Here is a 57671-nt window from a genome sequence, read left to right as displayed (position 1 = left end):
GATTATCCCCAAACGCACGATCTTATACATGATCCTTGTTACTTTGTATACTGGATGTCTTTTCTGTTAATAGGATATTTTTGTATGGCTAATCCTTTGTTGCTGGGCTCATTGGAGCATAATCGCAGGATTTCGCTTACGCTGGCATTTGTGATTATCGTCGCTATTAATTACCTGCGCTGGAATAACGTGGAGCCTTTTGACACCTTATCTAACTGGCGGGCAGATATACGAACCTATCTGTATCTGGCACTTTATCCCTTTACTGCCTGGGCGTGGGTATTTGCTATTATTGGCTATGGCAAACGATATTTGAACAAACCGAACACTAGCTTAAACTATCTGAATGAAGCCGCCTATCCGTTTTATATTCTACATCAGACGGTTATTATTGTCATTGTGTATTATGTAGTACAGACTACTGATACTATTGGGCCAAAGTTTCTATTTACTTCCTTTGTTTCTTTGCTGATTTGTATGCTGATTTACCATACGCTGATCCGACCATTTGGATGGATGCGATTTCTGTTTGGAATGAAACCTCAGAAATTATCTACTAAGGAGCCTGTACAGACAAAACAATTGGCAGAAGCAGGTTAGCAGATGTTGTATTATTAAAAATACCCAATGAAGTTTTTTCGGACATATCTTTTTCCTGCACTCTTTGGATTGCTGATTTATATCTGCATTCGGCTGGTGAACGATGTGATTTCAGATACGAAGTTCTGGAAGAGAGACTGGGAAATTAATGCTATTGAGATCTTTTTCAGTGTTGTGGTAGGGTATATATATGATTTAATTGTGCGGCACTTTGTACAGAAGTTCAGCAGACAACAGTATGCTGCTTTTACTGCTGGTATTCTTCTTAAGGAATTTGTGGTCGTATACTTGTTTTGTTTTCTGGTTCTGTCTGTGACTATGATACCTATGGCTGCATTTACAGACGATGGGCTGCAGTTATATGATGTCATTAATATCAATCTCATTCCTGGCTTATTCGTTTTATTGTACTATGCTATCGCAAGAGGGATGGCATTATTACAGTATACCTATGAGCAAAAAGTGCAGATTGAAAAGATGCAGAATGATCAGTTACAAACAGAGTTGAAGTTCCTGAAAGCCCAATACCATCCACATTTTCTGTTTAATGCACTAAATACAGTGTATTTTCAAATGGATGAAGATGTGGCAGGAGCTAAAAAGACACTGGAGAAGTTTTCACAGTTGCTTCGCTATCAGTTATATGATCAGCAGGTAACTGTGTCTGTAGAACGGGAAATTGCCTATCTGCATAATTTTATAGAGTTGCAACGTATCCGCAGTAGTAGTCGTTTGCAGCTTCAGGTAGAGATTGACGAAAGTTTGAAAAAACAACAGATCTACCCATTGCTCTTTTTACCTTTGATAGAGAATGCATTCAAGTATGTAGGAGGGGACTATCACTTAACCATTTGTTTGCGACAACAGTCCAATGGAATTAGTCTTGATGTTTATAATTCACTACCATTGCTGGACTATACTGTGGAAGGAGTAAAACAACGTTCGGGTGGAATAGGGTTAGACAATCTGCGCCGCCGCCTGGAATTATTGTATCCCAATGCACATACATTGGAATTATCCCGGACGGATATGTTATTTAAAGCCCGGTTATTCATTCAAACGCACTAAATAAATTGCCATCATGCGATGCATTATCACTGACGATGAACCTTTTGCCCTTAAAGGAATAAAAGGCTATGTAGAGAAGATAGACTTTCTGCAACTGGTAGGAACCTGTGAAGATGCACTTCAGTTAAACTCGTTACTTAAACAGCAATCGGCAGATCTGTTGTTTCTGGATATTGAAATGCCATTGTTGTCAGGCATTGACTTTCTAAAACAACTGACTGCGCCACCAATGGTTGTTGTTACAACTGCCTATGAGCATTATGCATTGAAAGGATATGAATTGAATGTGGTTGACTATCTGGTAAAGCCTATTCCTTTTGAACGATTTCTGAAGGCTGCCAATAAAGCATATGATCTTTTTCGTTCACAAAGTCAGTCAACGCCAGAACCTGATTTTCTATTTGTAAAAGTAGATGATAAACTCATTCGGGTAGAACATGATACTATTTTGTACTTGGAAGCCCGTGAAAACTACGTGATGATTTATACTACTACACAGAAGCTGCTGGTACACATTACATTAAAATCCATAGCAGAACAACTCCCTGCCAGTCAGTTTGTACAATGTCATAAGTCGTATGTAGTCAATACCCGAGCCGTAGTACAGGTAGAAGGAAATGTTTTATTTCTAGGCAATGCACAGATTCCTATGTCCAAGACACTTCGTGATGAGGTAATTAATCGGATTGTAAATAATAGGTTGGTGAAGAAGTGATTTTTTGTGTAATAATGCTTGCTGATAGATGAAGCAGATCGGAGAGATGGATATACAATAAGGATAACAGCTATTTCTGGCGGCTTTCTTATTGGTGATTAGTATTATTTTTTTTAACTTCTGGAGCTTCTGAATATTCTTCTTGAATTGCTCTGTCTTTTCAGGAAATGGGTCAAATTTTCCTGATACTATATCATGTAGTATTTCTGCAACATCAGAAGAGGTAGTTTTCTTTGTATTTTTTTCTAATTTTATCATAACTTATCACGGTAAGCAAAACAACCTTGCAATATCTATACGCACACTGGCAATACCACCTTTTCTTTTACGCTATGTATCGAGGTTGGCAGAAGTGAATCTTGGAAGTGATAATTACTTTGTGGACGAGTTGTATATGCAAACAATATAAAACGTGGTGATTTTTCATTTACTCCTAATGAGTAATAAGACACGGTAAGAGCTTTCTCCGGAATCTGATCTGGTTGAGTACTGGTTATTGTTTGTACAGATGCTTTCTCTATCTGTTTCACAAAGTGTAAGGCTTTGAATAGTTCAAAGTCCATAAATTCGTATTGCTCAGCCTGTTCAAGCTTCTTCCAGATATCGTAGGCTGTTTTAATGCGAATGCGTACCTGATCGCGCTTCAGTTCTTTGAGAACATATTTAGCTGCATTGTCTTTATCCTTTTTCTTTTCTAGTACAGCCAGGTGGTACTCATTGCGTTTGTATTGGGCATTGATCTCTTTATACTCTTTTTCCACTTTTTTGAGTTGTTTGTCTCGTTCCTTAGAGGCTGGTTGGGCTTCTAATTCCGTTTTTTGTTGAGTGGTATGAGTCAATAGGGTAGTGAAAAGAGTCTGGTTGGCAATAGATTGTTTCTCATCTTTCTGAATGGCTAAGATGCGTTGCTCCATCCGGAATAGTTCATGGTTAAGGCGGGCTTCATAGACCATTAGTCGGTAATAGTCAGATTTGTATTTGCGGATAGCGGTTGTATTGGTATGATAATGAGGCATATCTTTATATTAGAGTACTAATGTTTTTTACGTGATTTATTTATCCTAAAGATACAAAAAATAACAGCGCTGTTGAAGGCGTTTTAGCCATTGTTTGATATTTTTTTTGTTATTGATTATCAGTTTATTGTGCCTTTATTTTTTTCTTTTTACTATGAGGTGTTTGTATAGATATATTACTATCTTTGGAAAAGCTGTAAGACCCTGCATGACAAGAGGATAGCCAACCTATGGCTATTTGTTTCGTATAAGCCTCAAAATCAGACTTTTATTAATGTATCACCAAACCTGTAATTTTTTACAGGGTAAAATTCTTTTTACTACTATGGAGATGAACAGAACATTTCGGTTTGTACTTGCCCTTCTGATAGGAGGTGTAGTACTTTATTTGGCTTATCATTTTGGACTTATCGTAAATCCGTCTCCCAGGTAGTTCTTCTTTTGCTTGCTACAATTGCAAGTAGCATACAGTACCCTCTCAATGCTGGATTCCTGTATGCTGGCAAGTAGTTGACTGTGTCTTAAGGCATGTGATAGTTTGTAAGGATTGTCTTTAGTGTTCTGCCTTCTTCTTTTCGGATAGTGTCAGTAAATGCATTGGGGGGTGTCTGCTTCAAAATTTGGCTGCAATAGCCTGTGACAAGCTGGGTGATTATTTTGTAACTCTTTTCTGCTGGGCAGCCTCCTGATTGCTTTACTATGGTAGGATATACTGAGAAATCACCATGGGAGGTATTCAGGATTTTATAGATCTGTTTAGGACCCTGTAGCACTGTATTAAAGTTATATACAGAATCGATAGTTGCCTGGTCTTCGGTTGAACTACTTTCCAGACGCAGATAAGGCGTTTTGTTTGATACAAAATCATGGCTTATCTGATTAAAAAGGCTGTCTTCTTTGGCATCTAAGCCATAGTGGTGAAATTCTGACCCATCCAGAGATATGACTGCATCGATGTCGGTATGTGTCATCCCTAGCACTACACCCGCCAGGCCTCCCCAGCTATAACCAACTACAGCTATTCGTGAAGAGTCAACCTCTGGCAGTTTTTTTAAATATTTTAGTCCGAAAGCTGCATCCGAAACCTGTTCCATCAGATCGGCTTGTTGCATGGTCATATCGCCTGGGTAGCGACCAATAGAATTAAATGAGGCAACGATATAGCCATTCTTTGCCAGATTTTCCAGTAGTTGGATATTTTCATATCCCATCCCATTGTAGCTAGCCATATATAACACTAGTGGAAACTTACCTGCGGCAGCCTTAGTGTCTTTTCTGGATTGAGTGGGTGAAGCCAGGATCTTTTCGACAGAAGAACAATGGAAAAAATCGGTGAAACTTTTGGCAAGCTGTGTTGAAAATCCATCACCTGCATGTGAATCTGTGTAAAAATTAGCCCGTTGTTCAAACAGGGAAAGCATATTGCCAAATACCAGAACAGAATCTGTTGGTGAACTATCTGCTGGATACCACATATCGATATCTATAGGGCGATAATGCAGATAGTACGTTTGAGGGCTATCTGACTTATACAAACGTGAACTATCAGTGATTTGTATTGTTTTAAAGCCTGAGAAATAAGATACACGTTGCTGAGAAGATTGGCAAGATAGCAATAGTATAAGTAGGCATATAACTAAACTGGAGGAAAATACCTTCATAGAAAAACAGGTTTATAGAATGTGTAAAAAATGATAGTTGAAATTGCAAAATTGGTTGAAAGGCTACTTGTTTTTAACTTTCTTTAACCTATACAATGAGTGTAGCTAGATTTCTGATAAAATACTGTTAAAAAAATTAACTTTTTGGTGTAGTTTTTGCTAAATGAAAAGGTTTTAAAAAGTGAGTCAGATACCTATTAGAGAGGATAAAAAGAAATAGTATCTTTACTTATTATAGGTACTATTTTACAGGAGATTTGGGCTAACTATCTAAGTTAACTATATTTGGGTATCAGTTTGGTCTGATTGAAGATGTCTATTGAAAATACTAATGTTTTGGGGCGCTGAGCTACTATGAATAATAAAGAATCTTTATTGGTCTATTTGGCTGATGATGACGAGGATGACCGGATGTTTTTTACGGATGCTGTAAAGCAAAACTCCCGGTCAATCCATGTAGATAGTAGTACCAATGGTGAGCAATTACTGCAAAAAGTGTTTAATCAGGATTTATTGCCCGACGTTGTATTTTTAGATTTAAATATGCCTAGAAAGAATGGTTTGGAGTGTCTGCAAGCCATTCGTGCCAATAGTACAACACAACATATCCCAATTATTATCATTTCAACTTCTTCGGCTATCGAAAATATACGAAAGGCAAACTCTTATGGAGCTAATTTCTATATACAAAAGCCAGATGATTTCTTTGAGCTGAAAAGATTAATAGAGATAGGAATTCAATTCTCACTGGCAGAAAGAAAAGAAGAAGATGTCTTTTTACTCAACGAAGTACTTTCTGCTTAAATAGTAGGGCAAATCAAACAATAGAATACACCACTGCGCAACTGTAAAAGTGGCATGGTTTTTTAAATACAGGGTGTATGAGTTGGATTTTATTTATTGTTGTCCTAATCATAAAAGTGCTACAGCATAACTCGGATAAAACTTATATAGAATTGATTTCCTGACATTGTAATTAGAGAAGTCTATCATTTTTAGTCTAAGTGTATTGTTGTAAAGATAAACTACTTATCCTGCCTTTTTCTGATTGCTTGGGAAGATGCATATCCTAAGCCTGACAAAAATATCTGCTCTGAAATGAAAAAAGTATACAGAAGTTATACCAGAAAATCTGGTGGCCTCTGCTTCAAAAAAGAGGCGTAGATGTATAGACAATAATTCAATCAGGAATGAATAAAAAAATAATTGTAGATATTCAGAATAAGACTTCTGTCTCTATCGACTCTTGTGAAAAAGAACCTATCCATATTCCGGGAAGTATACAGCCTCATGGGTATTTACTGGCAGTTACAACCGATACACATATAATTACTCATTGTAGTGCCAATGTCGAAAAATTCCTCCACCAGCCACTAGAGCAGGTGCTGGGATCTTCGCTAGAGACACTGTTTTCAAGTCAGTATCATTCTATCACTGCGTTCCTTGAAAATGAACAGGCAAGGACCAATGGTACCTTGTTGGTAGAACACCACAATGGTTTTGGCTATTGCCATTTATCTGTTGTTAAAAGTAACAATTTGTATATACTGGAGTTTGATCAGTGTGCTGATCTGGCAGAAGATTTATCAGCCGCCAGAGCCGGTATTAATGAACTCCTTATGCTGGTGCAGAAGCCACAAAGTATACAGGCATTGTGCCAGGCTATGGCCGTTTATGTACAGAACAAACTGGAGTTTGATCGGGTAATGATTTATCGATTCCATCCTGACTATAGTGGAGAAGTGATTGGCGAAGCAGTTAAGGAAGGTATGGAACCTTATCTGGGATTACGTTATCCTGCGGGTGATATACCACCTCAGGCCAGAGAATTGTATTTGCGCAATAAAATACGTATTATTTCTAATGTTAATTATCAGCCTGTTCCGCTTTTTACCTATGTAGACGGGGATAAGTCGCCTGAGCAACTGGACCTTTCCGACTCCTTTCTGCGCAGTGTTTCTCCTATACATATACAGTATCTGAAAAATATGGGGGTAACGGCCTCTTTTTCACTCTCCATTATAAAAGATAACAAGTTATGGGGACTCATTGCCTGTCATCATAATACACCTAAACATCTGAGCCCTAGCCAGCGTCAGGCAGCCTTACTGTATGGACTAGTATTGAGTTCACAGTTAGACGTATATGAGCGGGCTGAATCCCTGCAACTGGTAGCTAAGGTAGATGAAGCACTGGATGTGTTGTTGAAGAAGCTACAGCGGGAAGGTCTGGATGTGAATAGAATCATAATAGACCCTTCATTAGAACATATATCAGGTGCTACAGGAGTCATTGCCCTGATCAAAGGCCGGATTTATCGTAGCGGGGATACTCCTTCTGAAGAAGATACCTTAGATCTGCTCAATTTTTTGCATGACCATGCTTCCAGTGGAACGGTAGTTACACAAAAACTCATTGACATTTATCCGGAAGCAGAAGCCTATGCAGATGTTGCCTCTGGTGTTATTTACCATCGGTTAACTAATTCAACAGATGATGCCATTGCCTGGATTAAACCTGGATTGGATCATGTAATTACCTGGGCTGGGAATCCTGAGAAACCTATGGAGAGAGATAGTGAAACACACCAACTCCAACCACGCACCTCATTTGCGGCATGGAAGCAGACAGTGAAAAGCGAAAGCACTGCATGGCATAATCATCAGATTAATGCAACCTATTTGTTTGCCTCTGCTCTACAAAAATACCTGCATCTGGCCTATCTGAAAAAGGAAGAGGAAAAACAAAGATTACTTGCGAATGAGTTGAAGAAGTCCAACGAGGAGCTGGATAATATTAACTGGATTAATGCACATGATCTCAAAGAACCTCTTCGTAAGATTCGGGTGTTTATTTCACGAATGCTTCAGTCAGAAGAACTACCAGAAAAAATTGAAGGAGATCTGCAAAAAGTAAATAAGTCTGCCATGCGGATGCAGGTGCTGCTTGAAGATATTATGAATTATGCACGGGTAGCAGCACGAGAACAACTGCATAGCCAGGAAGCAGATCTAAATGTGGTATTACTTGATGCATTGGATAATTTTTCAGATGAAATACAGTCCAGAAATGCCATAGTATTTGTACATCCTATGCCTGTGATCTATGGTAATGCCTTTCAGTTGAGACAACTGTTTACCAACCTGCTTGGTAATGCCCTGAAATTCACTCCTTCAGATAAAACACCTGAGATTACGGTATCACATGCGCAAAGTCCGACAGATGAAGTAACAGAAGCGGATCTGACTCAATATTTTGTCGTCAATGTCACAGATAATGGGGTAGGGTTTGAAGATCAGTATAAGGAACGTATCTTCCGGTTATTTCAGCGATTGGACAACAATGTACATGGTACTGGTATAGGCTTGGCGATTTGTCGCAAAATTATGGAAAACCATCAGGGTAAAATTGATGTAAGTAGCCAGCCTGGTGTAGGAACTACCTTCCGATTGTATTTTCCTATTGAGTTTATTAAGCCTGCTACGCTTACCAATTAACTTCTTGAATAAGAATAATAAAAGAGAAACATTGTTATACTAACAGTAGCAATGAAGGATGCTATTAGTATAACAATGTTTCTTTTCTGTGCTCTTATTCTTTCTTATCCCTCTTAAATGTCACCTTCACTGTTCTCCTGAAAAAGCCCTCACCTCCTGTCCTTCTGAAAAAAACTTGTAACAAATAGAGCTATCTCTGGTTTGTGAGAAAAAATATACTCCAAATCCTGAGGTCGTTGGTCTTGTAATGAGATCCCAACGGCAAGATAGAAGGGAGATTGGTAATGAAATTTCTCAAGACGCTTGCATTAAGTCAAAGACAAGTAATGAATAAACATCCAAGTCTCCGCTAGGTTACACAGGATACACATGGTTACACCTTATGTTACACTTTAAGTTATTGACAATGAGGTAGGTAACACTGGTTACGCATTTTTGCCTTTTTTCGCAAAAGTTCCTAGGAACAATAGAGCAAGTATATACTCCCTTTATATATACTATATATAATATATAAATACACGCGTATAGAGAATAAGTGTAACCAGTGTAACTAGCTTCATTTACAGTGTTTTAGAAGTGTAACATAAGGTGTAACCATGTGTATCCTGTGTAACTTACCTTATTGTCAACCATTTACCACAAATTGAGGCTTGCTTATAAGACTCTCGTATCTAATAACTTTGAAAGAAGTAGTCTGAATCGTAGGCAATAGGGAGAAAAGAGCCTTTCAGTCCGTAATTCGGACTATATACAAGTACTTATAAACGCTTATTCCGATCTCAGTGATTTCACAGGATTCATTAGGGCCGCTTTGATAGACTGAAAGCTGACCGTTATCAGTGCAATAAGAATCGCCAGGAGACTAGCTGCTGCAAATACCCACCACGAAAGAGAAATCTTATAGGCAAAGTTTTCGAGCCAGTTGCTACAAACATACCATGCAATAGGAATGGCAATGATAATAGCCACTATAACCAGTTTCAGGAAGTCAGAAGATAAAAGTGTTACAATATTACTGATAGAAGCTCCCAATACTTTCCGGATACCAATCTCCTTTGTACGTTGTTCCGCAGTAAAGGCAGCCAATCCAAACAATCCTAAGCAAGCTATAAAGATGGCAAGGCCTGCAAAGAAAACCGCCAGTGTTCGTACAATTGTTTCACTTTGATACAGTCGGTTATATTCTGCATCCACAAAAGAATATGTAAAGGGGTATTTTGGGTTCATTTTAGCACAGATAGCCTGCAAGCTGGCTAATGCCTGTTGGGTTTGTCCCGGTTGAGTACGGATCAGAATATTGTCATAGTTCCAGGTCTCTGCCAGTCGGATAATCAGTGGCCGGATAGGCACATGCAACGAATTAAAATGGAAATCTTCGATAAGACCCACAATCTTGCCAGGTTGCTTACCAAATGTTAGTGGTTGTCCAACAGGGTCTTTATATCCAATGCGTTTGGCTGCTGCTTCATTGATCAGGTAATTGGTCGTATCTGTGCCATAACTGGGTGAGAAATCCCTGCCCTGTAGTACTTTGATTTTCATGGTTTTGGTAAAATCATAGCCTATCCAGGTATTATTAAACTGAATGGCTGAGGTAGGGTCTTTTCCAATCCAATGTACACCATCTGTAGTATTTCCATTATACAAAGGATCCGTTTGCATATGGGTAACCGATTGGATACCCGGCATCGAAAGGAGCTCCTGTTTAAAGGCTGTATAGTTGCGGGCAATCTCTCCTTCGCCCTGTATCCTGATCAGATTTTCGCGGTCATATCCCAGATGTTTGGTTTGGATATAGTCCAGTTGTCGATAAATGACCAGAGTACCAACAATAAGCAACATCGAAAGTACAAACTGAAATACTACCAAACCCCGACGAAACAACAACGCACCGGAACCAAACCGTAGTTTGCCTTTTAATACATTGATAGGATTAAGAGAAGAAAGGAAGAGTGCCGGATAACTACCCGCTAATAAGCCCATGATTACAAGGATGCCTGCTAACACCAGACCAAAGGCCGGATCGTGAAATGGCAATAGTAATTCCTTGCCTGTTAACTGATTGAAAGCTGGAAGGATAATAGATACCAATACTAATGCAACACCCAAGGCTAAAAAAGTAAGGAACATAGCTTCTCCTAAAAATTGTGCAATCAAGGCAGCACGGGGAGCACCTACTACTTTTCGTACGCCTACTTCACGGCCCCGGTTTACAGAACGGGCTGTTGCCAGGTTCATAAAATTGATGGAGGCAATTAGTAACAGAAACACTGCCACTATAGAAAACAATTGTACATATTCAATCCGACCACCGGCCCGATGCCCATCTTTAAAGTCAGAATACAGGTAGGCTTCTGTTTCAGGTTGCAGAAACAGCTCAATGTTAAACGTTGGCCCTATATCTGTATTCCGCCCTTTGAGAAATGTTTTGAGCTTGGCATTTAGCAAGGCAGGATTAGCATCCGGACGAAGCTGGATTCGAGTGCCTGGACCCGCATTACTCCAGTCCATGAGCCAGGTTTCGCGTTGCAAATACTGTTTCCAATTGCGTAAGAAGTCATAAGGCTCAGGTGAGTTAGCAGGGAGGTTCTCAAATACAGCGGTGATCTGATGATCAGCATAGTTATCAAACCGGATTATTTTTCCTATTGCCTTTTGTGGCGTACCAAAATAAATCTCAGCGAGTTTACGGGAAATGGCTACGCTATTAGGGGTAGTTAGTGCAGTTGTTGCATTTCCGGCAAGAACTGGTATACTATACATAGTGAGCCAGTCTGCACCTACAAAATGCCCTCTTTGTTTGGTGCTTTTATTACCAACACTAAGCAGATGCAATTCTGAACCAGAAAATCCGGACGTATACTTTATTTCCGGAAACTGTTTTTTGAGCTCATCCGCTAGTAAGCCGGGTGTATCTTCGTCTGTTACAATCCGCCCATCTGCAATCTCATGTTCCATAATCCGATACAGGCTGGCACTATTGGGATACTGTTTACCTATACTGACTTCATCCTGTATCCATAGAAAAATAAGCAGGCTGGATGCAATGCCCAATGCCAGTCCCAGAATGTTAATTACTGAGAATGCTTTGTTCCGCAACAGATTGCGAAAAGCAACTTTAATGTAGTTAAAGAACATAGTAACAGCTTTATGGAAAAACAAGTGAGAAATCATCTTTACGATGATATTGACTGCGCAAACATTTTGCCAGAGCTTTTCTATGCAATTTTAGGCTCTAAATTGGTTGTAGAAGGAAATTTGATTGTTCATTTCCGGACAATGAATGTTCACTAATGAACTGGTAAAAATGATGATGATCTATTGTATTTCTTGATAATATATTCTTCTGTTACTTTTACAATTAGCTTTATAATCTATCTATTAACTGATTTTATCTATGAGAAAGACTCTTACTATTTGTGTATTATTTCTTTGTTGCTTATCTGGTTTTGCACAGTCCAAACCGTTAGATCAAATGACGATTGGCCAGATTGACTCAGTTCAAAAGAGCATCGAGAGGAAATATGCAGAACTTGATTCCATACGAAATGCATATAAGCTGGATTCCTTGTCGTATGAATTACATAAATTAGAACTGGAAGTCTCAGGGAAAGAAAAAAATTATACGGCATTTATGGTGTTTACCCAAACATCATTTAACAAGGTATCTTCTTTTAATCAGGAATTGCAGGGATTAGGTTTTCCAACATTGACGAGTCATTCAACAGGTATAGGATTTGGAATGGCTATTAAAAGAAAACGTCTCCTGCATGAAGGTTTTTTAGTGGTAAATTTTAATAATAAAGTAAGTAAAGGAGATGACAAAGTCTGGATGAGTGGAGAAAATATCTTTAATTATCAGCTAGGATTCGCTGTATTGAATAGGAAACGCTTTCAACTGTATCCTTTTGCCGGCATTAGTTATGGCCTTGTTTCCATCGAATTGAGAAAAAAAAGAAATATGACCGATCCAAATTCATTAGAAGGAATTGCACAGGCAATAAATGAGGCTCGTATTTCGAAAAATGAAATACAGATAAATACAGGTCTGCAATTAGATTACCATTACAGTTTTAATAATGGCTTATCTGGTTTGATCATTGGATTAAAATACGGACTTTCCCGAGATGTCTTATCGGATAATTATGCAGCCAATGGTACAAAAGTGAACTATAATCCTGATATAATTTATAGAAATACTTTTTTGGCGCTATCTCTTAAGATATATTGAAAATAAAAGACTGCCATTCAGTGATTGTAATTATATATCGCTGAATGGCAGACAAATCAATATAATGGCATAATACCTTTCAGATTCAGAGTGTATCTACTTTGGTTTTCAGCCATAAATCTAACTACAGATTTATGGAGTTACACTAAGAGCTATTTACTATACTGTACCTCTGTCAATGTTTCTGAAAAAGTTATTCACCTGTATTAAAGTCCTTAAATCCTCTTGGTACGTAACGGATGTCAAGGAAATCTACTACACACTTAGGGCCTTTGGGAGATTGAGCATAGAAGCCAATCTGCATGGGAGCTGTTGTTGCATAAGCAAACGTGCGCAAGATGTTCCAGGTTTTGCCGTCTGTGGAATAATAAAAGCAGAATACTTTTCCTGCTTTGGCTACTTTCAGGTATATTTCCTTGGCAGCTACCTGTATATGGTAATTATCGTCAGTCTTTTTGTCTTTGATTACAGAAGAACCTACTCCGATGTGTTTCTCATCCAGTTTTTCGAACAAAAGTTTTGCCCAGTTTTCGCCATCACTGTACAGGAGAATAGCTCCTCCATCATACATCGAATTGAATGGAGTTTTAACTTTTGCTGAAAAAATAAAGTTAGAGTCAGGTTTAAATAATAGCTTCGGTGCATTGTTGGTATAGTAGGAGCCATCTACAAACGTATAAAGGTCTGTACCTTTGGCCGCAGTAATTTGTAGCGAGTTAGGTGAGGTAACCTTGTACAGCTCTGGTTTATCAACCCACGTCCAGCTATAAGGTACACTTTTGATTTTTACACTATCCCCAGGTGAGGATATAGACAATGCATAAGATACCTGGCAACACAACAGCAACAATGTGCTGCAGATGCATACTAATTTGTTCATAAAAAAGATGTGTTGTAAGTGAGTGTGATCTATCTCTTATACCCTAATTGAGAGGGTACAAAACCCTTCGATCAGAAGGTTGACAAACATAGGTAAAGTTTTTGACAATGGATTATAGATTTTTGAGTGAATACCCGCTTTTTTATAGAAAATAGGGAAAACAGGTCGGTTTATTGTGGGTTTGACAATTAATAAGTGTACTTTTTGTGAAAAAATATTCGTTTTCCGACTTTCTCTATGAAAAATGAGTGGTTGAGAAATATGGTTTTAACTCATACTTTATACTCTATACTATGCCCCTTCTGAGAACTACTTTTCTTCTACTTTTTTTGCTGGTTACTGGCTCTTTTGCCCAGAAAGAAACCGGCTGGACTACATTAGATAAAGGTTTGGACTATGCTGAACTGGCTGCTCCTGTCAAATCCATTTATGGGGATTCAAAGATTACGGTACTCAGAATTGATCCTAAGAGCTATGAGTTTTTTCTGGAGTGTGCTACCCATCCTAAAAATAACTATAATTCTCGTCCATTGGATGAATGGTGTAAGCAGAAAAAGTTTGTTGCAGCTATTAATGCCGGGATGTTTGACGGCGATGACCCTACGCAACCGGGCCATGCCTTTATGTGTAATAGAGGGTATATGAAAAGCTTTGACCATGTGAATAGCAGTAAAGTTACAGGAGAGAAAACCGTAATTTGTTTTAGCCCAAAAGACAAATCCATGCCCTCTTTTCAGATTGCAGATATTCAGAATTGCGAAACCTTTGCCAATCTGAAATCCAAATACAATTGCCTGATTCAGGGTATTCGTATGATAGACTGTAAACAGCAAATACGCTGGCAAAAGGATAAAAAGAAATGGAGTGTTTGTGTGATGGGAATGGACAAAGCAGGAAATGCATTGTTTATTCACTCCCGATCCCCTTATACTATGTATGAGTTTATTAGTATGTTACAGCAACTACCTTTAAACTTAAAAACACTGATTTATCTGGAAGGAGGCCCGGAAGCATCCCTGTATGTATCTTCAGGGAGCAAAACCGTACAGCGATTTGGTAGCTATGAAACGGGCTTTAACGAAAATGATGGGAACGATCATTTCTGGAAGCTGCCTAACATTGTGGGAATACGAAAGAAACCCTGAGATTTTGCCCACTAAACTGTACAGAAAATCCTGGTGGTACAATTGTAGACTTAGCACTTCTTATCAAATGGTAGTACTTTATACATGAAACGATCTTTTCACTTTCTTACTCGCAAGCTACATCGGTATCTGGGTCTTGTATTAGGCATTCAATTCTTGTTCTGGACCATTGGCGGACTTTACTTCAGTTGGTCCGATATGGATGAGGTACATGGGGATCATCAACGGAAAGCCGCTTCTCTGATACCTGTTAATGGGGCAATCGTTTCTCCGGTACTGGCCTTGCAAAATCTTCGCGACGTTCGTCCCATAGATTCCGTTGCTGCACTTTCTCTTATTCAGATACTAGGCAAACCTGTTTATCAGATCAAATGCCAGGCACATGGCACACATCAAGCAAAGACCTATCTGGCAGATGCATTAACAGGGAAGTTACGAAGCTCTCTTTCAAAAGAAGAAGCGATACAGGTCGCTCAACGGCAATTTACTATGCCTGCATCTGTGGTTGCAGTTGAATACCTGACTACAACAAACGGCCATCACGAATACAGGGAGCAACCTTTACCAGCTTATGCCGTTACCTTTGATCATCCTTCACAAACTACAGTATATGTTGCCGCCGAATTAGGCACCGTGCAAAAGTTCCGCAATAACAAGTGGCGTGTTTTTGATTTTCTCTGGATGTTACATACAATGGATTACCAGAGCAGAGACAATATAGGCAACTGGGCTTTACGGTTATTTTCGATCCTGGGTTTGCTTACTATTATTTCAGGCTTTGTTTTGTATTGGATAAGCTCCAAACAAATTCGAAAGCTAAAAATGGCTTGATTATGAAAGTGTATCTTATCTGCCGGCTCATGAATAACATAAGCCATCCCGAATTTTAGGAAAAGAACTTGACTGAAAATACCTTGGGAACAAACTAAAGGCACTACAAAGAGAGTAAAGTTGCCTTTAATCGCGAAAGGCAGTGTAGGTGTGTAGGGTTTCCTTTTCCCGCGAGGTTGGCCTTTGGCCTTGCGGGTGGAAGGATCGGGAAAAGGTGCCCTTTTTGGGCTAGCACACAGCCTGGCTCACCAAACTCTCGTTTGGTGCCCCTCTTTTGGGCAAGCAAAAAAGTGACATGGTAGGCAGAGTGATGAAAGAGACATTAAACTAATGTAGAAAAACACAAGCAAAAAATGAAGGGGCTTAGTGGAAGGACAATGTAAGGGACAATAGGCAAATAACAAGAGATTAATTCTCAAGAATAAACCCAAGCCCACACTTTCAAAAGCATAGGCCTGGGTTTTACTCATATCCAAAATTAGGGATCACTCATGTTAGTGTGTCGACAATTTTTTTATCATTTCATCTGAGACAGGATCTGAATAGACTCCAAATGCATTAATAAGAGTACCTTTTATAGTATCTTCTTTCGCTGATATGGCGTAAATAATATTCTCATCGCCAGGATCTGTCTGTCCTTCAAAACGAAATACCTTATCAATCTGAAAGTCGGCAGGCATAAGTTTCTGATGGTTTTCACCAAATCGTATACAATCAGTATCCAGATTGAAATCATGTTCATAACCTGCCTGTTTAAGCCAGGTCAATGCTTCTGTCATGGTATCAAAAGCAGGGGAAGTATTTTGTTGATCCATCATCGTAAATAGGTTGAAACTATGTATATGAATAAGTCAAATTTTATGCCTATACGTGTAATATATTGATAGTCATTGTTTTTTTGTGATAAGGGTTACTTAGGAGCTACGATATATCGTAGTTTTATGTTCCTATCTCATTCTTGTAGTGAGATTGTATGTCTATATTACGTCACATTGACATTTATTTGTATATTACAAGTTAGACATAAATGCATAGAGCCAGAAATGAATGAAGTATGAATAAAAAAAGAAGAAGATTGTATATAGTAAGAATCTGTTTTCCTATGCATCTATTCAATACCTGTTCTCGTAAAGTACAGCTACATTGCAGGTAGGGACACCATTTATTTTTTTATCTTCTATAGACCACACAAAAACATGAAAGAAAAAGCTATCAGCCTTACTGATGGTTCAGAGCTATCTATTGCTTCTGAATCTCATATCCGAAAAAGAGAGGTATTGAAGATACAACTACCAAAGGAAGTTTCTGCTTCTTTTCTACTTAGATTTTCTCAGGATATGGCTGCTGTGCAGAGTAAAAGAGAATTTGTGGCAACCATGCACTCTTATCTAAAGCAGTTGTTGTCTTATGAAGATTTCCTGGTCTGTACTCTGATTGATGGGAATACACGCCATCGTACCTTTTTTTATTCTGTGTCAGCTGAATCCAATGAAGGATACCCTGTAGAGGATGGTTTCTTTCCTATTGTACTTCGTGCCCAACAAATACTACAGTTTGATCTGGAAGAAATACATCAAACCGGGCAGGTTGTGCCTTCTTATATAAAGAATAAATATCAAAAAGGGATCAACCTGATTGTCACAGTACCTCTTCGTGCACGAAAAGAGGAAGTGGGAGTTTTATTTCTGCTTTGTAAAGACAAGAATAAACTTGATCCCAATGTACTTAATCTGTTGCAGGCAATGTCTTATTCCATTGCTTTTACAGTTGCTGGTATTTTAGCCAGTGAGGAAATTGAACGAAGAGAGAAGGAAAAGAGACTTTTGTTATCCTTTAGTCAGGCAATTGCGGCGATCCGTTCCAAAAAAGATTTGCTGGAAGTGGCGACTCAGCAACTTAGAGAGATATTTCTCTGTAAGGATGTGACTATGTATAGGATTCCAGAAACCTTCAGTCAAAATCTTGCACACGTCTCCTCAATTGATTCTGAACGTATAGTGGCTAGAATACTGGAATCAGAAAAGCCTCTTATTTTTTCTGCACATGAACTCAATGCCGAAGATAACCTTTCAGAGTATGGTCAATCATTAGTTAAGGAAGGAGTAGAAGGATATATGGCAATGAGGCTTATCTATGGAAATCGTACGATTGGAGTAATTACATTACTAGCAGAAAAGAAAAATATATTTCAGGAAAAGCAATATAGCCTGATGATGGGTGTTGCAGCTCAGCTATCTATCGCACTTTCTAATGCAGCAGCAAACGAGCAAATTGAGAATCAATTGGTAGAGATACGTCGCTATAAAGAACAATTAGAAAAAGAGAATATTTATTTTCATGAGGAGGCCGTTACTACTTGTAATTTCTCTGGGATAATAGGAAACAGTGTGAAAATGCAGCAAGTTTATACACTAGTTTCTCAAGTTGCGGATTCTACGGCAACCGTTTTGCTGCTGGGTGAATCTGGAACAGGTAAAGAGATGATAGCCCAGGCTATTCATACTACTTCTTCCCGAAAAGAGAAGCAAATGATTAAAGTGAATTGTGCTGCACTACCCCTATCATTAATAGAGAGTGAGTTGTTTGGTCATGAGAAGGGAAGCTTTACAGGGGCGATAAGTCGCCGGATGGGCAAGTTTGAGCAAGCTGACCAGAGTACTATCTTTCTCGATGAAATAGGGGAGTTGCCACCAGAGGTGCAGGTTAAGCTGCTTCGCGTATTACAGGAAAAGGAGATTGAACGGATTGGCGGACATTCACGTACAAAGGTAGATATACGAATTATCGCGGCGACGAATCGTAATTTGGAAAAAGAAGTATCAGAGGGCCGTTTTCGGTTGGATTTGTATTATCGGTTGAATGTATTTCCGATTACCCTTCCACCTTTGCGTGAACGAAAAGAAGATATTCCACTTCTTGCAGAGTATTTTATGGCGCGTTATGCGAAAAAGGCAGGAAAACGTGTTGCAGGTATTGCAAAGAACGTAATAGACTCTATGGTGCTCTATCCATGGCCTGGGAATGTAAGGGAACTGGAGCATATGATGGAAAGAACTGTCCTGCTTACAAATGACCTTGTTATAAAACAAATAGACCTTCCTATGATTATGCCAGAGAATACAGGTATAAATACAGATTTTACCCAGATAAAACCCTTACAGGAAATAGAGCGTGAATATATACTCCATGTTGTAAAAGTGTGCAATGGCCGTATATCGGGCCCACATGGAGCTGCCATCAGACTAGGACTTCCTTCTACAACCTTGCTATCAAAAATGCAAAAGCTTGGAATCAGGAAAGAACATGTTGTGGAAGATCAACGATAAACATGTGCCATCCTAAATTTTGAATGGCTTGTTTGTTCTTTTTCTAGCTCTCTTTCTGTTTCTTATGTCTCATGTTTTTCTGGAAAAAGGTCTATAAATAAAAAACACCCTAGCAAACCTCTCACTGAAAGAAACGCACCTCCTCGCTGTCCTCCTGAAAGGATCTCTTGACAAATAGAGTTGCGTTTGGATTATGAGTGAAAAAATACTTTCCAATCGGAATGGCCGCCGGCCTTGCCACGAGGTACTTTCAGGAGGACAAAAGGGGGTGAGAAATGAAAAGCTAAGGACTTGAAAATTAAAAGGATATGGATGAGAGAAGAGACTGGCCTCGCAGCAGGAGGGGACTAATGCACTTACACCACCTGCCACGATTAAATCTCTCTTTTTGTCGCTTTTATTTATTGCTTCTTTGAAACTTGAGTTTACTTTATTTATATCCCTGTTTTATTCCTAACTTTTTCATTTTGGAATATAATGTTGCTGGCGGAAGATTTAATATTTCTGCAGCTCCTCCCGGTCCAAATACCTTTCCTCCGCAGATTTTTAGTGCATTCAGAATATGGTCCCGTTCCATCTCCTCCATAGTCTTTATGTGAGTAGGCTGTTCCTGTGATGGGAGAAAAGAGACTGATGGTAAAGGGATTTCTTCGATCCGTGATCCAGTGGCAAGTAATACACTACGTTCCATCAGGTGTTCCAATTCACGAATATTGCCAGGCCATGAATAACTTTTTAGCTGATTCATTGCTTGTGGGGAAATTGTATCAACTCTTTTCCCGGTTTTTGCACTGAATTTTTCGAGAAAATAAATAGCTAGTGCTTCAATGTCTTCTTTTCTTTCTCGCAGCGGCGGAAGAGTAATCGGAAATACATTCAACCGATAATATAAATCCAACCGAAAACGGCCCTCTGCTACTTCCTTCTCTAAATTACGATTCGTTGCCGCTATAATCCGTACATCTACCTTGATCGTAGCATCTCCTCCAATACGCTCTATTTCCTTCTCCTGTAAGACACGCAGTAACTTAACCTGGCATTCCGGTTGTAGTTCTCCTATTTCATCGAGAAATAATGTACTTTGATGCGCTAATTCAAACTTACCGATCCTGCGATTTACAGCTCCTGTAAAGCTTCCCTTCTCATGACCGAATAACTCGCTCTCTATTAATGATATGGGTAATGCTCCGCAATTGATGGTAATCATGGGTTTCAAACTGCGAGACGATCTCTGATGTATTGCCTGTGCAATACGTTCCTTACCTGTTCCGGATTCGCCCAGAATGAGTACAGATGTATCTGTAGGAGCAACTATTCTAACTTTTTCAAGGGTATTCGTAAAGGATGGACTAGTCCCTACAATGCCTTCAATAGCTAAATTTTCAGAGAGAGAAGAGGCTGTCTGTTCTGTTTCTATAATGTATCGATAGCGTGCTATCTCCAGCATCACCAGCAGGTCCCGTTCCCGAAAAGGTTTTACCAGAAAGCCATATGGTTCCGTTTCTTTTGCTTTTTCCAGTATAGATTGGTTGGTATTGGCAGATATATAGAGAAAAGGAATATTTTTTTGTTTCAGGTCTCTGGCAAGGTCAATGCCTGTCAGTTGACCTTTCAATATAATATCCAATAATACCCAATCCGGTTTTTTCTGGTCAATCAGTTTATGTGCCTGTTCAACAGATGAGGCAATTCCACTGGTTTCATATCCTGCTTTCTGGAGAATCAGACGCAGATCATTAGCAACAATAAACTCATCCTCTACAATTAATATCTTTTCTTTCTTCTTCATTTTACTGATTAAATAGGCTGCTCCCCTCCATATCCCAGTTCCCGATTGATTTCAAAAGTGATTTGTAAGGCTACCCCGTTTTGGGAATTTACCTGAAATGTTCCTCCCAGCTGTTGAGTTAGTCCACGCATAAGGCTCATGCCCAGAGATTCTGTGTTTTCTATATCGAGGCCGGCTGGAAGTCCAATGCCATTGTCTTTAATGGTAAGCTGACAAAGGGACAGGTTAGTTGTTTTAAGCGAAATTCGAACCTCTCCACGCTTCTGATCTGGAAATGCATACTTAATAGTATTAGTTACAGCTTCATTTACGATTAGCCCTAATGGCACAGCTTGTACTACATCTATCTGAATGGGGTCAGTGTCCAGTATAAAATGAATCCTGCTATGGATACTGAAACATTCCTGCATGTATAACACTAATTCCTGTATATACCAGTGCATATCTATAGAAGCCATATTTTCGGACTGATATAGCTTCTGATGAATAAGAGACATGGCATACATACGGTGCTGACTATTGCGAATAGCTTGAAGGGCATCTTCATTATTGAGATAGGCCGATTGCGTATTTAGCAGGCTAATTACAATCTGGAGATTATTTTTAACCCGGTGATGGATTTCTTTGAGCAACCATTCTTTTTCTGATAGTAGTTTTTTCAAAAGCTCATTCTGTTCATTAATCTCTGCCTGTTTGATTTGTAGTTGAAGATTGCTGTGTTGTTTGAGCCGATAACGGTTGTAACTCAATCCCAGCAGCAGCAAAAGCATGACAGAACCTCCAATAACGATGTTTTTGGTTACCTTCTCCTTTTGTAGGGTAGCATTCTGAATAATTCCTTCTTTTCTGAGTAATTGTATGTCTTTTTCTTTATTGTCCAGGTCGTATTGTAGTTGTAATGCGGCCAATTGTTTTTCTTTCTCCTCGCTATGGATAGAATCGGTAAGTGTTTTGTATAATTGAAAATGTCTGAGTGCAGATAGGTATTTTCCTGTTGATGAATCAGTTTTTGCCCAATATAACTCTTTATCTGCCATCAGTTCCTTATTACTTTCTCTTGCTTCCAGGAAGGCATGATAGGCATTGAGATATTCATAGGTCTTTTCGTATTGAGCTGCTTCAAAATAAAATCGGATGGTTGCTTTATAGATGAACGGACCCGCAGTTCCCAGATCAGGCATCATCTTTCTGTAAGCAAGTAATTGATTTATGTATTTTTCCGCTTCTGCTGGCTTTTGCTCATCCAGATAGAGTTGAGCAAATGTATAATATGCTGCTATTTTTACGGAGGATTCTTTAGGGGGATAATCTGTTACTAGTTTATGCAGTATGGTTAGTGACTCTTTAGTCTTCTTGATTCTTCGTAAAAAGGTGATTTCATTAATTTTAATTTGTGTAATTGCAGCTGTATCCTTATATCTGGTAGCAACATCTACTGCTTTCTCAAAGAAAGTGTATGCAGATTCATTGTTATGTAGTATATAATATGACAGTGCAATACGATGATAAATAGTGAAAAGTTGGGGACTGGTATCATGATTATTTTCAGCTGCTTTTAAGGCCATCAATCCATATTTTAATGAAAGTACATGATTGCCCTTGTGACCATATACATAACCCAGTAAGCTATATAATCCCTGAATCTTCTTGTGTTCGATTGCTTTAAAAGTAGCAAGGGCTTTATGTAGATAAAACAATGAAGAGTCAAAATCTTCCTTCACATTGTAGAGGTCCCCAAGATATTCCAGTGCTTTTGCAGTCTTTAATCTTAGTTGAGTTGATTCCAATAGTAAGATACTGCTACGATAATAGTTGATTTTTTTCAGAAGGTCTTCTCCTTCAATAGTGTAAAAAGAAGCTAAGGACATATAAGAGTCTGCTTCCTGCTCCTTTAGGTGATTTTTTTGCGAATATAGTAGTGCCTCCTGGGCTTTCTTTCTTGCCTTATCCAGTTGTTTTTGTTCATGAAAGATTTCTCCTTGTAGCCATAGGACAGTACCTTTACCCTGTATATAGTTGAGTTTATTACTTACTATACTAGCTTGTTTCAGTAAGAGTTGAGCACTATCAATATCTATTGGTAGCTCTCCTGGCCTATGGAGGTAGTGCAAACTCAGTGCAAGCAGCAAATCAGCTTGTTCTGTACTGGTACTACTTTGGGCTAACTTTGCTTGTATGTCTGTACTATTTTCAGGTATCTGAGTGTAGGCCGTAAATTTACATGTCACTAACAGGATGACTATCAGCAAAACTATTCTATAATATGGAAATGAGCCTGGATATGTCATCCTGTTATATACATGTATTGCTACAAAGTACTACGAGTTTTGGATTATTAGCAATAGTATCTAAAATAGCGACAGAGATAATGGTATCAAAATACCCTGTCACGGGCTAGCAACAGGGTACGTAAACCTATAGTATAGATTCTGAGATTACTCAAGATGAGCTCTGAGCATCCAGGCCATCTTCTCATGGGTTTCCAATAGACCTGTAATGTAATCACTGCTACCTACATCACGCAGTGTGTTGGCATAACTATTAATATTACCTCTCAGATGCATGAGGATACTTTCATGATCTGCCAGAAGTTCGCGGATATACCCAAGACTATCATTTTTCTCACGAGACTGTTCTGTTAAATGAGTAAGCTGAAGAAATTCTTTTAACGTGGCAGGTGGAAAGTGACCCAGTGTCCGAATACGTTCTGCTACCTGGTCAATAATCTCGTCCAGCTGTGTGTATTGAGTCTCAAAGAACAGGTGTTTGCTGTGAAAGTCAGGACCTGTAACACACCAATGGGCTTTACGTGTTTTGGTATACAATACATATTCATCTGCCAGGATCTTAGCCAGTGAATGAGCTACTTCTGCCTGATAGTCGGCTTTAATTCCAATTGTTGCTTCCATGTGAGTATGAAAAGAGGTTTGGGTTAAATCTGTCTATCCTTTTCTCAATTTGAATGCCATTGGTTTAGTGAGTTGTTAATCAGCTGTTTACTGTTGGAAGGTTAATTCTATAATGACGATATTTCGTAAATTTATGATGGAGATATGAAATCCTTACCTTCCAACAGGTATTCGGCATGATGGCTTGTGATGGCAATAGCTGGTACTAGTAGGAATGCATTATCCGATTACAAGATCTGACTTTTTGATTTAGTATATGATAGAAAATAGTGTTGACTGCTGATGGCAGTCACAGCATTTTTAGCAGAGAGGGGAGGGGAAATTAGTAAAAAGTAATCGTAGATTAGATAGATGAAGTAGACTATCTGATAAGGGGAGAAATGCTATTACTGTAGCACACAAAAAAGCCACGTGGCTTATGCGTGGCTTTTTTGTGTATAAAATTTGCTTTTCAAAGCTTTCTTAGTGGCATCCAGAATCAGCTTAAAATCGATAGCCTTGTATGTGATGGCGTCAATAGCTACTACAGATACCAGCAAGAATAATACGGTTAAAACAGCTTCCATAATTGTAATAAAGTTATTGTGATAAATGAATTAATATTTCTAATTGTTTAACTAGTGCTTAATTGAAAAAGTTCAATTTTTATTTTCTTGTTTTGATAATGCAAAATTATAATGTGTTTGGCTGATTTCAAAATAGATGTAAGATTATTTTAAGTTGTAAAGCCTTTGTTTATTGTATTATTCTAATGTAGTGTAGATATTATATGCTTTATTTTGCTCTTTTTAAACGTTTTTTGATTTGTTAGATTGTATGGGAATGCCTGATTTTTTACAATGGTTTTGTTGGGAGAATACAAGTTGGCCGGCATTTATTGTATTAATCTAATTTGGTGATGGTATTAAAATTAGTTTTTGTCAGGCTTGCTTTATTTGTATAGTTATATTTATGAGTCCAAAAAGTGCAGGATAATTTAATGACTCAAGAGATAAGTTTTTTTTGAAAAAAAATGTAGAAAATAAAAAAAGTGGAAAGATGGAAACTAAAAAAGGTGATAATCGCTACGATTCTCACCTTTTTTCTATTGAATAAGACTAGTATGTCGGTTCTTAGCTTTTCTGAAGAATAGATTTGAGAGGAATTGCAAATCCAAATAATATCGATTTCTCGAGAAAGAAGAAGTGATGACCTGCTTTATCCACTCTGTGATTGGCTGTAGTGATCACATTAGGCATACTAATCAATCCTCCTTTAAGCTGTGGCATTATAAAGACTCCATGAAAGTTGAAGCTCAGTCCCAGATTAGTAGATACTCCGAATCCCGAAACGTGCCACTGGTCATTACGATCATAATTGAACAATTTTACATTCGTTTTAGGAATCATCATTCCAACTCCTAAGCCATTTACCAGATCAATAGATACTTTACCATTTTTAGATGCACTCAACCTGCGATAGTGGCTGAGTTCTGCATTAATGTAGTTCAGTCCGTCTGTGTGTTCAAATGTCAGAAAGTCGTCGGTCAACTTAATCGGTTGATCCGTATAGGTTCCATTAAATTTAGGGTCCTGACCTGCAATAGATCCTGTAATATTTACGATCTGGTCCTGATCCATAACGTATTTCATATGATCAAAACCTACAGATATACTCCACTGATTGGATATGAAATAACCAATGCGGTAATCATATTGAGGAACTGTAAATGAGGCTGGGTCAAAGTACTCTTTCAGATCAAAAGGTGTAGGGCGGTCATGAGCTACCACCTTATCTAGTGTGAAGTTATAGCCAGAACCACTAAAGTGGATATTGCTTTTTGTATAAGCAGCCCAGTTCCAGCCCCAGTAGCCAAAGATTCTTCCTTTTCGGGAAACTGCATCTTTAAAGATAGATTTTGTTTGCGCGTTGGTGTAAAGAGTGAGGAAACAAAGGAAAATGGTTAGAAATAAACTTTTTTTCATGATTTTGTATGGACGATGGTTACTATAATTATACTGCAGATACAGAGGCTAAGACGGAAATGGATTTGTAAAGATTGTTCTTGTGATGTACTTGCAGTAAATCAGACAGGGAGTACTGTTTGATTTGTTAAAAGTGCTCTGGAGCTAAGTAAGTGGATGGATAGTACTTATTGGGCTGCAAAGAAAAAATTTTTTTTTATTGAAGTCAAAAGTGAAATTGCCTATCAAATTTTATTTCGTTGATAAGTATTTGTATTTGAGAGAGATAAGTGTCTAAAAAAAGTAATAAAAAAACAGAAGTTTATGTATATATCAAATACATAAACTTCTGTTATCCCTTGTGGATGATTTTTAAATGGCTTTGCTGAAGGTACGTTGAGTAGATTGGCTTTGCCAGTAATGTTCATCCAGTTGCATGGCAATATTTCGTATAAATAGCTTACCTGTTTGAGTAACCTGTATGTGATGTGAATCTAGCTCTACCAGTCCATCGTCTTCAAGTACTTTGAGACGTATAAGCGCATCTTTCAGGTAATGAGGTGCTTCACCTGTCCAGGAGGTAGTATGCTTGCACATCAAATTCAGAATCTGTTTTCGAACTGCCAGATCTTCCTCAGTAAGAATATGGCCTTTGGATATAGGTAATTGACCTTGCTCTACTTCATGCATATACGCTTCCACCTCTTTGTTATTTTGTGCAAAAGCATTCCATGTATCAGAAATACTTGAGGCTCCTAAACCTATGAGCAATTCCGTTGACTGAGTTGTATAACCCATAAAGTTGCGATGCAAAGTTCCTTGTTGGTGTGCTTTGTACAATTCATCAGCAGGAAGAGCAAAATGGTCCATGCCGATTTCGTGATAACCAGCTTGTAGTAACAATTCTCTGCCTAATTCATACAAAGCACGTTTCTGATCAGCTTGAGGCAGATCTGCTTCTGTATAACGACGTTGTGCCGGACTTTTCCAGGGAACATGTGCATAACTATAAAAGGCAATACGTTCCGGACGCAACTCCTGTACCCGATCAATGGTCATACGGATACTGTCTATAGTTTGAAGAGGCAGTCCATAAATAATATCCGCATTGATTGCTGTATATCCTATTTGTCTGGCATCTTCAAATACACGTTTGGTTTGCTCAAACGTCTGAGGACGATTGATGATATACTGTACTTTTTCATCAAAATCCTGAATTCCTACGCTCAATCTACGAAAGCCTAAGTGATAAAGAGTTTGTAGTTGTTCTTTCTTTGTATAATTGGGGTGGACTTCCAGACTGAATTCCGGATGAGAAGAGATATAGGAAGTACTTAGTATATTTTCGATCAGGTATTGCAGATGAGAGGCAGAGAAAAACGTTGGTGTGCCTCCGCCGAGATGTATTTCACTTACTATAGGCTGTCTGCCAAATAATGTATGGTATAGTTGCCATTCTTTTAGTAATGTATCGATATATGGTTTTTCGACCGCATGATTGGCTGTGATACGTTTATTGCATCCACAATACGTACATAGCTTTTCACAATAGGGGAGATGCATATAAAGACTGATACCTTTGGAATAGCTACGATCAAATGCCTGTCGTACTGACTCTTCCCAATCCGTACCGGAAGGTGTATCTTTCCAGTGAGGTACAGTGGGATAGCTGGTATATCGGGGACAAGGAATGTCGTATTTTTGAATGAGAGAACCTATGTCAGAGCCAATCATAGTACTATAGATTAAAGATAATCAAAGGTACAAGTGAGGCATCTGACAAAGGATGAGAGAAGTCATTATTTCCTATGATAAATAGCTTATAGGATTATGTTCACAGCAAAGAGTTTGATAGTTGAGGGATAGGGGAGATAGAAATACAAAACCCTGCTGCAAGCAGGGTTTTGTATTCAGGGTATAGTTTGATTTATTATTTATTAACGCCTGTAACGCGAATCTCTGTACGACGGTTTTGCTGATGTTCTTCTTCTGTTTCTGCTTCTTTGATTAGCAATGCTGTTTCTCCATATCCTTTAGCTGCAATCCGATTAACAGCAATTCCTTTGGAGATCAGATATTGTACAGCTGAGTTTGCACGACGTTGTGAGAGTGCCAGGTTATAATCATCTGATGCACGGGCATCGGTGTGTGAACCTAGTTCTACAGAGATGCGAGGGTTGTCATTGAGAAACTGCACGACTTTGTCCAATTCAATTGCTGCATCTGGGCGAATTGCATCTTTATCCAGATCGTAATAGATATTCAATACCAGTGTAACTCCTTTTTCTTCACGGTTAAGAGGCACTTTTACATAGAAAGTAGTATCTGTAACAGGTTTTATCAGCATCTCCTGAGGAATGGTACGACCTGACATAGAGAATGGCTCACGATTGGTTAGATAATCTGGCTTAGCAGCTATTATCATATAATTTTTGCCTTCCTGTACCGGAAACTTAAATGTTCCATCGTCTTTTGTGGTCATTTCACCAATCTGCTTATCTCCTTCCATGAACTGAATTTTGGTGTTTCCCAACACAACATCACCCGTTGGTCCTTTAGTGATTGTCGTGCCAGCCAGGAAGTAATTAACAATTTTGTAACCAGGATTTTTGTCTTCAAAGTAATAGATGTCATCATCGCCTTTACCACCTTCACGGTCAGATGAAAAGTATCCGGTAGTTGGAGTTTTAAAGATGATACCAAAATCATCGCCGGTAGAGTTCATGGGTACACCCATATTGGAAAGGGTAATCTCTCCAGCTTTACGAATGGCTACAAACATATCCAGTCGACCCAGACCAGGATGTCCGTCTGAAGAGAAATATAACTTGCCATCATCTGATACATAAGGAAACATATCGTTGCCTGGCGTATTAATCTTGGTTCCCATATTGGTTGGTTTGCCGAAGCGCCCACTAGCATCAGCTGTTGCCCGCCACAAATCAACACCACCTAAACCTCCACTACGATTAGAGGCAAAGTATAATGTTTTGCCATCAGTAGACAAGGTTGGTTGTGCATCCCATGCATCCGGATGACTAATTGGCATAAGTTCAGGGTCAGTCCATTTATTATCACGAAAGTAGGATATATATAAGTCCATATCCTTCCGTCCACGGGTCCTGCCACCCAGATTGCCTCTGGCGAAGATCATCATTTTGCCATCTTTGGAGAAGGTTGGTGTACCTTCGTTTACATTGGCATCATAGATTTTATCGCTAAATAGTTCAGGTTTTTGTAATGAAGTAGAATCTGCTAACTTGGATTTATACAGGCCAACCATACCCAGACCATTGGCTTCATAGGCCTTTTCCTTACGGGATGCTGTGAAAATGATATTTTCTCCTTGTAATACAGGTGAGAATTCTGAGGCAGTGGTATTTAGCGCCTGTACATTCTGAATTTCATAGAATGTTTTTTGGGAAGCAGTTTTTTCTATCTCCGGAAGGTTTTCAATTTCTTTTTTCGCTAAGGCACGAAGTCTCAAACTTTTAGCTGTTTTCATATAATCTTCGAAGGCAGCCTGAGCTTCTTTGTATTTTCCATTTGCCTTTAATGCATAGGCATAATAATACTTAACAGTATCATCCTTGTTGCCAGCGGCGATAGCATCTTTGTAAAAAGGTTCAGCTTCTTTGATTCTATTGGAGTACCAATAAGCGGACGCAATGGAAGTATTTATTTCCAGTGGTTTGAATGAAGCATTTTTCGCTTTGGCTTTTGTGAAGTTGTCAATGGCAGGTTGATATTTGCCGGCTCTCATCTGTTGTACTCCTTTTTTGTAAAGTCGGGACGCCGAATTACAACTGGCCAGTAACAGTATTCCAAAGACAAAAAATATAGGTATAGATTTGCGTAGCATAGCGCACTAGTAATTTTTTTCCGAAAAATAGGGTTTATACCTGAAAAACGACGAATTAGATTGTAAATTATATGAAGCTGATTTTTAAATTATTGCTTCGCCATTCTTCTCTTAGACAATATAAGATTTCTGGAAGTCCTTACAAACAGGATTTCCAGAAGCCTATTTATGCTGATACCGTTTTCGGCTTAAAATAACGGGAAAGCCAGGTATTGCCCGCTGGTTTTAACCATTCTGTTTGTAGTTGATCAATGGTATTTACCAGATTGTTGAATGCTGGTGTATCAGACGTAATTTGTTCAGATTCTACAGCTTGTTTTATGTCCTTTAGTGCAATCAACTGCACTGTGTCATTTATTAAAAATGCCTGTTGTGTACGATCAAAGAAGGAGATATGATATTGTTGTTCCATCTCCTGCATGAACCGAACAGATTTATCAATAGAACATCCACTGGCTGCATTGTATTCTTCATCAACAGCCAGAATCAGAAACTGATGGTGAGCAATCTGACAAGATGCTTTTAATGTCTGGTTGTGTACAGTCCAGGATACCAGAAAGTTTTGTGTATCAGCCACTATATTTCTCTCTTCGTCACTTGTAAACGGACGACCTGCTTGATATACCCATACACGGGAAGTGTCAGGCATCTGATTGAATTCTATAAACATAAGACTTTTACTTTTTTGCTAATATATTGATTTTTCTATAGAATGAGAAAAATCCGGAAAGTGTTCCCATTGCATTCAGAATGATCAGCAAATGAGTGATTCATTGAGTTCACCTGAAAAAAACTTCATTACTAAACAGACATCCATTGTCTGATACTCTACTATCTGTATCACCGATTAGCCACAGGCATAATTAAAGATCGCAAGAAATGGGTTTTTATCTAAGGAAAGATGTCTGAGTTTTGGCTCGTTCATTTTTCAAGTCAACCCTATGCATCAGATCAGTAATCCCTCTATTTTGTATTTTGGTACACCTGTAGTACTTATCAGTACGTTGAATGAAAACAATTCCTATAATCTGGCACCTATATCTTCAGCTTTTGGTTAGGCTGGCGCTGTATGATTGGCATATCTGCTTTATCCAAAACCACTGAAAATCTTCTACGTACTGGAGAATGTGTTTTGAACCTACCTTCTGTGAATGAAGTTGCGGCTGTAAACCGTCTGGCTTTGACTACCGGGTCAAAGCCTGTTCCCGAAGGCAAACTAGCAAAAGGGTATCGGTTTGAACCTGATAAATTTGACATTGCAGGACTTTCAGCTGTTGATTCTGAGATTGTAGTCGCTCCAAGAGTATTGGAGTGTCCGGTACAAATGGAAGCGCAATTAGTAGCTACTCATCCCATTGCCGAAGAAAGCTCTACACAACGTGGAAAGATTGTAAGCATAGAGCTGAAAGTAGTTCGAGTATATCTGGAGGAGTCGATTCAGATGAAAGACAATCCTGATCGTGTTGACCCAGATAAATGGCGACCATTGATTATGAATTTTCAGCAATTTTATGGATTAGGAGAACAGGTACATCCATCAATATTGGCTCAAGTTCCTGAACAACTTTATCAGAGTTCTGACTGGAAGGCAGCCCGAGAACTAAGTGTAGAATAAGAATTTACTTCCATATTCTTAAAAGTACCATGGTATAAATTCCTAACATTCCTGCAATAAATAAGAACAGTTCAAACTCTGTTTCTGGAAATCGGGCAGATTGTGCCAAGAAAGCTGCTGCCAACAGTAGTAGAATAATACCACTGCTAAAGGTCAAAATAATTTTCTGGGCATAATTGAGCCTTGTTGGTAAGGCTATGAAGGTAGGCTCTTTTGCTGGATTATGTGAAGATTCCTGAGAGGACCCTTCTTCTGCTTGAGCAAAATCCCATATAAAGTTTAATTGTTCAGAAAGAACTTTTACTGTATAGGCTCTGGGGAGTACATCCGCACTTTCGATTCGCTGAATAGACCGCAGACTGATACCTGTAAGGTTGGAAAGTTCTTGTTGGGTATAGCCTTTTGCCTGACGTCCGTCTCTTACCTTTTGGGCGATTGTTTCCTTGGCTGTAGTATCCATAGTTTAGGTAGTAAAGATGATGACAATATACGTCTTTTGTACGCCATTTGTCAATGGCGTTTTATTTGGAGGGTAGTAAGGATAGATTTGTTTCGCTGGGGCAGCTGTTACCCGGATTTATTAATTTGACAACTCATTAAATTACTATGACAAATTCATCTTTACTGCAACGCTGGACGATATTTAATAAGCCGGCTCCTCTGATGGCCTTTTTCAAGGTTTTTCTGTATTGGATAGTAGTTGAACTTATTTTATTAGGTAGTGGATTCCTTGCTTCTTTGTTTCCTCTACCTATAAGTCGTTATGGATTTGGTTTATTTGGATGTCTGGGAAGTACACTGATTACGCTATGGTTTATAAGAAAAGATAATCAGTCATTTCAAAGTATGGGATTTCAGTATCAATCAGGTACTATTCCCCGATTTCTACTAGGTTTCTTTTTGGGGTTGTTGGTGATGCCTGTGGTAATAGCGATTTTTTTGCTAACAGAACCTGTACAATTGATATCTGTAGATACAGCCAATATGGAATTGTTTATTGTGTCAGCAATAAGCCTTATACCTATGGTGTTTGCTGAAGAAGTTGTCTTTAGGTTGTATTCCCTAAAAACACTACAACCTTACTTTGGAATATGGACTACTCAATTGATCATCGCATTTGTTTTTGGTCTCTATCATTTGTTGTATGGATGGAGTATTGTGGATGCAATGGTGGGTACCTCACTTTGGTCATTGGTATTTGGTCTTTCAGCTGTACTGTCCCGGGGGATTGCTGTATCAACTGGGATTCATTTTGCAGTAAATATAGGGCAGATTTTAGTAGGGAAAAAGCAAAGTTTATGGACTTTGAAACCGATTCACTCTGCTACAACGGACTGGGAGAAACATATGCATAGTACAGCTTCACTGATTGGTTATGGCATTGTAGTATTGTGGATCATAGTTTTGGTTGTATTGATTCTTAAAAAGAAGAGATTAAAAGAAATAGCTTAGAGGAATAGAATAGGTACTTTTGTTAAATACTTCTTGCGCTGTTTATCCTTACAAAAATAAACCCTGAGAAGAGAGTTAAACTCTACTTCCCAGGGGGTTTTTAGTTGTTGGTTGATATTAAATTGTTGGCTTTATAATGACCTATCAATTAGTTCTGCCAGATCATATACTTTAACTTCAGTTTCCTTCTCTTTGTTTTTAATTCCATCTGCCAGCATCGTCATACAAAATGGGCAGGCAACAGCTACAACATTCGGATTGGTGTTGAGAGCTTCTTCAATCCGTTCAATATTAACCTCCTTATTGCCAGGTTCTGCTTCTTTAAACATCTGTCCACCACCTGCACCACAACACAGTCCATGTCGACGACTGCGTTTCATCTCAATGAGTTCTGCATCAAGAGCCTGCAATACTTCTCGTGGAGCTTCATATACATCGTTGGCACGTCCCAGATAGCAGGAATCGTGGTAGGTAATACGTTTGCCTTTGAATTCCCCACCTCCCTGTAATTTTATTTTACCTTCATTGATTAATTGTTGTAAAAATTGGGAATGATGAAGTACTTCATAATTTCCCCCTAAAGCAGGGTAATCATTTTTCAACGTATTGAAACAGTGGGGACATGCTGTTACGATTTTCTTAATATTATAACCATTCAAGACTTCTATATTTTGTATGGCCAGCATCTGGAAGAGGAATTCATTCCCTGCCCGACGTGCAGGATCTCCTGTACAACTTTCTTCTGTACCAAGTACCGCAAAACGGATACCTAGTTTATTTAAGATTTTGGTAAAGGCAATCGTTACTTTTTTGTACCGATCATCAAAAGAACCGGCACAACCTACCCAGAAAAGAACTTCGGGTTCTTCTCCGCGGGCCATCAACTCAGCCATGGTAGGAACTTGAAAATTTATGGTTTCACTCATATCTATAGTAGAATGTTTTGTTCACAATATATGTAAGCAATCATACACACTGAATTGTTATTTTATTGACCTGATTTGAGTTGGTCTGCCCAATTAAATCTATCTGATGGAGAGAATTTCCAGGGAGCCATATTATTCTCTTCATTTGAAAACATAGCATTCCATGAACCTGGAGCGGAAGACTCTTCCATAATCATATAGCGACGTAACTCAAGGATGATATCTAGTGGACTAATACTTACTGGACATACTTCCACACAGGCATTACAGGTGGTACAGGCCAAAAGTTCTTCACGTGTTATGTAGTTATCCAGCAAAGATTTTCCATCTGTAAAAGCCTCTTTACCCGATTCTATTTGTTGTCCAACCTCTTCCATACGATCCCGGGTATCCATCATGATTTTACGTGGGGACAAAAGCTTACCCGTAATATTAGCTGGACATTCGGAAGTACAACGGCCACATTCTGTGCAACTATATGCATCCATCAGATTTTTCCATGAAAGATCATTGATGTCTTTGGCTCCAAAGCGACCAGGAGTTGCATCAGCAGATTCTGTACTTACCGAGGTGTCAGTGCTACCATTGGTTGTTTCTGGTAAGCCCAGCATCAGACGAACTTCTTTGGTTACAACAGGCATGTTGCGCATTTCTCCTTTGGGAAGGAGGCGGGCAAAATAGGTGTTGGGAAATGCCATTGCAATATGTAGATGCTTGGAATAGGTAACATAAATACCAAAACCCAGAATACCCAGAATATGGAACCACCAGGCAAATCGTTCATACACGACTAACGATGTTGTATCCCAACCTTCAAAAAGGCTGGATAGAATGCCACTAAACCAGAAAGAACCTATCCCTGCAATATTGTAATGTTCTACTCCTCTTTCACGTAATACAGTATCTGATGCATTCCAGGTAAGAAATGCCAACATAAGCAGAATTTCAAATGTCAGAATCAGATTGGCATCTGTAAGAGGCCATTTGGTCAGTTCCCGTGCATGAAGACGTTTGACACGTAGTATATTCCGTCTTATCAGAAAAATAGCACAGACTACAATTACTCCCACCGCTAAGAACTCAAAGAAGTTAATTAGAAATGTATAAAATCCTCCCAGGATAGGTGCGAAAAGCCTGTGTGTACCTGCAATACCATCTATGATTATTTCCAGTACTTCAATATTAATGATTAGAAATCCTACATAAATCACAAAGTGCATTAATCCTACTAGTGGGCGGTCAAACATTTTCTTTTGACCAAAGGCAATAAGAAGTGTATTTTGCCAGCGTTGAGATGGATTGTCTTTGATGACTTCATCTTTACCCAATCGAATGTTCTGGATAATCCTTCTGATGCGTTTGTAGGCAATGTATCCTACAGCTGCCAAGCATATGATGAAAATAATCTGTTCGATCATAAAAATTATAAATAAATAAGTTGTTGATAGTCAGATTTTTGTACTTTTTCCTGAAAAAAAATATAAAATTTATTTACAAAAGTTTTGCATCTGAAAAAATATCCTCTACTTTTGCATCCTCATTCGGCGGTGATGTAGCTCAGTTGGTAGAGCAAAGGACTGAAAATCCTTGTGTCGGCGGTTCGATTCCGTCCATCACCACTCCAACCCTCTAACTTTAAAAGTTTAGAGGGTTTTTTATTTTTATCGGCTAAGTTAATTAATTCCATATCCGTGTAGTGTCTTACTAGTATATGTATTCTATCATTATTCCAGACAAAAGTAGTACTTTTTTTAAATAATTGGTATGCTTGCATACTTTTTTTGTGTGAAAGATTCTATCTTATTGACAGATAGAAGAATTGCCTATAGTCAAATAAAAAAGGATTTTCAAAAAATCTATTCCTATTAAGAACATTATAGTATTAGTTGACAAATGAGATACTTTCGACTATTTCATAATGTGTCACAACCAATAGGATTAGTTTTGGAACGTGAATCTTGCATTAAGACAAAATCCAATCAATTTGATATAAAGGTAAGATACATATTCTGCTTTCCGTTTATAGAAAGTTTCTTTGAGCATGAGAGTTTTTTGATTTTTTTAGACTAGGAAAATAATTTTATCAGGAATTAGTTAGTAGTTTTAAAAGGTAGTTCCTAATATGTCATTTATCTGAAGGGTAGTAAAGCAATAAACAAGTGTAAAAAGAATTGACAAAGACTACCTGTTATCAGTGAATTCTAAAATTTTGAGCCATTGGATCGTTTTCAGATTACAACTTCCGCATCTCCCTGGTTTATTATAGTATGTCTGGCTGTAGGTGCTATTTATGCATTTATTCTATATCAGAAAAAGCCTATCTGGGGAGCACAACTAAACTGGGCATTGGCTGTTTGTCGCTTTGTTGTAGTAAGTGTCTTATGTTTTTTATTAATGGGTCCTTTGGTTCGGCAGTTCATGCGTATATATGAAAAGCCATCTATTGTAATAGCCATTGACAATTCAGAGTCTATTAAGCTTACAGGAGATAGTACTGCTTTAAATCAACAGTTACAACAAATCAAAGACTTGGCGGGAAGGCTTCAAAAGAGTAATGTAGATGTTGAAGTTCAGATGCTGGATAAAAATACAGAAGCTACTTCTTTGAATAGTGGCCAGTTTACACAAGCAGCAACTAATCTGAGTCAGTTGCTCAATACCGTTCAGAGTAATTATGAAAACCGTAATTTAGCCGGAGTTGTCCTGTTCTCAGATGGTATTTATAATCAGGGTATTTCACCTGAGTATCAACCTTATAATTTTCCTATTTATCCCATTGCAGTTGGAGATACAGTGCCTCGCAGAGATGTAAACCTCAAGGTATTATACTTTAATAAAATCACCTATCTGGGAAACAAATTTCCTATTGTGGCAGAGATTCACAGTAACGGATATGCTGGCAAGGTAGTAAATGTTAATCTGAAACAGAACAACAAAACCCTGGCTACGAAAACGGTTTCTTTTACAAAAGAGAGAGAGATTCAGGAAATTACTTTCTACACTGAAGCAAACGTAAAGGGTATTCAACACTTTGTAGTAGAGATATCTCCTTTACAGGGAGAATTTACTTTGCAGAACAATGTCAGAGATGCTTACATAGAAGTAATCGATGGAAAAGAGAAAATCTTACTTGTTGCGGCAACTCCGCATCCGGATATCAAAGCTATTAAATCTGCTCTTGAGAAGAATGACAATTATGATCTGGATATTGTTATTGCTGGGCAAGGCTCTCCAAAAGAACCCCGTTATGACGTTGTGATTTTGCATCAGATACCAGATAATCTGGGTGCTGGAATAAACATTGTGAAAAAATTTCTGGATCAGAAAGTCCCTGTGTGGTATATTCTAGGTAGCCAAATCAATATACAGCAGTTTAATAATATCAATAATGCGGTCAAGGTAGTTGCCAGAAATTTTCAGACCGACCAGGTATTCCCTTCATTTAATACTAACTTCTCTATTTTCAAATTTGAAGAAAGTAATGCGGCTGTATTACAAAAGATGCCACCTATCACAGTTCCCTTTGGTGATTTCCATCTTATGCCCAATTCAGATGTAATTCTCTATCAACGAGTGGGAAGTGTAGTGACTAATAAGCCTTTGTGGATAGTTAATACTAACTCAACTCAAAAAACAGCTGTTATGTTGGGAGAGGGATTATGGGAATGGCGCATGGAAGAATATAATCTTACAGAAAATCAGGTTTCTGTTGATGAACTGATTAGTAAGACCGTACAATACCTTTCTTCAAAAGACGATAAACGTAAATTACGTGTATATCCGGTTACAGATGAATTTCTGGATACCGATCCTGTTGTTTTTGAAGCAGAAGTTTACAATGATATTTATGAGAAAATCTATGGACAGAAAATAGATCTTCAACTTACAAACGCTGAAGACAAAGTATCATCCTATTCGTTTACTACTGCAGAAGGAAATTCCCGGTTTGAGTTAAGTAGTTTGCCCAAAGGCGTGTACCAATACAAAGCTTCCACTACTCTGAAAGGTAAGAACGAGCAGGTGAGTGGCGAATTTGTAGTAAAGGATCAACAACTTGAAGCATTGAACACCACTGCTGATCATGGTTTATTACGTAAGCTGGCATCACAAACCAAAGGACAATTTTATCAGGCTAACCAGATTAACCAACTGGTGCAGCAATTGACTACTGCTCCTCCTCCAGAACGTGTTCAAAGCAGAGAAGAAACATTGGAAATGATTAATCTGAAGTGGTTATTTTTTGTATTAGTGTTACTCGCTACTATTGAATGGGGAACGCGTAAATACATGGGTGCCTACTAAACAATATATCTGTAATTACAGCATTATAAAGATAGTTTGATTACAGATATATTCTCTTATTATATTCTTTTTATTTCCTGATGAGCACCATATACCAGAGACTATTTTTTATAGCAAATAGTCTCTGGTGAGTTACTTTATTGCTTTTGTGCTTCTCCTCTTATTTAGTTATATAATATCTCAACAGTCCTATAGCTCAAATAGGCGTGTCTGCAAATACTTTTTATATTTTCAGGCCTTCTATAACTCTCCTTCATCTGGAAGGAACTCCTCAAAGTGGACTAACTCATTTCCCCATTATAGGTCATCAAAAGTAAAGTTGCTGTTTATCAGCATTGGTACTCACTTGAGGTGATGAGCCAAATTCCAAATAAGTATCTTTTATTTAGAATAATTAAAAATAACTTGCGCATGTGCGAGTGCCTCTCTAAGTTTGTGATGTTTGGAATTAGTCTAAATAAGCTTATGAAACGCCCACGACTCTGTTTACTGTTCTTTGGAAGTTTATTATCCGTTTATACTTCTTGGGCTCAGTCACAAAAAGCAACTGAAGGAAAGAAAGTAAGTAAGATGGATAGTATACAGCAGCTTCAGGAAGTTGTGGTAACGGCTACACGAAGTGAACGTCAACTGGGTGCACTTCCTATGCCAGTGATAGTAGTATCTGGTAAGCAGATTCAGAAAATGGGATCTTTGAGATTGAATGATGTATTACAGGAGCAAACAGGTCTTATGCCTGTTACAAATCATGGCAATGGAATTCAGATTCAAGGTTTTGATCCTGACTATACATTGATATTAGTCGATGGGGAACCATTAATAGGACGTACTTCCGGTACATTAGAATTGTCCAGAGTAACAGTTGGTAATATCAAACAAATTGAAATTGTAAAAGGTCCTGCTTCCAGTTTGTATGGTAGTGAAGCATTGGCTGGGGTTATCAATATAATTACAGAGAAACCTGAAGGGCTAAAAGGTTCGTTAAAAGGTCGGTATGGAACCAACGAAACAATTGATATTACAGGTGATTTCTCCTATAAGTATAGAAAACTGGGTGTATATGCTTTTGTTAATCGGTATCATACAGGTGGATATGACTTCACACCTGCTGAGTATGGCAATACTGTAGATCCTTTTACTAACTATACCTATAACACCAAGCTGACTTATGATTTTTCTAGTAGAGTAAAACTTTCACTTTCTGGCCGATATTTTACAGAGTCTCAAACATCTGCTTCTGTTGTTTCTTTAGAGGGAGCCTCAGATACAATTAGCGGTACAGGCAAAGTGACAGATTGGAATATTAATCCTACACTGATAGTAAAGTTTGCACCTCAGTTTAAGACAAACTTCCGTTTGTATGCTTCCCGCTACCACACATCTTCGCTACTCAGCTATGAAAAAGATAATTCTGTATATGACGAAACTTTCTTTACACAAACATTCTTACGACCAGAAGTAATCGCTGAGTTTTCTCCTGTAAAGAAACATACAATTACTTTTGGTGGTGGTGGTACCAGTGAATCTGTTTATGCTACCCGTTATACAAGCAAAAAGCATTTTTCAACTGTATATGGGTTATTTCAGTATGAATGGCTAGCTAATAAAGATCTGACTTTAATTGCAGGTGGACGTTTTGATCATCATAGCTTATATGGTGGACAGATAAGTCCAAAATTATCTGGTCAATATGAAATACTTCCCTGGTTAGCCTTCCGTGCCTCATTGGGTACAGGTTTTAAGGCTCCTGATTTCAGACAGGTATATCTCAACTTTACTAATTCAACAGTCGGGTATTCCGTATTCGGGATTGAAGAGCAGAAAGCGGGTATTGATACCTATGAGGCACTGGGGCAAATCGCACGCTACCTGGTAGATTCAACATTGCTAAACCAGACAGGCCGACTCAAGGCTGAACGATCTGTGGCGTATAATGCCGGATTTAAAATTACTCCAATCCCACGTGTAATGGGGAACATAAACTTTTTCCGGAATAACATCCAGAATCTGATAAATACCCGTCCTCTTGCTGAAAAAACAAATGGACAATACATCTATGGCTATCAGAATATATCCCGTGCTGTCATGCAAGGCATTGAAACGGATTGGACGTACCAGTTGAATAAACATCTTTCTGTATCGGCAGGCTATCAGCTTTTGTATGCCTATGACCAAGACGTACTGGATCAGATTGCTGAAGGCAAAATATATATCCGTGATCCTAAAACACTGAAAACTTCCCGAATGAAGAGAAATCAGTATGGTGGGCTTCTAAATCGATCAAGACACTCTGGCAATATTAAGTTCTTCTATGAAGATTCTAAAACTGGTATTTCTGGTAGTCTGCGGGGGATTTATCGTGGTAAATATGGCTTAACTGATACAGATGGCAATGGAGCCTTGAATGAGGGTGATGAGTATGTAAAAGGATACATGCTCTGGAATATTGCTATGGCTAAAACATTCCGAAAGATGATGACTGTACAGGCAGGTATTGATAACCTGTTCAATTTTCAGAATACAGCACAAATTACAACGATTCCTGGAAGGATTGTGTACGCAAGTTTGCAATTCGTACTAGCGAAGAACCAATAAACTATTTAATCAACAAACGAAACCAGCGAATACAGATGGTTTTAATTACAAAAGATGACCAGACTGCCATTACTCAAATTGAATTTGGCAAAAATATAACAGTGCTGGATACAGAAGGGTATCTGTCTGTATCACAGATGCTAATTGACAAGAGACAGCCTTTTGGATTATTGTTTCATTATACTGAACAGTATCTGAAACACGATAGACTGGCCCTACAAATCCAAGATGGATGGTTCAAAACACATGCATTACCTGCACATGTTAACTGCTTTGGACTAGCTGTAGTCGCAGAGACAACAGAAAATCTTGGGTATGCAAAACATTTTCAGCAAAAGCTGATAAAGAAATTTTCGGGTTGCCAGACTACTTTTTTCAAGACAGTGACTGAGGCTGAAAACTGGCTGATGCTTCAAAAACAGACACTATCTGCATAACTCTAAAGCACTGAAGTAATTTATAATTTATCATACAAACCTCGTTTACTTTATGAAAAATCCAATTGTTGCATCATCTCTTCTTTTACTGGTAAGCTTTTCTCTTATTTTCTCTTCCTGTAACAATGACGATGATGATCCAACACCCGCAGCACCTCTGGAAGCAACCACTTTCAAAGATCTGAATGCAACATCTGCAAAACTTTATACTTTCTTCAGTTTTTCAAAAGGAGATACTATTTCTCGGGCAGACTCGGCTACTAATAAATGGGATATTGCTTTCATGTCAACTAAAGTCATTTTTAATTCCGGAATAAGTGGGCCGGGAAATGCAGCTCTTAGTTTGCAAAATGGTGTCTTTGATGAAATTACTGTTGTGTCTGATACAATGACTTTTAAACAGGATAGTCAATCCGGGTTAGCACTTACAAAATTGTCTGATAAAGGTTGGTATAACTATAATGGAGAAACTCATATTATAACACCATTACCAGGAAAAGTACTTGTCATTAGAACTGCTGACGGTAAATATGCTAAGGTAGAGATTCTAAGTTTTTATAAAGGAGCACCTGCATCTCCTGATGCTACTAAAACAGAGGAAACAGGATTCTATACATTCCGCTATATATATCAGCCTGATGGTACTAAGACACTCGAATAAGCTACTGATAACTACTTTCCTGATATAGCATTTCTCAGGAGAGTAGTCTAAAAATATAACATTGTTTGGTTAATAGATATAGGTTTTCTTCATATCAAAAGCTAGTAAACAAGTTAAACTCAATGAGATTATACCTGTTTTTCTTTTATACATCCGAATTGGTTTATAAAAGATCTGGCACTGATAATAGGTCTTAAAGCCTGAAAGAATCAACATTTCCCATTTACACTATATGAAAAAAATAGTTCAATGTTTGCTGGTAGTTGCAACCCTGTTTATGGGCTCTGCAACATGGGCACAACAGAAAATAGTATCCTTGAATGGTGCTGTGACAGAGATTTTATGTGAACTGGGACTGCAAAATCAGATTGTAGGAACAGACATCACCAGTAACTATCCTGCGGAAATGCAGAAAAAGCCAAAAGTTGGTCATAACCGTACTATTGGAGCTGAAGCTGTACTGGCTTTGCAACCTACATTAATCGTTGGGATCAAAGATAAGGATGGAAAACCGATTGATATTAAGCCCGAACTGGTTGGACAGTTTCAGTCTGCAGGAATAAAAACGATTCTATTTGAATATGACTACTCAATTGATGGAGCCAAAAAACTGATTCAGGGAGTAGCTGAATATTTCAATCAGAAACAGAAAGCTGCTGCCTTGATTAAAAAGATTGACGAACCATTGGCAAAGGTAAGGAAACCTGCCAAAGCCCCTAAAGTTCTCTTTATCTATGCACGTGGTACAGGTACTATGCTGGTAGCTGGTTTACATACAGCACCTAAAACGATGATTGAACTGGCTGGTGGACAAAATGCGACCAATGATTTTGAAAACTTCAAACCACTGACAGCAGAAGCGCTGGTAGCTGCTAATCCGGATGCTATTTTATTATTTGATAGTGGCCTGGAAAGTTTAGGAGGTATAGATGGACTGCTGAAAGTACCAGGAATCGCTCAAACCAACGCAGGTAAACACAAACGCATCTGGCAGATGGATGGACAGCTCTTAACGGGATTTAGCCCAAGAGCAGGACAGGCAGTTTTAGAGCTGAATACTAAAATGACACAAATTACGCCATGAGCATTACTGCCGAAAAACCTGCCACAAAGCTTATACAAATAGGAAAGCCTTTTCAACAATCAGTAATTCTCACATTACTGGTTGTTGGATTGGTTGTTTCTGCCTGTATATCTGCTTGTGTAGGTGCGGTAAAGATTTCTTTATCTGAGTTGTACTACATACTTCTGAATCAGTTGGGTATAGCTAATCAGCATTTTGAGGAGCAACAACAACTGATTCTAACTGTCATTCGATTACCAAGAGTATTACTGGGTGTAATGATTGGTGCAGTATTGGGGATTACTGGTGCCGCTATGCAGGGGTTATTCAGAAATCCATTAGCAGACCCTGGCCTTATCGGAATTTCTTCAGGTGCTTCCTTGTTTGCGGTGTCTGCAATTGTTTTAGAACTAAAGATTCTTAGTGATTTGTCCGGCTGGGTAGGATTATATGCCCTATCTGCATTTGCCTTTGTGGGTGCTTGTCTGGCAACCATTCTTGTGTATCAGATCTCCAGATCCGGAGGCAAAATCCATATCTCCACTATGCTTCTGGCTGGTATTGCTGTCAATGCGCTGACAGGAGCACTAACAGGTCTGTTAATTTATCTGGCCAATGATGCACAGCTACGAACCATTACCTTCTGGAGCTTGGGTAGCCTGGGAGGGGCAAACTGGCCTGTAGTATGGGTGTTATTGCCTTTTGTTTGTATAACCTTATTTGGTCTGCCCAGATTGGGTAAGGCCTTAAATGCCTTTTCACTAGGTGAAAGTCAGGCCGAACATCTGGGAATTAATGCTGCCAGTTTGAAACGTCAGGTAATTCTCTTTTGTACACTTGGAGTAGGAGTCTCTGTTGCTATGGCTGGCCTTATTGGTTTTGTAGGATTGGTTGTGCCACATATGATCCGATTACTAATTGGTGCCAATCATAGGCTGGTATTACCAGGCTCTGCTTTGTTGGGAGCTATTGTATTGACGCTGGCTGATTTAACTGCCCGTACCATTGTAGCGCCAGCCGAGTTATCCATTGGTATTCTGACAGCTTTGCTGGGAGCCCCCGTGTTTTTGTATATCCTTTTAAAGGAACATAAGAGATAATATTTAAGCTAATTACCTGTTTCAATAAACTATTTTAAATGCACTTTACACATGATTAATGTAGAAAAAGTCGGATACCATATTGCTGGAAGACCTTTATTACAGAATGTGTCCTTTGTGGCAGAGACAGGACAATTACTGGCTATTGTCGGAGCAAATGGCGCAGGAAAATCAACCTTGCTGAAAATTCTGAGTAAAGAATTAGCACCAGATTCTGGTAAAGTAGAGATGAGAGGTGAGAATCTGAAATCAATTCGTAACAATCAGTTAGCTCGTTTTCGGGCAGTATTGGCACAGAATAATGCATTGGCTTTTAACTTTAATGTATCTGAACTGGTCATGATGGGGCGCTATCCTCATTTTGATGGCAGCCCTTCCAAACAAGATCATGAGATTGTAGAGTATGCTTTACAACAGACAGATATTACACATTTAAGAGACAGGATATTTCTTACACTTTCTGGTGGAGAGCAACAGCGGGTATTGCTGGCTAAAGTTCTGGCTCAGCTTACAGATATAGAAGATATATATGGTCTTCCTCACCCTGTACCTCAGCCTAAATACTTGCTTTTGGATGAGCCAATTACAGGGTTGGATTTGTATCATCAGCATAATCTGTTGGAGATTATCCGAACACTTACTCTCCGTAACTTTTGTGTGATTGCTATTCTGCATGATCTGAATTTGACTATGAAATACGCAGATAAAGTTTTGATTCTTAACAGTGGGAAGACAATAGCCTTTGGAAAACCAGTTCAGGTAATGACACCTGCCAATATTTTTTCTGCCTTCCATATTCCGGTAGATATCATTCATCCTCCTGAATATACTCATCCTTTTATTGTCCATAGTCGGTCTTTTTCTGAACAACCAATGCTGGAAGAAAAATGGGGAAGATCCAATGGACAATCCCTGGGATTTACCTATAAACTGAATCAATAATATGATCAGAGGATAACTATCACCTGAAATTTATTTATACATCTTAATCTTTGTATATCAATGCTGACAACTGAATTATCTCTGAGAGATCGATATGAAAGTTTTAAAAACGAAAATCCTAAAGTACGGATTCGTGATGCTGCCAAGCAGTTGAATGTTAGCGAAGCGGAACTTGTAGCTACGGGACTTGGCAATACAGCTACTCGTTTGACTGGCGATTTTCGGGACTTAATGAAAGAGGTGCCAACCCTGGGACAAGTGATGGCATTAACTCGCAACGACTCCTGTGTTCATGAACGGCATGGTGTGTATGAAAAGGTGTCTTTTAAGGACCTTACAGGATTAGTGCTGGGAGAAGACATCGACCTACGTTTATTTATGCAGCAATGGCAATTCGGTTTTGCTGTCAATGAAAATGACAGGTTAAGCCTTCAATTTTTCGCTCGAAACGGAGAAGCTGTCCATAAGATTTATATGACTGAGCATAGCAATCTGGAAGCGTATAATCAGCTGGTAGACAAATATCGTGATGCAGAACAGTCTGATATACTGGAGATCTCTCCAAAGCCAGAGCCTACTGCTGAATTGCCTGATGCGGACATTGATGTTGATGGATTTCAACAGGCCTGGATTGCTATGACAGATACCCATCAGTTTTTTGGATTACTGAAAAAATATCAGGTTTCCCGTACACAAGGATTGCGTTTAGCTCCTAAAGGATACACACGCCTAATTTCTTTAGAAAGTTTGCGTAGCATTTTTCAGTCCGCTTCTGAAAGCAATTTGCCTATTATGATTTTTGTGGCTAGCCAGGGATGTATTCAGATTCATACAGGTACTATTGAACGCCTGATGCCAACAGGCCCCTGGTTTAATGTACTGGACCCTATGTTTAATATGCACTTGCGTGAAGATCATATTCACCAGATATGGGTCACCCGCAAGCCAACTGAAGATGGCATTGTGACTGGTCTGGAATTATTTGACAAAGATGGAAACAACATTGCTCTCATTTTTGGAAAGAGAAAACCAGGTATACCTGAAAAAGCAGAATGGACTCAACTGGTAGAATCTTACCAATCCTGATAGGAAAACAGGCAAAAGCCCTATTTACTGTTAATTCAGTAAGGGATGCTTTGATTATGTCTGTTCGTACTACTATTGAAATTTTTCTCAGCGACTCATCAACACTATGGATCAGCCCTTACTGAAAAAAAGACTACTGGAGATCAAAGATATTTTTACTCAATATCTGGAAAGCCAGCAGCAACGCAAAACTCAGGAAAGATATAAGATTCTGGAAGAGATTTATGTAAGTGACAAACATCTTACAGTTGATGATCTATATCAATTACTAATAGAGAAGAAGTTTCGGGTTAGTAAAAGTACTGTATATAATACACTTGATCTGCTGGTTACATCAGGATTGGTTCGAAAGCATCAGTTTGGAAATCACCTTACTGTGTACGAAAAATCAATAGGATCTCGTCAGCATGATCATCTGGTATGTCTGGATTGCCACAAGCTTACTGAATTCTGTGATCCTCGGGTGCAGCTTATTCAGAATATGGTAGGCAATGTACTTCATTTTGATATTCATCAACATGACTTATTACTGTATGGGCATTGTATTCAGGAAAATTGTCCGCACAGATTGGTAGATATGCTTCTGGCTCAGAATAAAGCAAAGGAATGACAAGAGTATATCTGAAACATATTTAATTAAAATTAAATGTAATTGCTTATGTGTCAAACTAATTCACTAAAACTGCTGGTGCAAGCACCTAATGGATATATCGGACGCTGTGAAGGCTGTGGATATTACAATGTGGCATACAAAAATATGCTGTTTATTTTCAGTGAAGCAGAATTGATCTCTTTCCAGCAGGTTCTGTGTGAATTTATAGGAGGATGGTGTCTGAGTTATCCTACTTCGCTGGGGAAAGAAGTAGGATTGAAAACGCCAGTTCCACACTTCTATCTGATGTTTTCACATAAGGAATACGAAGAGTTACATACCATGCTTGAACAAACCAATTTTTGGTTTGATACACGCCATAATGTTAACAAAAATCTAAACTAATACTTTGTGGAGTTCTGTGCCACTCTCTGGTATTCCTCTCACTCATTGAATCGTCAAAGGGACAGACTATCTCCGGATGGTCTGTTCCTTATCTCTAAAGTAATAAACCACAAAACATGAAATTCATTTTTACATTTAGCCTACTCTTATTTACACATATTGTTTTTGCTCAGAATGGTATACTGTCTGGTACCGTGTCCGATGTGAAAGGGAAACCTATAGAATTGGCCAGTGTTACATTAAAGAACACTAAAATAGGTGTGTCTACTAGATCAGATGGTTCCTTTACACTATCAGTACCAGCTGGCGATTATACAGTATTGGTCTCAAGTATAGGCTACAAAGTATACCAGCAACCTGTGCTTGTTAAAGATAATGAGACTGTAACTTTATCTATCTCATTAAACGAAGCTGCTGAGACATTGCAGCAGGTTGAGATTACAGGTCGTAAAGAAACCACCTATAAAAATGACGCTACATTTGTAGCTACTAAGTCTTCCACTCTAATAAAAGATATTCCTCAGTCTGTAAGTTATGTGACTAAGGAGATATTACAGGATCAGGGAGTTTTCAGAGTAAACGAAGCTGTAAAAAATATAAGTGGGGTGAGTCAGTTTACGTTCTATAATGATCTTACCATCAGAGGACATCGGGTGAGTGGAAATGATAACTATGGTTCATTGGTAAATGGAATGCGATCATTTGCCAGCTTCTGGAAGCAAGGGCTTACACCACACCTGGAACGAATTGAAGTACTTAAAGGGCCTGCCTCTGCCTTATATGGAAATACTTCTCCTGGAGGAAGTATAAACCGGGTTACTAAAAAACCTCTTGCTGAAAAACGTCAGTCATTGAACTTTCAGATGGGCAGCTTTGATACATTTCGTGCAACAGCTGATTTTACAGGACCCATGAATGAGGATAAAACGTTGTTGTATCGTTTAAATCTTGGATATGAAGATGCCCAGTCATTTCGTGACTTGCAATTTGATAAAAATGTCATTGTTGCTCCTTCCTTTACATTCCTTCCTACTGAGAATACTCGTGTAAATTTTGATCTGGTATATCAGCAATCCAAAGGTCGTTTGGATCGGGGACAAGCAGTGTTAGGAGATGGAGATATTTATTCGTCCTCTATCTCCAAATCATTGAGCCGGGTCAACGACTATCTGAAAGAAAGTTCTTACCTGGTAACAGTATCGCTTAATCATCGCTTTTCCAAAGCGGTAAGCTTTAATATGGCTTATATGAAAGCTGGCTTTGAGGAAGATCTGCTGGAACATCGTTCGGCTAATACCTATGGAAAAGATAGTGCGGGGGTAAATATTCCTAATCTTGTAGAGATGCAGGTTTTTATCCGCAACCGTAAATGGCACAATGATAATCTGACCAGCTACTTTAATATAGATTTTAGAACGGGACCTCTGGAACACAAAGTTGTAGCAGGTTATGACTATGCTCAGGAAGTACTGGCTGCTGGTGGATCTCAGCTTGTCGCAAGAGGTTATCGGAATGCGTCTAATACAGGAGCTATTAATAGCTATGATCCGAAGAAGAAGTCTAACTATCTGCTAGATGCTAAGGGTAATCCAGTGCCCAATGTAGCACACATGGATTTAACAGCAGATAATCCATACTACCTGGCAGATATGAGTAAGTACTTTTATTCACGTACTGATTATGCACCAACCCTTTACTCTTCTCAGGGAGTATATATTCAGGATCAGATCCGTTTCAGACGCTTTCAGTTGTTGTTAGGGTTGCGTCAGGATTATTTCACAGATATTCTGGATTATAAATTATCTTCTGAAAAAACAATTAAACAATCTGCTTTGATTCCACGGGTAGGCCTTGTGTATACAGTGAATGATCATATCAATGCGTATGCAACGTATGTAGAAGGATATCAGCCACAACTGGCTACTACAATTGCTACTCCTAATGCTGGTGGACCTTTTGATCCGCTGATTAGTAACTTAAAAGAAGCGGGTCTGAAAACAGAGTGGTTCGGGAAACGATTTCTTGCCAATCTTTCTGTCTATCGGCTAGAGGTTAACGGGGCATTGTATAATGCGGGAGATACTTCTAATCCAGATTTACTTTCTCAGATAGGACAGGAGGTATCCAAAGGCGTAGAGATAGATCTGCTTGGACAGATTGCTCAAAACTGGAGCCTTTCTGTATCCTATGCTTATAATGATGCAACATTTACCAAAAGTGCCAACCCAGAAGAAGTAGGAAGACAAAAGCCGAATGCTCCTAAACATCAGGGTAATATATGGACAAAGTATGTGATTGCCAATGGTCCGTTAGCTGGACTGGGTGTTGGATTCGGGGCAAACTTTGTTACTGAACGTTTGGGATCAATTGTGGCTGCAGGTGCAGAGCCTTTCATTCTGCCAGGATATGAGTTGATTAATGGTGCCTTATATTATCAGGTTGCTAAATTCAGAATTCAAGTCAATGCCAATAACTTGGCTAATAAAACACATTGGGTAGGTGGATATGATCGTATCCGGTTATTTCCTGGTTCACCCCGCAGCTTTCTGTTAGGAGTAGGTTATACATTTTAATATATGACACTCAAGAAAATACTTGGTCAGATACATCTCTGGCTCGGACTAGCGTCCGGGCTAGTGTTGTTTATAGTAAGCACTACCGGAGCATTGTATGCGTTTCAGGAAGAGTATGATAGTTGGGCTAAGCATAACCTGTTGTTTGTGAACAGGCCTGCTAATGCAGTCCGGCTAAGTCCGGAAAGATTACTACAGATAGCAAAGACTGCTTATCCGAAAGAAAAGCTTGCTCAGGTGCGTTTACGAAACAATCCGGTTAATGCATCTGCGATGGTCTATACCAATAAGCGGGGTATTATTTATATCAACCCGTTTTCAGGCGAGGTGTTAGGTAACTATGCATTGCACCAAGATTTTATGGCTCTGGTATTACAGATACATCTGAATCTGTTGCTGGGTGAAGTAGGAGAAGAGATCATTAAATGGAATGTGCTGATCTTTATGATTATGCTCCTTTCCGGACTCTATCTGTGGTTCCCATCCAAACGAAATCAGTTGAAGTCGGCCTTTAAGATGAAATGGTCAGCTTCCTGGAAACGCATCAACTATGATCTGCATAATGTCTGGGGATTCTATATGGTGTGGATTTTACTGCCTATTGCTTGGACTGGAATTTTCTGGGTGTTTGATAGTGTGCCTGCCACTATTTATAAACTGGATGGTACAAAAATGACATACAAGAAAAAAGTAGCTTCTACTTATCGTCCTGTTGCTAAACAATGCTCTCTCGATTCTCTCTTTACCATAGCCGAATCGTATGGAGAGTATGCGTATGCCAGTATTCAACTGCCCAAAGACAGTGTGGGTACATTTCGCTTTGTAGTGCGATATCCCTATCAGTTTATTAGGAAACAGAACGTCCTGGCATTTGATCAATATTCTGGTGAGTTACTATTGGAAGAACTGCATACCAACTATGCAACTGCTGATAAAATCCGTGTATCCAACTATGATTTACATACAGGCCGGATGTTTGGCTTCCTGGGAAAATTTGCCGCTTTTATCGGGGGCTTATTTGGGGCAAGCCTTCCTGTAACAGGGTTTATGATTTGGTGGAACCGAAAGAAAAAAAGTAAACAATCCTCCGGTTCTGGAAAGATGCGATCCCGTCGACTTGCCCCGGTACCTTAATACTAAAACATCAGGATAGTGCGAATTGGATAGCCTTTTTCAGGCTATCCCTGGACTCCTGTTGCCTATTTTATCCATTTCCAATCTATTTTATTATTCAAACCAATGAAACATTTGTATGCATGCATGCTGATATTGGCCAGCCTGGCAACTTACGCTCAAAAAGGAACTATACATGGTATTGTAAAAACAGTAGAAGGGCAACCTGCTCCTTCTGTAACGGTAGTATTGAAAGATACCAGAATAGGGACAGTAACGGATGAAAAAGGGAGTTATACATTGCGGGCAAATCCTGGTACATATACACTTCAGACATCGATCGTGGGATTTACCCCACAAGAAAAAGAAGTAACAGTAGAGGCCGCTAAAACCACGCAGATAGATGAAATACGTTTGCAAGAATCTGCTGAACAGCTGCAGGAAGTGATCGTTACCAGTAATACAAATAAATTCGCTAACAAAGAAAGTTCGTTGGTATCTCGTCTTCCTATTAAGAATCTGGAAAATCCTCAGGTGTACAATGTGGTTTCCAAAGAGTTAATGGAAGAGCAGGTTATTACAGATTACAAACAATCACTGCGAAACGTACCCGGAGCCGCTGTTGCATTTGGTGGATATAGCAATGGATTTACGTATTCTATTATTCGGGGTTTCTGGACAGGTGCCCGTATGCGAAACGGACTTGCCGCTCAACAATATAATGGAATAGACCCTGTAACTGTAGAACGTACAGAAGCAATCAAAGGGCCATCCGGTACATTGTTTGGTTCCAGCTTGATTTCCTTTGGGGGACTTACAAACCTCGTTACAAAACGTCCCCTGGAGACATTTCAGGGAAATGTAAACTTTACTACTGGTAGTTGGGGACTTACACGCCTGACAGCAGATATCAATACCCCACTAAACAAGGACAAAACGTTATTGTTCCGTCTCAATACAGCTTTTCATAGTGAGGGAAGTTTCATGGATTGGGGAGGACAGAGACGTTTTGTGGTAGCCCCTACATTAACCTACAAAGTAGACAACAGACTTACATTAAATTTTGAAGCAGAGATATTGCGTTCTGCATTGACCTTATTACCCATCCAGAATTTCTCAGGTGTTTCCGTTAAAAATATCAAAGACCTGCCTATACGATACAATCAATCTCTCAACTCTGATGATATGATGAATCGTGGCGGCAGTGAGGTTTTCTATGCTCAGGCTGTTTACAGGCTCTCAGATAACTGGACGTCCAATACATTATTTTCATCTGCTTCAAATCATGACGATGAGTTTGTGGCACAATGGAATAGCTGGCGGAATGATTCGATTGTCAGCAGAAGTGTAGAGACTGTACAGGGTGGAACAACAGATATGCAGTTTCAGCAAAACTTTACAGGTGATTTCAGAATTGCAGGTATCCGCAACCGTATGGTGATTGGGGCTGATGTATATTATTCAAAGAGTATCAATAGTGTATTTGTAAACAATGCTTTTAATACAAGAATGCCTTATGATACAATTAATATACATCGTTTGTATGGGCCTGTATCGCTGGATAGGGTAAAAACACTGAGATCGTCTCTCATCCATGCAAGACAATCCTCCAAAACCTATACATATAGTGCTTATATCTCCGATGTAGTAAATATCACAGAGCAACTGATGGCTATGTTGAGCCTGCGGGTAGACAGATATGACTACAAAGGAACTGCCGTAATGTACTCTGACTATAGTGGAGGATATGCTCAAACTGCATTGTCGCCTAAGTTTGGTCTGGTGTATCAGCCCATAAAAGATCAGGTAAGTGTGTTTGCCAATTATATGAATGGTTTTCAGAATAACGGTCCGGTTAGACAACCTGATGGAAACATCACAAACTTCAAACCGCAAAATGGCAATCAGTGGGAGGTAGGTGTGAAGATGGATGCCTTCTCTCATAAACTAAGTGCAACAATCAGCTATTACAACATTGATGTTACTAATGCCATACGTCAAGACCCCTCTCGTGCAGGATATTCTATTCAGGATGGAAAACAGCGAAGCAAAGGGTTAGAGGTTGATATTATCGCTGAGCCTATTACAGGTTTATCTGTTATAGCAGGTTTTGGAACCAATGAGTATAGATATGTAAAAGCTGATGAAGGTACTGAAGGTACCACCACAGGGTTGCCCGGAACATTTGTAAACTTTTGGTTGAGCTACAAAGTACCACATGGAGGTGCTAAAGGATTCGGTGCCGGATTTGGTGGGAATTATGTAAGCGAAGCATATACGAATAATGAAGGTGGTTCTCTGACACTGCCTGCTTATACACTGATAGATGCTACTGTATTTTATGACCGGCCTAAATGGAGATTTGCTTTTAAACTGAATAATCTCACAGATCAGAAAATGTGGGGATTAAACAATAACCCTATGAATCCCAGAAATATTGCCGCTTCGGTTTCCTTTAAGTTCTGATTCGTCAATGTTCTGATCGGGGCATTTCTGTATGTCCTTATGCATGAACAACTCTTTTATCAATTCCATTTTATTCAAACCAATGAAACATCTAAATCTAGTATTGTTGCTATTGTTTAGCATCAGCGTATATGCGCAAAAAGGTATTTTAAAGGGAACTATCAAAACAGTTGAAGGGCAAGTGGCTCCCTCTGTTACTGTAGCTTTAAAAGGAAGTAATGTGGGGACGGTAACGGATGAAAAAGGTAATTATACATTGCGGGCCAATGCGGGAACCTATACTCTTCAGGCTTCTATTGTAGGATTTACCCCGCAGGAGAGAGAAGTAACAGTGGAGGCAGGAAAAACTACAGAACTGGAAGAAATACGTTTGCAAGAATCTGCTGAGCAGTTACAGGAAGTGGTTGTTACTGGTAATACAAACAAGTTTGCCAAGAAGGAGAGTCCTTATGTATCCCGTTTACCTATCAAGAATCTGGAAAATCCTCAGGTGTATAATGTGATAGGAAAGGAGCTAATTACAGAACAAGTCATTACCAACTTTAATGATATTGTAAAAAATAGTCCGGGAATAGATAAGCTATGGTCTGCTACAGGCCGTGGAGGAGATGGTGCTGCCTATTTTTCTATCAGAGGTTTTTCGGTCCAGCCTTCTATGATTAATGGTATTGCTGGTTTAACCAATGGAGGGCTTGATCCAGCTAATATAGAAAGTGTAGAGGTAATCAAAGGGCCATCCGGTACATTGTTTGGTAGTAGTCTGGTGTCCTTTGGTGGTCTGATCAATATAAACACCAAAAAGCCCTATGAAACTGCTGGTGGCGAGATCTCTTACACGATGGGTGGGTATGACCTGAACCGTTTGTCTGTTGATGTAAACACGCCTGTTAATAAAGATAAAACATTATTGTTACGTGTAAATGGGGCTTATCAGTATGAGGGTAGTTTTCAGGATGCAGGTTTTAAAAGAACTATGTTTGTTGCTCCTTCTATTTCATACAAAGTCAGCAATAAATTATCCTTCCTTCTGAATGCTGAGTTTTATAACTCAGAAGCTACCAATCCATTGATGGTATTCCTGAATCGTGGACGTGAATTAATCGCTAAGACACCTGCTGAGTTAAACATGGATTATTCTCAATCCTTTACCAGCAATGATATTACAATTAAAAACCCAACGGTAAATCTGTATGGTCAGATGAACTATAAACTGTCCAACAGCTGGACATCACAAACTTCCTTCTCACGTAGTATCCGCAAATCAGATGGTTTGTACTCGTATGTGATGTTTCGTGGAGCAGGAGATGATACACTTTCCCGATTTGTTGGTATGCAAAATTCAATTGGCACTACAACAGACTTTCAGCAGAATTTTATAGGCGATTTTAGATTTGGTAGTATGAGAAATCGCATTGTGTTGGGTGTAGATATATTTAACTCACAGTTGAACGATGCCTCAACGTATACATTCTTTGACAAAGTATCCACACATGGAGATCCGGGATATTCTTTATTGACAAGACAGGCTGCAGATACAAAAGTTTCACAGGATCCTTATGTCTATAAATACATTTATAACACCTATGTATATAGCGCCTATGTTTCAGATGTATTGAATCTAACTGAAAATTTATTGGCAATGGCAAGTGTTCGGGTAGATAGATTTGATAATAAGGGTGTAAAGGACTTATCTACAAATACAAAAAGTGGAGATTATGCACAAACAGCTGTATCTCCTAAACTTGGCTTGATCTATCAGGTGGTGAAAGATCGGGTTTCGCTTTTTGCTAACTATATGAATGGATTCCAGAATGTAGCACCTTCTTCTCAGCCGGATGGAAGTATTCGTGTATTTAAACCAATGCAGGCAAATCAGGTAGAAGGAGGCGTAAAGCTGGAAGCATTAAAAGGCAAACTGGTTGGAACAATTAGTTACTACAATATCTATGTGAAGAATGTAGTTCGTGCGGATAATAACGGTCCTGCAGGTACTACCATTCAGAATGGAGATCTATATAGCCGCGGATTTGAGACAGATATTACTTTTAATCCGGTTACAGGCTTACATATTATTGCAGGATACAGTCATAATGAAAGCATCAATGAAAAAACAGACGCTATTGATCTGAATCGTCGCCCTATCAATGCGGGACCTAAGACACTGGCAAATCTTTGGGTAAGCTATGCGATTACCAATGGTAATGCAAAAGGATTAGGCTTTGGAGTAGGTGGAAATTATGCAAGTGAAAACAAAGTATCTAACAACGCTACTATAGGAGTATTTACGGTACCTTCCTATACCATTTTGAACGCAACAGCATTCTATTCGGTGAGATCATTCCGATTTGCACTGAAACTGGATAACCTAACCAATGAACACTATTGGAAAGGATGGTCAACCATTGAACCACAAATGCTACGCCGTTTGTCTGCAAATGTGGTTTTTAAATTCTGATAGTTCTACTGTGTACGTGAATCATTCTAACTATCAGATGTGAATTTTATAGCCAATGTTTATGCTTTTGAAAAGTATAGGCATTGGCTAATTTTTTGACAAATTTCTCTGCCTGAGTTTGATTATTGGTCCTTTCTTCTCTCTTCCACTAACCTCTTCATTTTTTGCTTGCCCAAAAAATGAAGCAAAAAAGGGCAAAAAATTCCAAAGCTTCGCCCCACAGGGCCAGCGCTAGGCCCGCGGAATTTTTATCCTCACGCACCTTCACTACCTTCCACGATTGAAGTCAGCACAACTCTCTTTGTAACTCTTTTCTTTTTTATCTATTCCTCTTTTTGCAAAGTTTGGGATTACTCATGTATAAGACAATTATATAATATGGATTTTCAGTGAGGGTGCAGTTGATTTCATAAAACGCATTTATCTTTGTGGGAAATCAAAATAACTCATTACGTTGAGAAAGTACTCCATCATTATTCCACTATACAATCGCCCTGATGAGATTAGGGAGTTACTTGAATCCCTAACCAAACAAACCTATACAAACTTTGAAGTTTTGGTGATAGAAGATGGCTCCAAAAACGATGCAAAGGAAATTGTTGCATCATTTGCAGACCGATTGGAGGTGCGGTATTTTTTCAAGGAAAATAGTGGACAGGGGTTTACGCGTAACTTTGGGTTTGAGCACGCCACCGGAGATTACTTTATTATTTTTGATTCAGACTGTATTATTCCTACTCATTATCTGGCAGCAGTAGAAAAAGATCTCAATGCCTACGGATACGACCTCTATGGTGGTCCGGATGCCGCTAGTCCGGATTTTAATCAGGTACAAAAAGCTATTAGTTATGCCATGACCTCTCCTTTCTCAACAGGTGGAATACGAGGGAAGAAGAAAACGCTGGGAGGAAAGTTTCATCCCCGGTCGTTTAATATGGGGCTTTCCCGGAAGGTATATGAGAAAGTGGGTGGGTTTATCATTACCCGTATGGGAGAAGACATTGAGTTCAGCATCCGGATTATCCGGGCTGGATTTCAATCCGGATTGATTCCAGATGCCTATGTGTATCACAAACGACGCAGTACATTCGGTCAATTTTTTAAACAGCTTCATTTCTTTGGACGGGCACGTATCAATATATCCCGTTTTTTTCCTGAAGAACTCAAGCTAGTACACTGGTTTCCTGCATTATTCTTTCTGTTCTGCTGCTCATTAGTGTTATGGCTTGTGGTTCAACTGCTTACAGGATGGCCCCTGTTTACCCTTGCGTGTTTGATTTTGCTGCTATATATAGGTTTGATTTTTCTGCACGCCACTGTTCAAACCCATAGTATCTGGATTGGCCTATTGAGTATACGGGCAGTATTTACTCAGCTTTCCGGATATGGCATTGGCTTTCTGACAGAAGGATGGCGTAAGTGGTTTAAATCCTGATTATTCAGGCTTACGATAAACAATGGATTGAATCATACTAGCATAGAATGCTTTACTATGAACCGAATGAAGAGATAAAGATTCCAGGATCTCTGTATAGGATTCTAGTTGTGAGGCTTGTACCTGACTGACTATTCGAAAAAAGGTATACATACTTTTCATTAGTGTACGTGCCATCCAGGTCTTATTCTGAGATGCAAAGTCTGCTACCATCCATAGCCCATTCGATTTCAGAGATGCATAGAGCCTTTGAATTAATGTATGCAAGGTTGGTTTATCAAATAGGTCAAAAAGGAAAAAGGTAAGGACAACATCAAACTGATTCTCCTTTACTACTGGGTGATTTTCATCTCCTTCTATCCAGTGAATGGGAAGCATAGAGAGATGGGAGATTTGTTTTCGAGCTTGCTGCAACATCTTTTCTGACTTTTCCACATACCAGATAGCTTGTGGCTTTCGGGCAAGGATCTCTGGTAAAATTTTACCTGTACCTCCTCCAATAAATAAAATAGTAGCATTTTCGGGAATGAGATGCAGAAAAGCTTTTTGAGCTTTTAGGAGAGTATTGCCAAAAATAAGCGTACTGAGTAAATCATAAACAGGAGCAATGGCATTAAAATCGTTTTCCTGTTTTGACATATTGATGGAGTGGCTTAGCGTACTAGTGAGAAGGTTAAAGGTCTTTCAGAAAAGAAGTTACCTTTCTGAAAGACCTTAGTTGTTTAACGTTTTTGTACAGTGACCACAACATACTTGGATGAAGGGGTCATACTTCCATCAGCGTAAGAACTGACTGGAACCAATGGGTTTGCCTCCGGATAATAAGTTGCCACACATCCTTTGGGAATATCATAAGGGACAACCTTAAAGTTGTGAACCTTTCGTTGACTGTCATCCGGAGCATAACTAGTAATGTCTACCCGGTCAAAGTTCTGGATTCCACGTTGTTCCATATCTTCCGGATGCATAAAAATAACATC

Annotated in this window: 44 protein-coding genes and 1 tRNA gene (2 of these 45 cut by a window edge); 27 read left to right on the top strand and 18 right to left on the bottom strand. The window is 38.9% G+C overall.

The genetic code is table 11. The annotated features are described in order from the left end of the window. The 3 genes in view from QNI15_RS28230 to QNI15_RS28220 are tightly spaced (at most 27 nt apart) and all read left to right on the top strand, a layout consistent with a single transcriptional unit that may run on beyond the window. Window positions 1–600, top strand: partial view of an acyltransferase family protein gene (locus tag QNI15_RS28230; protein ID WP_314034985.1) — the 3' portion only. Its footprint begins 591 nt before the window's first position; only the last 600 of its 1191 coding nucleotides appear in the window; its start codon lies beyond the left edge, outside the window; the stop codon is at window positions 598–600. A 27-nt stretch (window positions 601–627) separates the two neighbouring features. Then, window positions 628–1668 (top strand): sensor histidine kinase, encoded by a 1041-nt coding sequence (locus QNI15_RS28225; RefSeq protein WP_314034984.1) that lies wholly within the window; start codon window positions 628–630, stop codon window positions 1666–1668. Between the two features lie 13 nt (window positions 1669–1681). Further along, window positions 1682–2383 (top strand): LytR/AlgR family response regulator transcription factor, encoded by a 702-nt coding sequence (locus QNI15_RS28220; RefSeq protein WP_314034982.1) that lies wholly within the window; start codon window positions 1682–1684, stop codon window positions 2381–2383. A 293-nt stretch (window positions 2384–2676) separates the two neighbouring features. Here QNI15_RS28220 and QNI15_RS28215 read toward each other — a convergent pair whose 3' ends face one another. Next, window positions 2677–3399: a hypothetical protein gene (locus QNI15_RS28215; protein WP_314034981.1), complete on the bottom strand. Its 723-nt coding sequence runs from the start codon at window positions 3397–3399 to the stop codon at window positions 2677–2679. A 521-nt stretch (window positions 3400–3920) separates the two neighbouring features. Then, window positions 3921–5060 (bottom strand): dienelactone hydrolase family protein, encoded by a 1140-nt coding sequence (locus QNI15_RS28210; RefSeq protein WP_314034980.1) that lies wholly within the window; start codon window positions 5058–5060, stop codon window positions 3921–3923. 354 nt (window positions 5061–5414) lie between these two features. On the opposite strand from QNI15_RS28210, the gene QNI15_RS28205 reads away from it, so the two are divergent. Together QNI15_RS28205 and QNI15_RS28200 are read left to right on the top strand one after the other, a co-directional pair. Next, window positions 5415–5864 (top strand): response regulator, encoded by a 450-nt coding sequence (locus QNI15_RS28205; RefSeq protein ID WP_313986556.1) that lies wholly within the window; start codon window positions 5415–5417, stop codon window positions 5862–5864. A 386-nt stretch (window positions 5865–6250) separates the two neighbouring features. Continuing rightward, complete coding sequence (locus QNI15_RS28200) at window positions 6251–8557, top strand: ATP-binding protein (RefSeq protein ID WP_314034979.1); 2307 nt, start codon at window positions 6251–6253, stop codon at window positions 8555–8557. Between the two features lie 768 nt (window positions 8558–9325). Here the strand turns inward: QNI15_RS28200 and QNI15_RS28195 are convergent. Beyond that, complete coding sequence (locus tag QNI15_RS28195) at window positions 9326–11695, bottom strand: ABC transporter permease (protein WP_314034978.1); 2370 nt, start codon at window positions 11693–11695, stop codon at window positions 9326–9328. Window positions 11696–11954: 259 nt separating this feature from the next. Here QNI15_RS28195 and QNI15_RS28190 point away from each other — a divergent pair, with 259 nt between their 5' ends. Then, window positions 11955–12788: a hypothetical protein gene (locus QNI15_RS28190; RefSeq protein ID WP_314034977.1), complete on the top strand. Its 834-nt coding sequence runs from the start codon at window positions 11955–11957 to the stop codon at window positions 12786–12788. A gap of 193 nt (window positions 12789–12981) precedes the next feature. On the opposite strand, the gene QNI15_RS28185 is transcribed toward QNI15_RS28190, so the two are convergent. Beyond that, window positions 12982–13668 carry a DUF1349 domain-containing protein gene (locus QNI15_RS28185; protein WP_313986561.1) on the bottom strand — a complete coding sequence of 229 codons (687 nt, stop codon included), beginning with the start codon at window positions 13666–13668 and terminating at the stop codon, window positions 12982–12984. Window positions 13669–13961: 293 nt separating this feature from the next. On the opposite strand from QNI15_RS28185, the gene QNI15_RS28180 reads away from it, so the two are divergent. Together QNI15_RS28180 and QNI15_RS28175 are read left to right on the top strand one after the other, a co-directional pair. Next, complete coding sequence (locus tag QNI15_RS28180) at window positions 13962–14813, top strand: phosphodiester glycosidase family protein (protein ID WP_314034976.1); 852 nt, start codon at window positions 13962–13964, stop codon at window positions 14811–14813. 84 nt (window positions 14814–14897) lie between these two features. Then, on the top strand, window positions 14898–15644 hold the full coding sequence (locus tag QNI15_RS28175; protein WP_314001350.1) for a PepSY domain-containing protein: 747 nt from the start codon (window positions 14898–14900) through the stop codon (window positions 15642–15644). Window positions 15645–16138: 494 nt separating this feature from the next. Here the strand turns inward: QNI15_RS28175 and QNI15_RS28170 are convergent, their stop codons facing one another. Further along, window positions 16139–16462: a phosphoribosylpyrophosphate synthetase gene (locus QNI15_RS28170; RefSeq protein WP_313986565.1), complete on the bottom strand. Its 324-nt coding sequence runs from the start codon at window positions 16460–16462 to the stop codon at window positions 16139–16141. 378 nt (window positions 16463–16840) lie between these two features. Between QNI15_RS28170 and QNI15_RS28165 the strand changes: the two genes are divergently transcribed. Next, entirely contained in the window at window positions 16841–18970 is a 2130-nt protein-coding gene (locus QNI15_RS28165; protein WP_314034974.1) for a sigma 54-interacting transcriptional regulator, read from the top strand. Between the two features lie 430 nt (window positions 18971–19400). Here QNI15_RS28165 and QNI15_RS28160 read toward each other — a convergent pair whose 3' ends face one another. The 8 genes from QNI15_RS28160 to QNI15_RS28125 all read right to left on the bottom strand — a co-directional run bounded on the left by QNI15_RS28160 (window position 19401) and on the right by QNI15_RS28125 (window position 30143). Continuing rightward, complete coding sequence (locus tag QNI15_RS28160; protein ID WP_314034972.1) at window positions 19401–20759, bottom strand: sigma-54-dependent transcriptional regulator; 1359 nt, start codon at window positions 20757–20759, stop codon at window positions 19401–19403. 8 nt (window positions 20760–20767) lie between these two features. Continuing rightward, on the bottom strand, window positions 20768–23047 hold the full coding sequence (locus QNI15_RS28155) for a tetratricopeptide repeat-containing sensor histidine kinase (protein WP_314034970.1): 2280 nt from the start codon (window positions 23045–23047) through the stop codon (window positions 20768–20770). Window positions 23048–23194: 147 nt separating this feature from the next. Further along, window positions 23195–23668: a Dps family protein gene (locus tag QNI15_RS28150; protein ID WP_313982528.1), complete on the bottom strand. Its 474-nt coding sequence runs from the start codon at window positions 23666–23668 to the stop codon at window positions 23195–23197. 416 nt (window positions 23669–24084) lie between these two features. Then, window positions 24085–24234 (bottom strand): hypothetical protein, encoded by a 150-nt coding sequence (locus tag QNI15_RS28145; protein ID WP_314034968.1) that lies wholly within the window; start codon window positions 24232–24234, stop codon window positions 24085–24087. 546 nt (window positions 24235–24780) lie between these two features. Beyond that, complete coding sequence (locus tag QNI15_RS28140; RefSeq protein WP_313982531.1) at window positions 24781–25632, bottom strand: hypothetical protein; 852 nt, start codon at window positions 25630–25632, stop codon at window positions 24781–24783. Between the two features lie 351 nt (window positions 25633–25983). Next, window positions 25984–27345: an oxygen-independent coproporphyrinogen III oxidase gene (gene hemN, locus QNI15_RS28135; protein ID WP_314034966.1), complete on the bottom strand. Its 1362-nt coding sequence runs from the start codon at window positions 27343–27345 to the stop codon at window positions 25984–25986. A 196-nt stretch (window positions 27346–27541) separates the two neighbouring features. Beyond that, entirely contained in the window at window positions 27542–29473 is a 1932-nt protein-coding gene (locus QNI15_RS28130; protein ID WP_314001362.1) for an OmpA family protein, read from the bottom strand. A gap of 166 nt (window positions 29474–29639) precedes the next feature. Further along, complete coding sequence (locus tag QNI15_RS28125; protein ID WP_314001364.1) at window positions 29640–30143, bottom strand: hypothetical protein; 504 nt, start codon at window positions 30141–30143, stop codon at window positions 29640–29642. 399 nt (window positions 30144–30542) lie between these two features. On the opposite strand from QNI15_RS28125, the gene QNI15_RS28120 reads away from it, so the two are divergent. After that, a complete protein-coding gene (locus QNI15_RS28120; RefSeq protein ID WP_314034963.1) occupies window positions 30543–31088 on the top strand; it encodes a flavin reductase family protein in 546 nt (181 codons plus the stop codon). A 4-nt stretch (window positions 31089–31092) separates the two neighbouring features. On the opposite strand, the gene QNI15_RS28115 is transcribed toward QNI15_RS28120, so the two are convergent. Continuing rightward, the gene (locus tag QNI15_RS28115) at window positions 31093–31548 is read right to left on the bottom strand and encodes a helix-turn-helix domain-containing protein (RefSeq protein WP_314001368.1); all 456 of its coding nucleotides are present in this window, start codon (window positions 31546–31548) and stop codon (window positions 31093–31095) included. A 146-nt stretch (window positions 31549–31694) separates the two neighbouring features. Between QNI15_RS28115 and QNI15_RS28110 the strand changes: the two genes are divergently transcribed. Further along, complete coding sequence (locus QNI15_RS28110; RefSeq protein ID WP_314001370.1) at window positions 31695–32540, top strand: CPBP family intramembrane glutamic endopeptidase; 846 nt, start codon at window positions 31695–31697, stop codon at window positions 32538–32540. Window positions 32541–32671: 131 nt separating this feature from the next. Here the strand turns inward: QNI15_RS28110 and QNI15_RS28105 are convergent, their stop codons facing one another. Together QNI15_RS28105 and QNI15_RS28100 are read right to left on the bottom strand one after the other, a co-directional pair. Beyond that, a complete protein-coding gene (locus tag QNI15_RS28105; protein ID WP_314001372.1) occupies window positions 32672–33466 on the bottom strand; it encodes a (Fe-S)-binding protein in 795 nt (264 codons plus the stop codon). A gap of 62 nt (window positions 33467–33528) precedes the next feature. After that, window positions 33529–34890: a (Fe-S)-binding protein gene (locus tag QNI15_RS28100; RefSeq protein WP_314001522.1), complete on the bottom strand. Its 1362-nt coding sequence runs from the start codon at window positions 34888–34890 to the stop codon at window positions 33529–33531. A 122-nt stretch (window positions 34891–35012) separates the two neighbouring features. Between QNI15_RS28100 and QNI15_RS28095 the strand changes: the two genes are divergently transcribed. The 16 genes from QNI15_RS28095 to QNI15_RS28020 all read left to right on the top strand — a co-directional run bounded on the left by QNI15_RS28095 (window position 35013) and on the right by QNI15_RS28020 (window position 56691). Then, a tRNA-Phe gene (locus QNI15_RS28095) sits at window positions 35013–35085 on the top strand. Between the two features lie 598 nt (window positions 35086–35683). Beyond that, the gene (locus tag QNI15_RS28090) at window positions 35684–37768 is read left to right on the top strand and encodes a VWA domain-containing protein (RefSeq protein ID WP_314001374.1); all 2085 of its coding nucleotides are present in this window, start codon (window positions 35684–35686) and stop codon (window positions 37766–37768) included. A gap of 465 nt (window positions 37769–38233) precedes the next feature. Next, window positions 38234–40363, top strand: coding sequence for a TonB-dependent receptor plug domain-containing protein (locus tag QNI15_RS28085; protein WP_314034961.1), 2130 nt, complete (start codon window positions 38234–38236; stop codon window positions 40361–40363). 35 nt (window positions 40364–40398) lie between these two features. Then, a complete protein-coding gene (locus QNI15_RS28080) occupies window positions 40399–40800 on the top strand; it encodes a hypothetical protein (RefSeq protein WP_314001378.1) in 402 nt (133 codons plus the stop codon). A 52-nt stretch (window positions 40801–40852) separates the two neighbouring features. Beyond that, complete coding sequence (locus tag QNI15_RS28075) at window positions 40853–41461, top strand: HmuY family protein (protein ID WP_314034959.1); 609 nt, start codon at window positions 40853–40855, stop codon at window positions 41459–41461. A 232-nt stretch (window positions 41462–41693) separates the two neighbouring features. After that, on the top strand, window positions 41694–42545 hold the full coding sequence (locus QNI15_RS28070; RefSeq protein ID WP_314034957.1) for a heme/hemin ABC transporter substrate-binding protein: 852 nt from the start codon (window positions 41694–41696) through the stop codon (window positions 42543–42545). Then, window positions 42542–43624, top strand: a complete 1083-nt coding sequence (locus QNI15_RS28065; RefSeq protein WP_314034955.1) for a FecCD family ABC transporter permease — start codon at window positions 42542–42544, stop codon at window positions 43622–43624. The genes QNI15_RS28070 and QNI15_RS28065 overlap by 4 nt, the downstream gene beginning before the upstream one ends. 51 nt (window positions 43625–43675) lie before the next feature. Continuing rightward, the gene (locus QNI15_RS28060) at window positions 43676–44566 is read left to right on the top strand and encodes a heme ABC transporter ATP-binding protein (RefSeq protein WP_314034953.1); all 891 of its coding nucleotides are present in this window, start codon (window positions 43676–43678) and stop codon (window positions 44564–44566) included. A 60-nt stretch (window positions 44567–44626) separates the two neighbouring features. After that, entirely contained in the window at window positions 44627–45652 is a 1026-nt protein-coding gene (locus QNI15_RS28055; protein WP_314034951.1) for a hemin-degrading factor, read from the top strand. A 106-nt stretch (window positions 45653–45758) separates the two neighbouring features. Then, window positions 45759–46262, top strand: coding sequence for a Fur family transcriptional regulator (locus tag QNI15_RS28050; RefSeq protein WP_314034949.1), 504 nt, complete (start codon window positions 45759–45761; stop codon window positions 46260–46262). A 48-nt stretch (window positions 46263–46310) separates the two neighbouring features. Beyond that, on the top strand, window positions 46311–46649 hold the full coding sequence (locus QNI15_RS28045; protein WP_314001390.1) for a DUF6686 family protein: 339 nt from the start codon (window positions 46311–46313) through the stop codon (window positions 46647–46649). A 116-nt stretch (window positions 46650–46765) separates the two neighbouring features. After that, window positions 46766–49222, top strand: a complete 2457-nt coding sequence (locus tag QNI15_RS28040; protein ID WP_314034947.1) for a TonB-dependent receptor — start codon at window positions 46766–46768, stop codon at window positions 49220–49222. Between the two features lie 3 nt (window positions 49223–49225). Continuing rightward, a complete protein-coding gene (locus QNI15_RS28035; RefSeq protein ID WP_314001394.1) occupies window positions 49226–50356 on the top strand; it encodes a PepSY-associated TM helix domain-containing protein in 1131 nt (376 codons plus the stop codon). 105 nt (window positions 50357–50461) lie between these two features. Next, a complete protein-coding gene (locus QNI15_RS28030) occupies window positions 50462–52801 on the top strand; it encodes a TonB-dependent receptor (protein ID WP_314034945.1) in 2340 nt (779 codons plus the stop codon). 82 nt (window positions 52802–52883) lie between these two features. Then, the gene (locus QNI15_RS28025) at window positions 52884–55256 is read left to right on the top strand and encodes a TonB-dependent receptor (protein ID WP_314034943.1); all 2373 of its coding nucleotides are present in this window, start codon (window positions 52884–52886) and stop codon (window positions 55254–55256) included. Between the two features lie 454 nt (window positions 55257–55710). Next, window positions 55711–56691 (top strand): glycosyltransferase, encoded by a 981-nt coding sequence (locus tag QNI15_RS28020; RefSeq protein ID WP_314034941.1) that lies wholly within the window; start codon window positions 55711–55713, stop codon window positions 56689–56691. Here QNI15_RS28020 and QNI15_RS28015 read toward each other — a convergent pair whose 3' ends face one another. Next, window positions 56692–57330 (bottom strand): class I SAM-dependent methyltransferase, encoded by a 639-nt coding sequence (locus tag QNI15_RS28015; RefSeq protein WP_314034939.1) that lies wholly within the window; start codon window positions 57328–57330, stop codon window positions 56692–56694. A gap of 83 nt (window positions 57331–57413) precedes the next feature. Beyond that, on the bottom strand, window positions 57414–57671 hold the 3' end of the coding sequence (locus QNI15_RS28010; protein WP_314001404.1) for an FdhF/YdeP family oxidoreductase. Its footprint extends 1995 nt past the window's final position; 258 of the gene's 2253 nt are visible here — the last part of the coding sequence; its start codon lies off the right edge, out of view; it ends in the stop codon at window positions 57414–57416.

The sequence above is a fragment of the Xanthocytophaga flava genome (assembly GCF_030068545.1).
Classification (GTDB): Bacteria; Bacteroidota; Bacteroidia; order Cytophagales; family 172606-1; genus Xanthocytophaga; species Xanthocytophaga flava.
This window is presented reverse-complemented; position numbering and strand designations above follow the sequence as displayed.

Coding starts and splice junctions, on each gene's coding strand:
- QNI15_RS28225 (WP_314034984.1), top strand. CDS start 628: ATGAAGTTTTTTCGGACATATCTTTTTCCTGCACTCTTTGGATTGCTG.
- QNI15_RS28220 (WP_314034982.1), top strand. CDS start 1,682: ATGCGATGCATTATCACTGACGATGAACCTTTTGCCCTTAAAGGAATA.
- QNI15_RS28215 (WP_314034981.1), bottom strand. CDS start 3,399: ATGCCTCATTATCATACCAATACAACCGCTATCCGCAAATACAAATCT.
- QNI15_RS28210 (WP_314034980.1), bottom strand. CDS start 5,060: ATGAAGGTATTTTCCTCCAGTTTAGTTATATGCCTACTTATACTATTG.
- QNI15_RS28205 (WP_313986556.1), top strand. CDS start 5,415: ATGAATAATAAAGAATCTTTATTGGTCTATTTGGCTGATGATGACGAG.
- QNI15_RS28200 (WP_314034979.1), top strand. CDS start 6,251: ATGAATAAAAAAATAATTGTAGATATTCAGAATAAGACTTCTGTCTCT.
- QNI15_RS28195 (WP_314034978.1), bottom strand. CDS start 11,695: ATGTTCTTTAACTACATTAAAGTTGCTTTTCGCAATCTGTTGCGGAAC.
- QNI15_RS28190 (WP_314034977.1), top strand. CDS start 11,955: ATGAGAAAGACTCTTACTATTTGTGTATTATTTCTTTGTTGCTTATCT.
- QNI15_RS28185 (WP_313986561.1), bottom strand. CDS start 13,668: ATGAACAAATTAGTATGCATCTGCAGCACATTGTTGCTGTTGTGTTGC.
- QNI15_RS28180 (WP_314034976.1), top strand. CDS start 13,962: ATGCCCCTTCTGAGAACTACTTTTCTTCTACTTTTTTTGCTGGTTACT.
- QNI15_RS28175 (WP_314001350.1), top strand. CDS start 14,898: ATGAAACGATCTTTTCACTTTCTTACTCGCAAGCTACATCGGTATCTG.
- QNI15_RS28170 (WP_313986565.1), bottom strand. CDS start 16,462: ATGATGGATCAACAAAATACTTCCCCTGCTTTTGATACCATGACAGAA.
- QNI15_RS28165 (WP_314034974.1), top strand. CDS start 16,841: ATGAAAGAAAAAGCTATCAGCCTTACTGATGGTTCAGAGCTATCTATT.
- QNI15_RS28160 (WP_314034972.1), bottom strand. CDS start 20,759: ATGAAGAAGAAAGAAAAGATATTAATTGTAGAGGATGAGTTTATTGTT.
- QNI15_RS28155 (WP_314034970.1), bottom strand. CDS start 23,047: ATGACATATCCAGGCTCATTTCCATATTATAGAATAGTTTTGCTGATA.
- QNI15_RS28150 (WP_313982528.1), bottom strand. CDS start 23,668: ATGGAAGCAACAATTGGAATTAAAGCCGACTATCAGGCAGAAGTAGCT.
- QNI15_RS28145 (WP_314034968.1), bottom strand. CDS start 24,234: ATGGAAGCTGTTTTAACCGTATTATTCTTGCTGGTATCTGTAGTAGCT.
- QNI15_RS28140 (WP_313982531.1), bottom strand. CDS start 25,632: ATGAAAAAAAGTTTATTTCTAACCATTTTCCTTTGTTTCCTCACTCTT.
- hemN (WP_314034966.1), bottom strand. CDS start 27,345: ATGATTGGCTCTGACATAGGTTCTCTCATTCAAAAATACGACATTCCT.
- QNI15_RS28130 (WP_314001362.1), bottom strand. CDS start 29,473: ATGCTACGCAAATCTATACCTATATTTTTTGTCTTTGGAATACTGTTA.
- QNI15_RS28125 (WP_314001364.1), bottom strand. CDS start 30,143: ATGTTTATAGAATTCAATCAGATGCCTGACACTTCCCGTGTATGGGTA.
- QNI15_RS28120 (WP_314034963.1), top strand. CDS start 30,543: ATGATTGGCATATCTGCTTTATCCAAAACCACTGAAAATCTTCTACGT.
- QNI15_RS28115 (WP_314001368.1), bottom strand. CDS start 31,548: ATGGATACTACAGCCAAGGAAACAATCGCCCAAAAGGTAAGAGACGGA.
- QNI15_RS28110 (WP_314001370.1), top strand. CDS start 31,695: ATGACAAATTCATCTTTACTGCAACGCTGGACGATATTTAATAAGCCG.
- QNI15_RS28105 (WP_314001372.1), bottom strand. CDS start 33,466: ATGAGTGAAACCATAAATTTTCAAGTTCCTACCATGGCTGAGTTGATG.
- QNI15_RS28085 (WP_314034961.1), top strand. CDS start 38,234: ATGAAACGCCCACGACTCTGTTTACTGTTCTTTGGAAGTTTATTATCC.
- QNI15_RS28080 (WP_314001378.1), top strand. CDS start 40,399: ATGGTTTTAATTACAAAAGATGACCAGACTGCCATTACTCAAATTGAA.
- QNI15_RS28075 (WP_314034959.1), top strand. CDS start 40,853: ATGAAAAATCCAATTGTTGCATCATCTCTTCTTTTACTGGTAAGCTTT.
- QNI15_RS28070 (WP_314034957.1), top strand. CDS start 41,694: ATGAAAAAAATAGTTCAATGTTTGCTGGTAGTTGCAACCCTGTTTATG.
- QNI15_RS28065 (WP_314034955.1), top strand. CDS start 42,542: ATGAGCATTACTGCCGAAAAACCTGCCACAAAGCTTATACAAATAGGA.
- QNI15_RS28060 (WP_314034953.1), top strand. CDS start 43,676: ATGATTAATGTAGAAAAAGTCGGATACCATATTGCTGGAAGACCTTTA.
- QNI15_RS28055 (WP_314034951.1), top strand. CDS start 44,627: ATGCTGACAACTGAATTATCTCTGAGAGATCGATATGAAAGTTTTAAA.
- QNI15_RS28050 (WP_314034949.1), top strand. CDS start 45,759: ATGGATCAGCCCTTACTGAAAAAAAGACTACTGGAGATCAAAGATATT.
- QNI15_RS28045 (WP_314001390.1), top strand. CDS start 46,311: ATGTGTCAAACTAATTCACTAAAACTGCTGGTGCAAGCACCTAATGGA.
- QNI15_RS28040 (WP_314034947.1), top strand. CDS start 46,766: ATGAAATTCATTTTTACATTTAGCCTACTCTTATTTACACATATTGTT.
- QNI15_RS28035 (WP_314001394.1), top strand. CDS start 49,226: ATGACACTCAAGAAAATACTTGGTCAGATACATCTCTGGCTCGGACTA.
- QNI15_RS28030 (WP_314034945.1), top strand. CDS start 50,462: ATGAAACATTTGTATGCATGCATGCTGATATTGGCCAGCCTGGCAACT.
- QNI15_RS28025 (WP_314034943.1), top strand. CDS start 52,884: ATGAAACATCTAAATCTAGTATTGTTGCTATTGTTTAGCATCAGCGTA.
- QNI15_RS28015 (WP_314034939.1), bottom strand. CDS start 57,330: ATGTCAAAACAGGAAAACGATTTTAATGCCATTGCTCCTGTTTATGAT.